This window comes from Nonomuraea rhodomycinica (assembly GCF_013363995.1).
Lineage (GTDB): Bacteria > Actinomycetota > Actinomycetes > Streptosporangiales > Streptosporangiaceae > Nonomuraea > Nonomuraea rhodomycinica.
This window is the reverse complement of sequence record NZ_JABWGO010000018.1, coordinates 56,193-101,864: the sequence shown is the minus strand read 5'-3', so window position 1 is coordinate 101,864 and position 45,672 is coordinate 56,193. Positions and strand designations below refer to the sequence as shown.

Here is a 45,672-nt window from a genome sequence, read left to right as displayed (position 1 = left end):
TCGTCAAGGGCGAGAACATTCCCGAGCCCGGCATCCCCGAGTCCTTCAAGGTCCTCATCAAGGAGATGCAGTCGCTGTGCCTCAACGTCGAGGTGCTCTCCAGCGACGGCATGTCCATCGAGATGCGCGACACCGACGAGGACGTCTTCCGCGCGGCGGAGGAGCTCGGCATCGACCTGTCGCGGCGCCCCAACGAAGGCGCGATGAACGTCGAGGAGATCTGACGCCCGGCGGTCGTCTTCCCGCCGTCGTGGCGGGAAGACGACCGCCCGGCAGGCCGGGCCGAGCGGACGCGCGAAGGGAAGCGGGCGCGAACCGCGCGGGCTACATCCGGGTCCGCGCGTACGCCTGCAGCGCGTCGCGGACGAACGCCGCCCCCGCGGCGTCGTCGTACATGCCGGTGAAGCGGGGATCCTCGACGTACATGGCCCCCAGCCCCTTCACCATCTCGATCGAGCGCTCCCGGTCGCCGTCGGCCGTGGGGGTGCCCGGGATCTGGCTCAGCCACCGCACGTGCCGGGCGGCCAGCGACTGGGCGCGCTCCGACGTCGGGGAGATCCCGGCCTTCGCCGCGGCGACCCAGGCGGCGACGAGGTCCTCGGCGGCCTGCTTCCAGGCCCGCTGCTGGTCGAGGGTCTTGCCGTGCCACCAGTCGTTGGCCAGCCGGTACGCGCGCTCGCCCCAGAGTGAGACGACCTCGTCCTTGTAGTGGTCGTTGAACCCCGCCAGCATGACGTCCATCTGCGGTTCGGCCCCCGCCTCCAGGGCCTCCAGCGTGTGGCGCACCGACCGGATCTGCCGTTCGATGCGGTCCCGTTCCTCTTCCAGCGCGGCGATGTGGGCGCGCAGCCCGTCGCAGGCGTCCACCTCGTCCGCCAGGACCTCGGCGATGGCCGGCAGGCCCATGCCGAGCCGGCGCATGAGCAGGATCCGCTGGAGCCGGGCGACCGCGCCCACGTCGTAGTAGCGGTACCCGTTCGCGCCGACCCGGGACGGGGCCAGGAGCCCGACGCGGTCGTAGTGACGCAGGGCGCGGCTGGTGATGCCGGCCCTCGCGGCGAGTTCCTGGATCGTCAACTCCATCGTTCCAGTGTCACCCCCGGCGCAGCGTGGCGGCGATGACCTCCGCGCTGTCGGCGTGCAGGGCCTGCGCCGCCGTCTGCCCGGTCGCCGCCAGGTAGGTGTCGACCAGCCGGTTGCCCGCGGCGTACCCGGCGCCCATCGGCAGCCCCACCGCCGGGACACCGAGGTGCTCGGCGCCGGGGTCGCCGTGCACCCAGGCGGTGAAGTTCTGCATGCCTGTCACGTCGAGCCCGGTGAGCACCTTGTCGAAGACCGCGTCGTCGTGCAGGTGCGGCACTCCGATGCGGGCGTAGCCGAGCTCGTCGCCGTAGAGCTGGCGGGCGAAGGCGTCGGCCAGACCCTCGCCGACGATGTGCTCGCCGACCGTGACGGTCATCGGGTCCCAGACGACACCGCCCGGGGCCCACCGCAGGTTGTGGTGGAGTTCGTGCACGGCGGTGGCCTCCAGCCGCTCCACGTTCTCGGGGTAGGGCCAGAGCGTGATGGCGATGTTGCCGGAGATGCCACCGAACCCGGTCAGTCCCAGGCTGGGACCCATGAAGTGCTTGTCGGCCGGATCGCCGAGCACGAACAGCACGGTGATGTCCGGGGCCTCCAGCCCCGGCGTCGCCTCCAGCAGCACGGCGAGAGCGTCGTCGAGGGCGCGTTGCATCCGCTCCCAGGCTCCGGCCGCCGCCAGGGTCTCGAGCGCGTCGAGGCAACGCTCCTCGTCGCGGTCGATGGGGAATCCGGCCGACTGGAGGTGCAGGGCCACCAGGTCGAGCTCGCCGGGGTGGTAGCGGTACATGCCCCTGTTGAGCTCCAGCATCGAACGCAGCAGGTCAGCGCGCTCCGCCACCGGGGCCAGCAGGATCCGCCGCATGGCGGAGTAGGTGTCAAGAACAGTGATCGACATGGCCCCCGATGCTAGAAGTTGACGCAGCGTCAAGGTCAACCGAGCATCGAGGCCCGGCGGCGCGGAGCCGATCAACCCAGGGACGCCGTCGCCGCGCGCAGATCCCGCAGGGCGGCCAACGCGTGCTCCGCGAGCCCTCGGCCGTCGTCACGATCGCCTTCGGACCACTCGGCGTAGCCCCGTTTGAAGGCGAGGACTCCCAGCTCGGCCGCGAGCTGCGCGGTCGGGTCCGGGACGCCGCGGTCGATGAGCGCGGCGGTCATGGCGGCGGCGAGACCGACGCTCTTGAGGGCGTCTCGCTCCTGGAGCTCGGTGCTGGCCGCCACGGCCGCTTTCAGGCGGGGGCCGAGCTCGCGGTTGGCCGGGCCCATGGCGCCGGACGCGCGTTCGAGACCGGCCGCGACCGCCTCGAGGGGAGTGGCGTCCGCGGGCGCCTCGGCGATCCCTTCGGCGAGCAGCCGGCTCAGGGTCTCCTGACCGGCGACCAGCAGCTCGCGCTTGTCGGGGAAGTGCCGGAAGAAGGTGCTCTTGGTGACGCCGGCGCGCTCGGCGATCTGCGCCACCGTGGTGGCGTCGTATCCCTGCTCGGTGAACAGGTCGACGGCCGCGACGACGAGTCGCTGGGCCGTCTCGGGTTGCCATCGGGCCATGAACGACATCATAGGTGATGGGACAAGTGTCCCGTCGGTGTGTATGGTGATGGGACAATGGTCTCGTCACTTCGGGAGAGTTTCATGCACGTCCTCGTCACCGGCGGCACCGGCACCATCGGCTCCGCCGTCGTCGCCGAACTCCTCGCCGGCGGTCACACCGTTCTCGCGCTGGCCCGCTCCGACCGGTCCGCCCAGACCCTCACCGACGCCGGCGCCCAGGTGCTGCGCGGAGAGCTGGCCGACCTCGACGTCCTGCGGGCCGGCGCCGCGCAGTGCGACGGCGTGATCAACCTGGCCTTCGGCAGCGACTACAGCACGGCCGAGGCCCTCGCGCGGTCGATCGCCGAGGAGAGCGCCGCTCTCGCCGCTCTGGGCGAGGAACTGCTCGGCAGCGACCGTCCGATCGTCACGGTCTCGGGGACGCCCTGGGTGCCGGGCCGGCCCTCCACCGAGGCCGACCCCGCGCCGACCGAGGGGCCGGTGGGCGGTCGCGGCCGTTCGGTCAACGCGCTGCTGGATCTGGCGTCGCGCGGTGTGCGCAGCGTGGCGGTCCGCATGCCGCGCACGGTCCACAACGAGGGCAGGGGCGGCTTCGCCGGCCTGCTGACGGATCAGGCGCGCCGCACCGGCGTGTCCGGCTACCCCGGCGACGGCACCCAGCGCTGGCCGGCCGTGCACGCGCTCGACGCGGCGGTCCTGTTCCGGCTGGCTCTGGAGTCGGCGCCCGCCGGGACGGCCTGGCACGCCGTGGCCGACGAGGGCGACGCGGTACGAGACATCGCGGCCGTCATCGGCCGCCGACTCGGTCTGCCGGTCAAGGCGGTGCCGCAGGAGGACTTCGGCCCGTTCGGGCCGATCTTCGCCATGGACCAGCCGGCCTCCAGCGCCCACACCCGCGAGGTCCTGGGGTGGCGCCCCACGCGCGCCGGCCTCCTCGCGGACCTGGAGAACATCCGGCCCTGAGACCGGCGCAGCCGCTGTGCCGGTGGGGCGTGCCCGGTTTCGCATATACCGGCGATATGCCGTGCTGCCTAGGCTTCGGGTATGCGCGTGCTGATCGTCTTCCGCACCGGACGCCGTGCCACGCTCATCCGTGCCCGGCGCCGGTCACCGGACCGACCCCGGCATGGGCACCTCCCGCCCCGGCGGCACTCATGAGGAGACGCCCGAGGTTCAGCGCCCGGCTGAAACTGACCCTCAGCTACGCCGCGTTCCTCTTCCTCGCCGGCGTTGTCCTGCTGGCCGTGGTGTGGGTGTACCTGGTGCGTTACGCGCCCGAGGTGATCACCGCTCCCGGCGGGACGCTGGCGCGCTCGGTCCGCGTGCGCTTCGCCCCCGCCGTGGCCGGGGCGCTGGCCTTCCTCCTGGGGTTCGGCCTGCTGGGAGGATGGTTCCTCGCCGGCCGCATGCTCGCACCGCTCACCCGGATCGCGGACGCGGCACGGATGGCCGCGAACGGCTCGCTGTCCCACCGGATCCGCCTGCGGGGCCGCGACGACGAGTTCGGCGAACTCGCCGACGTGTTCGACACCATGCTGGAACGACTTGAGTCACACGTCGCCGAACAGCGACGCTTCGCCGCGAACGCCTCCCACGAGCTGCGCACCCCGCTGGCGATCTCGCAGGCGCTCCTCGACGTCGCCCGCCACGACTCCACGGAGGGCCACAGGCAGCTCATCGAACGCCTCCGCACCGTCAACACGCGGGCGATCGACCTCACCGAGGCCCTGCTGCTGCTCAGCCGCGCCGACCGCGGGAGCTTCACGCGCGAGAGCGTCGACCTGTCCCTCGTCGCCGAGGAGGCCGCCGAAACGCTGCTTCCCCTCGCCGAGCAGCGCAGGATCACGCTCGCCGTCACCGGCGAGAAGGCGCAGACCGTCGGCTCCGCGGCGCTGATCCTGCGGATGGTGACCAACCTCGTCCAGAACGCCGTCGTGCACAACCTGCCCACCGGCGGCACCGTGACGGTCCACACCCGGGCGCGGCACGACGCGAGCGTGCTGCTGGTCGAGAACACCGGCCAACCGCTCCCGCCGGAACTCCTGCCGACCCTCACCGAACCCTTTCAACGCGGAACGACCCGCATCCGCACCGACGAGCACGCCGGCGTCGGCCTCGGGCTGGCCATCGTGCACAGCATCGTCCGAGCGCACCACGGAGCCCTCGACCTCGCGCCCCGCCCCACCGGCGGCCTTCTCGTCACGGTTCGCCTTCCCGCCGCGCCGCGGGCACCCTCCCCGGACGGAACCCACTAGCTCGTCGATCGCGACGGCGTCCCCGGCGACGCCGTCCCCGACGACGGCGTCACCCCGCGGCCCGCGCGGTGACGCGTTCGATGGCCTGGACGGCGACCTCGGGCTGGTCGACGTAGATGTAGTGGCCGCTGCTCGCGGCCGTGCTCAGCTTGCTGTCGCCGGACAGCCCGCGCCACTTGCGCTGGCCCGCGGCCCACGCCCGCTCCAGGCGCGGCCCGTACTCGGGGACGGCCGCGAGGTACGGCTTCCCGTGCTGGATCACCTCCACCGGGATGTTCCCGGCGGAACGCACCTCGGCGTCGGCGATGACGAGCTTCTCCGGGTTCTCGCCCCGGAACATCGCGAGGTTCTGCGCGCGCAGCTCGGCCGCCGGGCCGGTGGCGGACTCGGGGATCGCCTTGCTGATGTCGGCCTCCATGGTGGGCGGGGTGGCGTCCATGAGGACCAGTCCCTTGACCCTGTCCTGGTGGTCGGGGGCGTACCGGGCGGCGATCAGCCCGCCCAGCGAGTGCCCGGCCAGGACGACCGGGCCGTCACCGGCGACCCGGTCGAGCACGCCGGTCAGGATCTTGCCCGTACTGGCGAAGCTCTGCGGGCCGTCCGGCTGGTCGCTGGCGCCCGCGCCGAGCCGGTCGTAGGAGCAGACCCGGTGCTGCTTGCTCAGCGTCTTCTGGACGGCGGCCAGCTTGTCCAGCCCGTCGCCGGCCCCGTGCAGCAGGACGACGACCGGCCGGCCTTCGCCGGGGTCGCCCGAGCAGGACACGTTCACCGAGTGGCCCGCCACGTCGATCTTCTGGGTCCCGGAGATCGGGGCGGCGCCGGCTGTCCGCGTGGCGGGGGCGAGGGGGTCCCAGTTCTCCATCGCGTCGCCGTCGCAGCCGGCCAGCGCCGCGCCGAGCGCGGTGCAGCACAGCGCGGCCACGACGGATGTCTTGATCTTACGGAGCATGAGGCCTCCAGGGAGGGAGTCGGTGCCGGGATGACGCGCACGGCGGTGCGGCGGAAGCCGGCGGGGCGCCGTGGCTGGGGTGTAACGCTACGGATCGCCCGGTCCTTGATCGTCACCATGCGGTGGACATTCCCCGGTAGCTCGTGCGGGGGACAAGCGCGGCGCGTGCGGCTGTCCCCCGTGCGAGCTACCCGCGAGTGTCCACCGCACGGGGACGCTTCCAGCCCGCCGGATCCCTAGCGTTTCTCGGCGTAGCGGCGACGCCCGTCGCCGGTCCCCTCCACGTCAACGGAGTTCCTCATGCGGTTGTTGAAACAGCTCGTGCCCGTCGCGGTGGTCGCCTTCCTCGGTGGCGCGATCGTGGGCGCGGTGCAGGGCAGCCCGCTCCTCACCCTGCTCCTCGGCCTGGCGACGGCCGTGCTCGCCGTGCTCGTGTACGCCTGGGCGGTGCGGTGGTCCGAGGGGCGGCCACCGGTGGAGGTGGCGGCGCGGGGCGCCGCCTTCGCCATCGCCCGGGGGGCGCTGATCGGGGTCGCGCTGTTCGGAGCCGTCATCCTGAACATCGCTCTCGTGGGCGGCTACCGGATCGACGGCCAGGGCTCGCCAGCGGGCGCGGCCGGGCTGTTCGGCTTCATGGCCGCCGCCGCGGTGACGGAGGAGCTGCTGTTTCGCGGCATCCTGTTCAGGATCGTCGAGGAGCGCACGGGGACGTGGCCGGCGCTGGCGCTGACCGCCCTGCTGTTCGGCCTGTCGCACCTGTTCAACCCGCACGCCAGTCTGTGGGGCGCGATCGCCATCGCGATCGAGGCGGGCGGCATGCTCGCCGCCGCCTACGCCGCCACCCGCACCCTGTGGGTGCCGATCGGCGTGCACTTCGGCTGGAACTTCGCGGCGGCCGGCATCTTCGGCACCGAGGTCTCGGGCAACGGCGCGACGCAGGGGCTGCTGCACGGCGTGACGTCGGGACCGGCCCTGCTCACGGGCGGCGCGTTCGGGCCGGAGGCGAGCCCGTACGCGGTGGTGTTCGGCCTGATGCTGACGGCCGTGTTCATGTGGCTGGCCCGCCGGCGCGGCAACGTGATCCCGATCCGGCGCCGCGCGACCGCTACGCTCGCCCAGTGATCGATCTACGGCGGGCCACGGACCTGTGGCAGCGGTGCGACGTCGTGGCCCGAGACTTACCGTTCGGGCTGCTGCTGGCCGTCGCATCGCTGCTGCCGGCGCTCCACGGCAAGGGGACGCAGGTCGGCGACCTGCCGGCCCGGCCCTTCGACGCGCTGGCGTACGCGGTGATCGCCCTGGAGTCCCTTCCGCTCGCCGTGCGCCGGCGGTGGCCGGCCGCGTGCCTGGCTCTGGTGTCGCTCGGCTTCGCCGTCGACCAGCTCCACGGCTACCACGTGCTGGCGAGCAACGCGATGCCCATCGCGCTCATCAGCGCGGGCGCCCATCTGGAACGTCACCGGCGCGTCACCGTGGTCCTGCTCTCCATGGCGTACGTGCCGCTGGCCCTCGCGCTCGGCCGGCTCGGCGCGAGCGAGCGGGTGGAGGGTTACGTGGTGTTCTACCTGGCCCTGGCCCTCGCGTGGGGCATCGGGGCCTGGCTGCGCTCCTCCCGCGCCGCCGAGGCGGAACGCCGCCGCCACGTCGCCGAGGCCACCCGCGCCGCCGAACGCACCCGGATCGCCCGCGAGCTCCACGACGTCGTGACGCACCACGTGACCGCGATGGTCGTGCAGGCCGAGGCGGCCCGCTACCTGACGGCCGCGCCCGACCGCCTCGACGCGACGCTGAGCGCCGTCACCGACACCGGCCGGCGGGCCATCACCGACCTGCGGCACATGCTCGACCTGCTCAAGGCCGACCACGACAGCGACGTCGGCATGCCGTCCGCCGGCGAGCTCCACACGCTCGTGGAGCAGACCCGCCGGGCCGGGCAGCCGGTGGAGTTCGCCGAGGAGGGCAGCCGGGCCGAGTCGGCGGGCAGCGCCGAGTTCGTGACCTACAGGGTCGTCCAGGAGGCTCTGACGAACGCCCTCAAACACGCCCACGGCAGCCCCACCGCGGTGCGGGTGCGCTACGGCGAGAAGGAGATCAGCGTGGAGGTCAGCACCGACGGTCCCGGCTCCGCCAGGGCCGCCTCTCCCGGCGGGAGCGGGCGGGGACTGGCCGGGCTCCGCGAGCGGGTGGACGCGCTGGGCGGCGAGTTCAGCGCCGACCGGCGGGCGGGCGGCGGCTTCGTGGTACGGGCCCGCATCCCCGCGGGGAGCCGGTCGTGAGCGCCCCGGTCCGGGTCCTGGTCTGCGACGACCAGGCGCTGATCCGCACCGGCTTCGCGACGATCATCGACGCCCAGCCCGATCTGGAGGTGGTGGGCGAGTGCGGTGACGGCCGTGCCGCGGTGGACCTCGCCCGCCGGTTGAGCCCCGACATCGTGGTGATGGACGTGCGGATGCCGGTGCTCGACGGCATCGGCGCGACCCGCCTGCTGGCCGGCGCCGGGGTGGAGAATCCGGTCAAGGTGCTCGTGGTGACGACGTTCAACCTGGACGAGTACGTCTACGAGGCGCTGCGCGCGGGGGCGAGCGGGTTCCTGCTCAAGGACGCGCCGCCGGCGCAGCTCCTGCACGGCATCCGCACCGTCGCCTCGGGCGCCGCGCTGCTGGCGCCCGAGGTGACGCGGCAGCTCGTCGGCAGGTACGCGTCCCGGATCCGCCCGGCCCAGGACCGGCCCGACGGGACCGCGCTGACCCCGCGCGAGCTGGAGGTGCTGCGCCTCATCGCCGACGGCCTGTCCAACAGCGAGATCGCCGCCACGCTGGTGATCAGCCAGGAGACCGTCAAGACGTACGTGTCGCGCATCCTGACCAAGCTCGACCTGCGTGACCGCGTGCAGGCGGTGGTCTACGCCTACCGCAGGGGCCTGGTGACCTGAGGCGCGGCACCGCAAGACCGTCAGCTCGCGGCCGTCAGCTCGCGGTCGTCGGCCCCGGTGCGGCGGGTGTGCGCGGCGAGCGGGCCGAGACGATGTCGAGCAGCTCGACGAGCCGATCGCGCTGTTCCTGGTCCAGGCGGTCGGTCACGGGCGCCAGGGCACGCCGGATGTCGTCCTCCACGCGTCCGGCGAGTTCGTGCCCGGCCGGGGTCATGTACACCTCGACGACCCGGCCGTCCTCGGGGTTCTTGCCGCGGGTCAGCAGCCCCCGGCGCTGGGCACGGTCGATGAGGCCGGACATCGTGGACTTGTCCAGGCCGAGGTAGGCGGCCAGCTCGGTGACGCGGGCGCGGCGGTCGCGCAGGATGCCGAGCACCCGCAGCTGGGTGAGCGACATGTCGTGCTCGCCGCCGATGCGGGTCAGCACGCCCGCCACCTCGAAGGCGGTCCGGACGAGGGCGTCCATGACGTCGTCGGCGGTGGTCATGCCGTCATGCTAGTCCGGCGTGGTTGGTAATGCCAACCAAATCTGTTGACATGGTTTGTATTACCAACCATTATGAGGAAGGTAGTTGGCAATACAAACCATCCTCTGGAGATCACCATGCGTGCTGCCGTCATCCCCGCATCCGATGCCCCGCCCGTCTGCCGCGACCACCCCGACCCCGCGCCACGCCACGGCGAGCTGCTCGTCGAGGTCCTCGCGGCCGGCCTGCACCATCTGACCAGGGCCAAGGCGAACGGCTCGCACTACTCCAGCGGCGGCGGGTACCCGCTGGTCCCCGGCGTCGACGGCGTGGTGCGCGACGAGGAGGGCAACCTGCGCTACGTGGTCATGGACGACACCCCTCTCGGGACGTTCGCCGAGCGCACCCTCATCGACCCCCGCCGCAGCGTGATCCTGCCCGGCGGCATCGACCCCGTGCGGATCGCCGCCGCGATGAACCCCGCCATGTCGTCCTGGGTGGCGTTGCGCCGGCGCGTCGGCTTCCACGCCGGCCGGCGCGTCCTCGTCCTCGGCGCCACCGGCAACGCCGGCCGGATGGCGGTCCAGATCGCCAAGCTGTTCGGCGCCGCCCAGGTCATCGCCGCCGGCCGCGACACCACCCGCCTCAAGGCGCTGACCGCGCTCGGCGCCGACGAGACGATCACCTACGACCAGATCGGCCGCGCGGCCGACGTCGACGTGGTCATCGACTACGTGTGGGGCGAACCCGCCGCGGGGGCCATGATCCCGCTGCTCACCGCCCGCGCCGACCGCACCGCCCCGCTGGACTGGATCCAGATCGGGTCCATCGCCGGCGCGACCGCGCCGATCCCCTCCGCGGCCCTGCGCTCCGCCCGCCTGCAGATCGTCGGCAGCGGCATCGGCTCGGTCCCCGCCCGCGACTTCCTCGCCGAGCTGCCGGAGCTGGCCTCGGCGGTGGCCACGGGCGCGATCGACGTACGGGCGCGGGCCGTACCCCTCGCTCAGGTCGCGCAGGCGTGGACCGCCGAGACCGACGACCGCATCGTTCTCGTCCCCTGACCGGGTGGGGGCCGGCGTCGGCGGCATCGCCGCGGCGACTCGGCATCCTCGACGCCGTCCCTGACCGGTCGCCGCCCGGCGGCGTCGCCTTGCACGACGGATCGCACCGGCGTCCGCAGCCCCGCCTGGACGTCCGGTCGCACGGCCGCATGGTGCCGGTCGGCGACTCCGCGTGGCGCCCTCAGCCTGTACGCCGCCATGGTGCGCGGTTTTCGATACGCCGGCGATATGGTCCGGCTTCTAGCATGAACAGCATGCGCGTGCTGGTCGTGGAGGACGAGCCCTACCTGGCGCAGGCCATCCGCGACGGTCTGCGCCTGGAGGCGATCGCCGCCGACCTCGCCGGTGACGGTCACACCGCCGTGGAACTGCTGAGCGTCAACGCCTACGACATCGCCGTCCTCGACCGCGACATCCCCGGCCCCTCCGGCGACGAGATCGCCAGACGCATCGTCGCCTCCGGCAGCGGCATGCCGATCCTCATGCTCACCGCCGCCGACCGGCTCGACGACAAGGAGTCCGGGTTCGGGCTCGGCGCCGACGACTACCTCACCAAGCCGTTCGAGCTCAAGGAGCTCGTGCTGCGGCTGCGGGCACTCGACCGCAGGCGCGCCCACAGCAGGCCACCGGTGCGGGAGCTCGCCGGCCTGCGTGTCGATCCGTTCCGCCGCGAGGTCTACCGCGACGGCCGCTACGTCGCGCTCACCCGCAAGCAGTTCGCCGTGCTGGAAGTCCTCGTGGCCGCCGAAGGCGGTGTCGTCAGCGCCGAGGAACTCCTGGAGCGGGCGTGGGACGAGAACGCCGACCCCTTCACCAACGCGGTGCGCATCACGGTCTCGGCGCTGCGCAAACGGCTCGGCGAACCCGCCATCATCGCGACCGTGGCCGGCGTCGGCTACCGCATCGACACGGAACCCGGCGCCGGAGGCGGGGGAGGGGGCCGTGGATAGGGCGCCCGGCTTGAGCGTCCGCCTCAAACTCACCCTCAGCTACGCCGGATTCCTCATGGTCGCGGGTGTCCTGCCGCTCGCCGCCGTCGTGGTCTTCTACCAGCACGGCCTGCCCGACGACGCGATCTGGACCACCGGCGACTTCCTGGTCAACCGCTCCGCCATCGTGCGTTCGTTCGCGCCGGTCGGAGTCGCGGTGCTGGCGTTTCTGCTGGTGTTCGGGCTCGTGGGTGGGTGGTTCCTCGCCGGCCGGATGCTCACCCCCCTGACGCGCATCACGGACGCCACCCGCATGGCCGCGAGCGGATCGCTCTCCCACCGCATCCGGCTGCCGGGCCGCAGAGACGAGTTGCGCGAACTCGCCGACGCCTTCGACGCCATGCTCGCCCGGATCGAAACACACGTCGCCGAGCGGGAGAGATTCGCGGCCAACGCCTCCCACGAGCTGCGCACCCCACTGGCGATCGCGCAGACGCTTCTGGACGTGGCCCGCGCCGATCCGAACCGCGACACCGGTGAGCTGGTCGGCCGCCTCCACGCCGTCAACACCCGAGCGATCGACCTCACCGAGGCGTTGCTCCTGCTCAGCCGCGCCGACCAACGGTCCTTCACGCGACACCGCGTCGATTTGTCGCTGATAGCGGAAGAAGCCGCAGAAACGCTCCTGTCCCTGGCGGAAAGACGCGGCCTCACCATCGAGACCTCCGGCGACCCGGCCCTCGCCGTCGGCTCACCCGCGCTCCTGCTGCAGATGACGACGAACCTGGTGCACAACGCGATCGTCCACAACCTGCCCGAACAGGGCACCGTGTGGGTCACGACCAGCGTTCGCCCCACGACCGTGCTCCTCACCGTGGAGAACACGGGCGAGAAGCTCGCCCCGCACGTGGTCTCCACCCTTGTCGAGCCGTTTCGGCGCGGCACCACGCGCGTACGCGCCGACCACGCGGGTGTCGGCCTCGGCCTGGCCATCGTCAGAAGCATCACGCGAGCACACGACGGAACGCTCACCCTCACCCCCCGCCCCGCCGGCGGGCTCCGCGTCACGGTGGGACTGCCCGCCGCGCCGCCGCACACCCCGCAGGGCTGACGGCCGCGGGCGCAGGAGAGCCGGCCGGCGAGAGCACGCGCATGTCCCGATGCTAGGAGGCCGAGCATGTCGTCGGCGTATCGGAAAGCGCATAAGCGCTGGTAACACGGCGCTGCCTTCACTGGCGGCATGAGCCTTCACACACCAGCGCGAACAGAAGCCCGCTCGCCGGCGCTCGCCGGCCTGCCAGTGGTCATCGTGCTCGTCGTGGTCGTCGTGGTCATCGCTGCGATCGTCGTCGGCGCGCGACCGGGCGCTCCCGGCGAGGCTGACGGCGTCGTCCCCGACGGCGTGACCGTCTTCGACGGCGAGTTCCCGGCTGTGGCCAAGCTCGATCCGCGCCTGCTCAAGGCCCTGCGCCGAGCCGCGGCCGACGCCGCCGAGGACGGCGTGCAGTTCCACGTCAACAGTGGATGGCGTTCTGAGCGGTACCAGGAACAGCTGCTTCGCGATGCCGTCTCCCAGTACGGCTCGGAAGAGGAAGCCGCCCGATGGGTGGCCAGACCGGACAAGTCCGCCCACGTGTCCGGGGACGCCGTCGACCTCGGCCCCTCGGCCGCCACGGCGTGGCTGTCCAGGCACGGCGCCGACCACGGGCTGTGCCAGGTCTACCGGAACGAGCCCTGGCACTACGAACTGCGCCCCCGAGCCGCCGACCGCGGCTGCCCGCCGATGTACGCCGACCCCACCCACGATCCGAGGATGCGGCGATGACCGTCGCCGCCGTCCCGTTGGTCGCTCGAGAGGAGAGGATCCTTCATGGCGGACCCGCCGAGCCCCCGCCGTTGATCACCTGTCGGCGCGTACGTGCAAACGCACCCCTTGCAGGCCGAACAGGATCAGGAGCTCCACCACGCCGCCATCGGCGCTGCCCAGCCAGTGCGGCACGGACGTGTCGAACTCGGCTGCCTCGCCCGGCGGCAACGTCAGGTCGCGCTCGCCGAGGACGAGCCGCAGGCGCCCGTTGAGCACGTACAGCCATTCGAAGCCTTCGTGAGTCTGCGGGGTCGGTTCGAGCGGTCGCGGCCGGGCAGGGATGATCATCTTGAACGCGTGCACCCCGCCCGGCCGCCTGGACAGGGGGATGAAGGTCATCCCGAACCGGCTGATCGGCTTGAGGTGTATCCGGGGGTCGCCGGTGCGCGGGGCGCCGACCAGCTCGTCCAGCGGAACGTCGTAGGTACGGGCCAGCGGCAGCAGCAGCTCCAGGGTCGCCCGGCGCTGCCCGCTCTCCAGCCGGGACAGGGTGCTCTCCGACACGCCGGTCGTCGCCGCGAGGGCGGCGAGCGTGATGCCGCGGTCACGACGCAGCGCACGAAGCCGCGGCCCCACCGCGTCCAGCACGTCGTCCGTTTCGCGATCCACCAGGCCATCTTGCCAGAACCGCAAGATTCTGTGCCAGGTCGTGGCGTTCCTGGCAAGACTGAGCGCACACCGACAGAAGGAGCCTTGATGAGCACCACCGATGCGGTCACGTTCTGGGACGGCGTCCACGCGGCCCGGCCGGCGGCCGGCGACCCGCGGCCGAACGCGCGCCTCACCGAGACGATGACGGGCCGGCCGCCCGGCGACGCGCTGGACCTCGGATGCGGCGACGGCGGCGACGCGCTGTGGCTCGCCGGCCAGGGATGGCACGTCACCGCCTGCGACGTCTCCGCCGTGGCGGTCGGGCGGCTCGCCGCCCTCGCGCGTTCGCGCGGCCTGGGCGACCGGGTAGCCGCCGTACGGCACGACCTGCAGCAGTCCTTCCCGCGCGGCCGGTTCGACCTGGTGTGCGCCCACTACCTGCGACCTCGACAGGACGACCGTGCTGCGCTCCGCCGCGCACGCCCTGCACCTGGGCGGGCGGCTGCTGGTCGTCGACCACGGTTCGGCCGCGCCGTGGTCGTGGAACCAGGACCCCGGCGTCCGGTATCCGGGCCCGCTGGAGGTCGCCGCGGGGCTCGACCTGGATCCGGCGACCTGGACGGTGGAGCGGGCGGACACGCCCCGCCGGATCGCCACCGGACCGGGCGGGCGCACCGCCGAGGTCATCGACCACGTCCTGCTCGTCCGGCGCACCGCCTGACCCGGCGACCGAACCAGCCCCCTGCGAAGGAAGGAAACCGCCGTGCCCGCCACCACGTCCCGCGACCGTCCGCCGCCCCGCACCGGAGGCGGCGAGGCCGAGACCCTGCGCGCGTTCCTCGACTACCTCCGCACCTCGATCGCCGCGAAGGTCGAGGGCGCCCCGGAACCCCAGGCGCGAGCAGCCGCCGTGCCGTCGGGCACGAACCTGCTCGGCCTGCTCAACCACCTGACCTTCGTCGAACGCTCGATGTTCCTCGGCGACGACGTCACCGACTGGCAGGCGACGTTCCAGGCCGCGCCGGAGGACAGCGTGGCCGACGTCGTCGCCCGCTACCGGGAGACGGTCGGGCGTGCGAACGAACTGCTCGACGGGTGCGCCGATCCCGGCGCGCCGGTCCCTCGGCCGCGGCCGGGGCGCCCCGCTCCCAGCCTCCGCTGGGCCCTCACCCACATGATCGAGGAGACCGGCCGCCACGCGGGCCACGCGGACATCATCCGCGAACTGATCGACGGCGCGACCGGGCGCTGACCCGTCTCTCCCCGGGACGCGCCCGCCTTCTCCTCGGGACGGGCCCGCCCTCTCCCGATCCTCTCCGGACAGGACCACATGATCACCGCAACTCGTCCGTCCCCGCGCCGCTCCCTCCGCCCCGCGCGACGACCCCCGGCTCGGCACCACTTCCGGCACGGGTTCTCCGACGTGGACGGTGTCCGCATCCACTACGTGACCGGCGGCAGCGGCACGCCGGGACCTCGACCTGCCGCTGCCCGAGCCCGCGATCGACGCGCCCACCTACCACTCGCTGAGCCGGCACATCGCCTTCCACTCTTAGCGAGGCGGTCGTGGGTGACGACGTCCGCGAATACCTGCCGCCTTCGGCGGCTTCCTGCCGGCGATCGTCGCCTACGGAGCAGGGCCTGGCCGGCGGCTCACCGGGCGCGGTGCTGGGCGCCTACCGGACCGCGCTCGTCGTCCCGGTGGCCATGGTGCTGCTGGGGGCGGCGGTCTCCGCCTTCGGCCTGCGCGCCGGCCGGCGCGACGACCCGGTGCCCGCGGCCCACGACGAGGTCAGCGACGGCTTGCCCCCGTGGTCGTCGTCCGGGCGTGGCGGAACGCGCTCCTGATCTCGGAGACCAGGAGGTCCGGCTGTTCCAGACCGGGGAAGTGGCCGCCGCGGTCCAGCTCGTGCCATGAGCGCAGGTCGTGGTAGCGGCGCTCGGCCCAGCGCCGGGCGGTCGGCCACGGCTCGGCCGGGAACAGCGAACAGGCGGTCGGCACCGTCACCGGCAGCGCGTTCTCCTCCTCGGCGCCGCGTGGCACCCACCGCATGGCCTCCCAGTACCAGCGGGCGCTGGAGGCGCCGGTCCCGGTCAGCCAGTACAGGGCGATGTCGTCCACCTGCTGCGACACGCTCACCCCGCCGCCGGCCTCCGGACGGGTGTCGGAGTAGGCGGCGAACTTCTCGCCGAGCCACGCCGCCAGGCCGGCGGGGGAGTCGAGCAGGGAGTAGCCGAGCGTCTGCGGGCGCGTGCTCATGATCATCCCGAAGCCGTATCCGTCGGCGAGGTGCAGGTCGCGCCGCTCCAGCATGCGCCGTTCCGCAGGGTCCGGCGAGATCCGGTCCTCCGGCAGGGGAGAGGCGACGGGCATCGTCAGGTGCAGGCCGGCGACGCGCTCGGGCGCCAGGCGCGCCAGTTCGGTGCTGACGAACGCGCCCCAGTCCCCGCCGTGCGCGCCGAACCGCTCGTAGCCGAGCACGGTCATCAGCTCGGCCCACGCCCGCGCCGTGCGGCCGGGGTGCCAGCCGCGCTCGCGGGGACGGTCGCTGAAGCCGAACCCCGGCAGGGCCGGGACGACGACGTGGAAGGCGTCGCTCGCGGAACCGCCGTGGGCGACCGGGTCGCTGAGCGGCCCGAGGACGTTCTCGAACTCGAGGACGGAGCCCGGCCAGCCGTGGGTCAGCAGCAGGGGGAGCGCCGTGGGCTCGGGCGAGCGCACGTGCCAGAACGCGATGCGCAGGCCGTCGAGGCGCACGCGGTGCTGCGGGATCGCGTTCCACTGCCGCTCCCTGGCCCGCCAGTCGTGCCGCCGCCAGGCGTCCAGCAGTGTTCTCAGCCGATCCAGCTCGATGCCCTGCGTGGCGTCCGGCACCGTCTCCGGCTCGGGGAGCCGGACCGCGTCCAGCCGAGCCCGCAGGTCCTCCAGGTCCCGTTCGGGAATGCGTACGGAAAAGGGCTCGATTTCAGGCGTTCTCGCCGTATTTCCAGACATGGTGGAAACCCTAGAAACGAGCCGCCCCCTGATCCATGCCGGCGATTGCCGGGAAAGCGGTCAGGAATTGCGATACGCCGAGGGCCGCACGCCGGTGTGCCGCAGGAAGGCCGTCGACAGCGCACCGGGACTGGCGAAGCCGCAGAGCGGCGCGATCTGGGCGACCGTGAGGTCGGTGTCCCGCAACAGGCCTTGCGCCTTCTCGATCCGCAGCCGGACGAGGAACCGGTGGGGCGTCTGTCCGGTCGCCGCGCTGAACACCCGCACCAGGTGATAGACGCTGAGGTACACCTCGTCCGCGATGTCGGCCAGGGTGAGCGGTTCGGCCAGCCGGTCGCGCATGAGGGCGATCGCCGCGCGGACGCGGGCGTCCTCCCGCGCCGGCGCCGGTCCGGCGGGCCGCCGGGAATGGCGGGTGAGCAGGTGCACGGCCAGGAAGGCGGCCGCGGACTCGGCGTACAGGTCTCCGGCCTCGTCCGCGGAGCCGACGGCGCGGACGGTCTCCTCGATCAGCGGATCGCCGGCGGCCACGGACGCCGCCATGCTCGCGTAGTCCACCGCGCGGCCACCCAAGTGCTCCGCGGTCCGTTCGACGGTGCCGCGCGGGAGGTGGATCTGCACGCTGCGCAAGGGGCCGTCCGCGCGATAGCGGCGGAGGGCGGGCCGGTCCGGGACGCCGAGTTCGAGCCGCCCCGGCGCCCAGGTGTGACGGCTCCACCGGCCGTCGGTACGCGTCTCGATCACAGTCCGGCCTTCTACGGGCAGGATCAGGTGCAGGTCCGCCGCGGCCGGCAGCTCCATGTCCTCCACCACCGGGACGTGGTCGAACCGTTGCGCGAGCAGGGACTGCCAGCCGAGGTCCTCCCAGCTGCAGTGGGTCCGCCGGACGTAGCGACTCATGTCGAACCCGGCATAGGGCTGAAGATCCAGCTGAACGGAGTCGAACACCATGCGACCGAGGCTAACCGCATGATCACGGGAAGGATGCCGTACCGGAGCCTCAGGACCCGCCGCCCAGCGGGTCGGCCGCGTCCGTGGCGTGGGACGCCGCGCGCCGGTCGCGGTCGGGCGTGCTGGCCCAGCTCGCGAGAAGGCGGAGCTTGTCCTCGGAGTCGCTGCCCGGTTCGGTGCCGTAGGCGACCAGGACGAGGCCGTCGGCGGCCAGGTCGAGGGACTCGTAGGTCAGGTGGAGGTCACCGACGACCGGGTGGTGGAAGGGCTTGGCGCCCAGGTGGTGCTGGCGGACGTCGTGACGGGCCCAGCGGGTGCGGAAGTCGTCGCTGCGGGTGGACAGCTCGCCGACCAGGTCGGTGAGGTCCTTGTCGTAGGGGTCGCGGCCGGCCTGGGCGTGCAGCAGGGCGACGGTGTCGTCGGCGGCGCGCTCCCAGTCGCCCCAGAACTGGTGGGAGCGCGGGTCGAGGAAGATGAACCGGGCGTGGTTGGGGGTGGCGCCGCGAGCCGCGTCGATCATGGGCGCGTACAGGGCCCGGCCGAGGGTGTTGGTGGCCAGGATGTCGCCGCGGCCGTTCATGACGAACGCCGGGGCGCCGGTCATGGCGTCCAGCAGCCGCTGCACCGAGGGCCGCACCTGGTTCGGGGCGGGGCGGCGGCGCCGCCGCGGGCCGGGGCCCGCGGCGCGGGCGAGATCCTCCAGGTGCGTGCGTTCGGCGTCGTTCAGCCGCAGCGCGCGGGCCAGCGCGTCGAGGACGTGGTCGGAGACCCCCGACAGGTCGCCGCGTTCCAGGCGGGAGTAGTACTCCACGCTCACCCCGGCCAGCTGGGCGACCTCGGAACGGCGCAGCCCGGGGACCCGGCGGGTGCCGTAGGAGGGCAGCCTGGCCTGCTCCGGGCTGATCCTGGCGCGCCGGGAGGTCAGGAACTCACGGATCTGACTGCGGTTGTCCACCCTCCCCAGGCTAGGCCGCCGTCCATCCCGGTGGGGTGCCCTGCCAGTACACCTTTCGCCAGTGCCTTCCTCCCCGCCTGACCAGCGCTTTGACTGGCAGGGACCGTACTGCCCGCACACCGATCAAGGAGTACGTGAGATGCGTGGCGTAGTGATGCACGCCCCCGGCGACGTCCGGGTGGAGCAGCGCGAGGACCCGAAGATCCTCGCCCCGACCGACGCGATCATCCGGCTGGCCGCGACCTGCGTCTGCGGCTCGGACCTGTGGCCCTACCGCGGCGTCGATGCGGTCGAGGGCGCGACGCCCATGGGTCATGAGTACGTGGGCGTCGTCGAGGAGGTCGGCGCCGACGTCAGGAACGTCCGGCCCGGCCAGTTCGTCGTCGGCTCGTTCGTCTCCTCCGACGGCACCTGCGAGATCTGCCGCTCCGGTTACCCGTCCTCCTGCGTGGAGCGGGTGTTCATGAACGCGGTCGGGACGCAGGCCGAGCGCGCGCGGATCCCGCACGCCGACGGCACGCTCGTCGCCACCCCGGGCATGCCCGACGCCGACCTGATCCCCGACCTCCTGGCCGCCTCCGACGTGCTCGGCACCGGCTGGTTCGGCGCGGTGGCCGCCCAGGCGGGACCCGGCAGGACGGTCGCGGTCGTCGGCGACGGCGCGGTCGGCCTGCTCGCCGTGCTGTCCGCCAGGCAGCTCGGCGCCGAACGGGTCATCGCGATGAGCCGCCACGAGTCGCGGCAGAAACTCGCCCTGGAGTTCGGCGCCACCGACATCGTCACCGAGCGCGGCGACGAGGGCATCCAGAAGATCAAGGAGCTGACCGGCGGCCTGGGCGCCCACTCGGTCGTCGAGGCGGTCGGCACCCAGCAGTCGATGCACCAGGCCATCCGCTCCACCCGCCCCGGCGGGCACATCGGCTTCGTCGGCGTCAACCACGACGTCACCCTGGCCGGGGAGGAGCTGTTCTTCTCGCAGGTCCACCTGCACGGCGGTCCGGCGCCGGTCCGGCAGTACCTGCCCGAGCTGATCGACCTGATCTGCAACCGCAAGATCAACCCCGGCAGGGTCTTCGACCTCACCCTCCCTCTGGACGAGGCCGCCGAGGGCTACCGGGCCATGGACGAGCGCCGCGCCATCAAGACCCTGCTGCGCCCGTGACCCCGTGAGCGGCCGCCGGGGACGGCCACGACAGGCACTGCCACGAGCGTCCGTCGTACTCGACGGCGAACGGGACCGCGTGGGGGAGCGGCGCGCCCCACACCTGCCGGCCCAGCCCGCACAGAGCGCTGAGACCGGTGGTGAGGCTCGCCACATGCCCGACCACGGCGACCGTCCCGCCGGCGTGCCCGGCGGCGATCGAGGTGAGGGCGGTGACGATCCGCGCAGTGACCGCGTGCCCGTCCTCTCCGTCGGCCACCGCTTCCCCGAGGTCCGCGTCCACGATCCACGAGCGGAGAACGGCCGCCGTGCGCGCCCGGGTGGCGGGATCGACGGCCCCTTCCGCGCGGCCGACATGGACCTCCGCCAGGTCCCGCAGCGCGACGACCTCGACCCCGAGCGTTCGCGCCATGATGTCGGCGGTCTGGCGCGCCCGGACGGCCGTGCCGGCGTAGATCCGCGTCACCCCTTCGCCGATCAGGAGCCTCGCCGCTCCGGCGGCCTGCAGCCGGCCCTTCGCCGTCAGCCGCGCGGAGGGCAGCGCGCCGGCGGCGCCGGCTGTGACGTTCTCGGACTCCGCGTGGCGCAGGCACAGCAGCCGGACACGATCACTCATGGCCACACCCTACGGGCGCGGAGCCGGACGAGGGCGGCGAGCAGCACCGCGACGGAGGACCAGGCGGCCCAGTCGCCCAGACCGGCGTAGAGGGTGGAGGCGCCCTGCTGCGGCAGCGCCGCGAACACCGTGGTCATCCCGGGCCTGCCGCTGCGGCCTTCGGCCAGTACCCGTCCCCGGGTGTCGCTCACCGTGAGGACGCCCTGGCGGGCCACGCGGGCCACCGACAGCCCGCTCTCCACCCCGCGGACCACCGCCATGCGGCTGTGCAGCCAGGCGTCGTCGTCGAAGTCCCAGGCCGGGGCGAGCAGCGCGGTCGCGCCGGCCTGGCGGTAGCGCCGCACCAGCCAGGGGAAGTCGAGGTCCTTGCAGATGATCAGGCCCGTCGTGGTCCGGTCGAGGAAGGTCAGCGCGCGTCCGGGCGTGAACTCCGACTCCAGCCCGGGAATCAGGTGGTGCTTGTCGTAGCGGGCGCCAGACGGGTCGGCCAGCGCGGTGTTCGCCCGTGTCGCGCCGGCGTCGAGCGCGGCGCCGGCGACGACCGCCACTCCCGGCCTGGCCAGATGCAGGCGGGTGGTGGCCGTCTCGAACGTCTTCTCCGGCAGCACCGCGATCTCGGCGCCGCGGGCGGCGGCCGCGTCGATGGCCGCGCCGTATCGGCGGACCAGGTCGCGCCCCTGCGGGGAGTTCCATTGCGTGGTGTCGCGGGGGTCGTCGGTGGAGATCAGGGCGACCTCGCGGTGCCGTTCGCCGTCGTGGCCGGTGCCGAGCCGGGCGAAGCCGTACCCCAGGGCCGCCGCCGCCAGCGCGCCGGCGGTCACCGCGACGTGGAGCCGGTGCGTCGCGCCCGGTGCGAGCAGCGCGGCCACGGCGGCGGGCACGAGCTGGAGCAGGAAGGTGATGCCCCACACCCCGGTGACGGAGGCCGTCTGCAGGACGGGCAGCACGTCGGCCTGGGTGTAGGCCAGGCTCCACCAGGCGCCGTGAGGCCCGGCGAGCGCCATCACGTACTCGACGCCGACCCACAGCGCCGGCACGGCGAGCACGGCGGACAGCGGCCGCCCCCGCGCCAGCAGCGAGCGGTGGAGCAGCACGCCGAGGCCGGACAGCAGCGCCGGCCCGGCGAGGAGGCCGGCTGCCACCGGGACGGGCATCTCCAGGGACCCGGTGAAGTACGGCCACATCTGCAGCTGGCCGCCGAGCCAGGCGAGGGCGCCCGCGGCGAAGGCCGCGCCGCCCGTCACGCGGGGGGCGGCGTACAGGACGGGCAGGGGGGCGAGCCAGGTCACCCAGGCCACCGGGTGCAGGCCGGTGCCGAAGTGCAGCAGGACAGCCGAGGCGAGGGCCGCGGCGAGCGGGGTCACGACGCGTTTCATGGCGTCGATGCTGCTCGTGGCCGCCCCCGTGGCGCGTCAGTCGCGAGTGTGATCTCCGATGTCACTCTCACCGGCGACCACCAGGCCGCACTCGTAGGCGAACACCGCCGCCTGCACCCGATCCCGCAGGTCCAGCTTGGTCAGGATGCGGCTGACGTGCGTCTTGACCGTGTGCTCGGTGACGACGAGCGCGGCGGCGATCTCGGCGTTGGACAGTCCGCGGGCGACCAGCCTGAGCGTCTCGCGCTCCCGCTCGGTGAGCGCCTCCAGCCGTCCCGCCAGCCGCGGCATCGGGCCGTGGGCCGGCCGTCTGACGAGGTTCTCCAGCAGCCTGCGGGTGGCGGCGGGGGCCAGCAGCGCCTCGCCGCCCGCGATGGTGCGCACCGCGTGCGCCAGCTCCTCGCGGCGGATGTCCTTGAGCAGGAAGCCGCTGGCCCCTGCGCGAACGGCGTCGTAGACGTACTCGTCCAGGTCGAACATGGTCAGGACGAGCACCTTGGCGTCGGTGGTCGCGCAGATCTCGCGGGTGGCTTCGATGCCGTTCTTCCCCGGCATGCGCACGTCCATCAGGACCACGTCCGGGCGCAGCCGCCCGGCCAGCTCGATCGCCTCGTCACCGTCCGCCGCCTCGCCCACCACCAGCATGTCCGGCTGAGCGCCGAGGATCAGGCCGAACCCGGCCCGGAACAGATCCTGGTCGTCGGCGATGAGCAGGCGCAGCATGGGCGCTATTCAAGCGGAAAGACGGCTCGGACGATGAATCCCGCGTCCTGTCCCGGTCCCGCGCTGAGCGTGCCGCCGCACGCGGCGGCACGCTCCCGCATGCCGATCAGGCCGTAGCCGCCGCGGCCGGGCCGCGGCCCGCGGCCCTCGTCGGCGATCTCGACGAGCAGTTCCTCCGAGGCCCACCGCAGGCGCAGCCGCGCGGTGCGCACCCCGGCGTGTCTGCGCACATTGGTGAGGGCTTCCTGAACGATCCGGTAGACGGCGGCTTCGAGGCTGCCGGGGATCCGCCGCCGCTCGCCCTCCACGGTCATGACCACGTCCAGGCCGCTGCGCCGGGTCAGTGCGGGGAGTCCGTCCAGGCGCGGCTGGACGAGCCCGAGGTCCTCCGTGGCGGGGGCGGCCGGCGCGCGCAGCGCCGCGAGCAGGCCGCGCAGCTCGGTGAGCGCGCCCCTGCCGGTGTCGGCGATCGCGCCGAAGACGGCCTCGGCCCTGGGCGCGTCGCTCTCTAACACCACGGGCCCGGCTTCGGCCTGGACGACCATCAGCCCGACGGAGTGCGTGATGATGTCGTGCATGTCGCGAGCGATCCGTGCCCGCTCCTCCGCCACCGCGGCGATGTGCTCCTGTTCGCGGCGGCGTGCCCGCTCGGCCAGTTCGGCGGTGCGTGAGCGATGCGCCCGGGCGCTGGTGCCCAGCGCGTAGGCGGCCACGAAGGCGGTGCCGACCAGGCGGTAGGTCTCGCTGTCCTCCCCGGGCAGCGCCAGGGACATGCCGACGACGGCGGCGATCGCCGGGATCGCGGCCAGCCGTTTCCACCGGGGACTGAGGTCGGCGATGGTGTGGACGGCGACCAGTGGGCCGAAGGGGAGGAACGGCTTCGCCCAGAAGACCATGACGGTCATCGCGGCGCCGGTGAGCACCGCCACGGCCATGGGTGCGCGCCTGCGCCAGTGGACGGGCGCGGAGGCGAGCACGCCCAGGGCGACGATCCACCACGCCTTCGGGGCGGGCACCAGCAGCGGACCCAGGGTGGCCGCGGTGGTGGCCGCCGCGACCGCGCCGTCGGCCCGCCGGCCGGAGAACCTGGCGGCCCACGCCGCCCACCAGGTCATCGGCGGCCCGCCGGCACGACCCGCGTTGGTCATGCGCCCATTATCGGTCGCGGCGCCCGCGCCGGGTCCCTCCGGCGGGTCGCGAGCCGGTCCGGGAGCGGGATCTCACCCATCGGGACGACGGGCGCCCGCGCCCACCGTCCCGTGAGAAGATCCAGATCATGACCGGTGCCCCCGATCCCGACCCCCGCGGACGCCCGGAGCCCTCGACCGGCTCCCCGGCAGGGGTGACGAGCGTCGGGCGGATCGCCGGTCTGCGCCCGCGCCGGCGTCCCGGCGACGGCGGCGAGGTGGACGGCGCCGACGTCGACCTGGTCGACGGGCTCGACCCGGTCAGCCGCGGCACGGTGGCCGACTGGCTGCGCGAGTCCTCCTCGCTGAGCGCCCGCCGGTTCCGCCTGCGGACGTTCGCCTCGTTCCTGCGCTGGCTGCGCCTCAACGTGCCGGAGCTCGCTCCGCTGCGCGCCACGGGGGCCCACGTCCGCGAGTACTGCGACGCGACGCTGGCCGGCCGGCTGCCCGAGGCGCACGGCAGGCCCCTGGCCAAGGCGACGGTCGGCAGGCGACGCGCGGCTCTGACGTCGCTCTACCACTTCGCCTGGGAGAACGGTCCCGGCCCGGCCCGGCCCGACGGCGTGGCGGCGGCGCCCCCGGCCGGTGACGCGGGCAGGCGGGCGGGCCTCACCCGCGACGAGCGGCGCTCGCTGCGCCGCGGCATCGCGCGGCTGGCCGCCGAGGGCCACGTGACGGAGGCCGCCGCGGTCGCGCTGCTGGAGGCGACCGGGGCTCCGGCCGACGCGGTGGCCGGCGCGTCGTCGCAGGACTTCCGCACCGTCGCCGACGGCCACGGGGGCGAGCACGTGGTCATGGTCGTGCACACCGGGTGCCACGTCGCGGCCTTCGTCCTGCCGCCGCTGGCCCGCCGCCTGCTGCGGGAGCTGGGCGGCGGCCGGCGGACCGCCGCGGAGCCGATCTTCGGCCGGTACGGCGAGCCCGTCGCGGCCGGATGGGTCGGCGCCGCGCTCACCCGTGCCGCTCTGGCCGGCGGCATCTCCGAGCGGCGGGCCGCCCAGTTGCGGCCGGAGATGCTGCGTACCGGGCCGTAGCGCTCACATGTCCGGCGGGAACCACGCCTGCATGTTCTCCGGGTTGATCGGCACCGAGATGTGCTCATGCGTGATCAGCCACGTGCCGTTCGACCGCCGGAGGGAAACGGTGGAGCGCACCCAGATCGCGCTCTTGAGCCCGTTCTTCCGCGTCCCGGAGTCCAGGTGGAGCATGTGGGCGATGGCGACGTCCCCGCTCGTCGCGACGGACAGGTCGTGCGTCTCCAGGCTGATGGGGCCGTCGTACTCGTCGAACCAGCGCACGAAGTTGCGGCGGACGTCCTCGACGCCCACGAACTGGAGCGGGGGCACGACGTCGTAGTAGACGACGTCGGGAGCGTAGAACGACATGAGCCGGTCGACGTCCTTGTTCTGGCTGGCGTCGACCCGGCCCTCCAGCAGCTCCATGATCTCGGAATCGTTCGACGTCATCGCGTCCTCCGTGTGCAGGGGTTCGGTGCTTTTCCCCTTCCGACGACGCAGCCGCCCGGAATGTGAGGCGCCGCCGCGGCCTCGGCCGTGGAGGTCAGCCGGCCGAGGCGCGGGTCGCCCGGTCGAACAGCTCGACGAGCTCGTCGGCGCAGTGGTCCGGGTCGAGGCCGTCGACCAGGCGGCCGGCCAGGTCGTCGATGGCGGCCCGCAGCGCTCTGCTCATCAGCACCGCGTCGAACGCCCGGAACGCCCCCGTGCGCCGCCCGTCCTCGAACAGCGCCACCAGCCTGCCGATCGCTGCCTCCTGCTCCTGCCCGCCCACGGGAACCTGGTTGGCCGCGATCTGCTGGACCGCCCGCACGTGGTCGGGGTGGGCCGCGATGAAGGCCACGTTCGCCCTGATGAACGCCTCCAGCAGGGCCCGCGCCCCGGTGGCGGCGTCGAGGGCGGGGCGCATGAAGGCCGCCGCGTCCTGGACGACCTGGTGGACGACGGCCTCGAACAGCTTCTCCTTGGTGGAGAAGTGGTAGGTGATCAGCCTCTTGCTGCTCAGCCCGGCGTGCTCGCAGATGGCCTCGAACGTGGTCTCGGTGTAGCCGCGCCGCGCCAGCAGGCTGATCGTGGCGGAGGCGATCTGCGCCCTGCGGGCCTCGGTGGCCGCCCGGCGGGTTCCGGTGATCTCCATATCACCCCAGCTTGCCAGCCTTCGGGAACGCCTGTCGTACGGCGGGGCGGTTGACGAGGAGCGCCACGGCGGCGGCCAGCACGCCGACCACGGCCTGCTCGGCCTTCATCCAGCCGGGATAGCCGCTGTCGGGGGCGACGATGAGGAGCACGATCCCGATGGGGGCGGCGATGGTGACGAACCGGATCCGCACGTACGCCGCCCGCCTGCCCCGGCCGGCCTGCCCGGCCAGGGCGATGAGCCAGGCGGCGGCGCCGGCCACGGCGGCGCCGCGCAGCCACACCACCCAGGTGCCGCCGACGACGGCGGCCACGCCGAGGGTGGCGATCGACAGGACGAGCATGGCGACGAAGAGGGCGCGGACGAGCGCCCACAGTTTGTTATCCATGCGAGTAACTTTATCCGTATGGATAAATATCGGCAAGGGCGAGGCTCATCTTTCGCCTGGGCATAAATTTGTGACTAACCTAAGAAGGGTGAACCTGAGAGAGCTCAAGAAGCAGGAGACGCGGCAGGCGATCTCCGACCAGGCCACCCGGCTGTTCATCGAGCAGGGCTTCGAGAAGACCACGATCGCGGACATCGCGGTGGCGGCCAGGGTGGCGAAGATGACCGTCACCAACTACTTCCCCCGCAAGGAGGACCTGGCCCTGGACCACGCCGAGCAGTTCGTGGCCAGCCTGGCGGGCGTGGTGGCGGGCCGCCCGCCGGGGCAGAGCGCGTTCGCCGCGCTGAAGGAGGCGTTCCTGCGCGCCGTGGACGCCCGCGACCCGGTGGCCGGGTTCGCCGGGCGCGCGTTCTCCCGCATGATCGCCGACAGCCCCACCCTGGTGGCGCGGCTGCGCGACATGCACGAGCAGCGCGAGGCGGCGCTGGCCGCCGAGCTGGCCAAGGAGCACGACGAGCTGACCGCCCGCGCGGTGGCCGCCCAGCTCGCCGGCGCGCATCGCGTGCTGTTCGCCGAGGTGCAGCGCCGCACGCTCGACGGGCAGAGCGACAGCGAGATCGCCGAGGCGCTGCGGCCGGCCGCCCACCGCGTCTTCGATCTGCTGGAACCCTCGGTCGGCCGGTTCTGAGGAGAACATGACAGCAGGTGTCGGGTTCCGGGTCGAGCATGGTGCGGGACGAGGGCAAGGGCCATCGTCGCGGCTGTTCGGCGCAAGGTGCGATGGTCGTAGGGCTGTCACCACCATCCCGTCCCCGCTTCCGCCCGGCGCGGCGGACCTCCGGCCGCGCCGGTTCACGGCGCGTCGCGGCGCACGGTTCGCCGTCCGGTTCGTCGCACGGTCCCAACGGGACGCGCCGATGTTGGCCGGCCGGACGGATCCGCGCCCGCCCCGCTTCACCATGCTGGAGCGATGCGCCGATCAGGAAACGAAGACGCCGCCGCGGCCGCGATGATCGCCGACATCGAGCGGCTCGTGAGCTGCGAGTCCCCGTCCGAGGACCTGGCCGCGGTCGCCCGCAGCGCGGAGGTGGTCGCCGAGGTCGGCGGCCGTCTCCTGGGCGCGGAAGGGGAGCGGGTGGAGGTGGCCGGCCGCACCCACGTGCGCTGGCGGTTCGGCGGCGAGCCCCGGGTGCTGCTGCTCGGGCACCACGACACGGTGTGGCCGGTCGGCTCGCTGCGGACGCATCCCTTCGAGGTCCGCGACGGGCTGCTGCGCGGGCCCGGGTGCTTCGACATGAAGACCGGGCTGGCGATGGCCTTCCACGCGCTCGCGACGCTGGACGACCTGGACGGCGTGACCCTGCTCGTCACCGGCGACGAGGAACTCGGGTCCCCCTTCTCGCGCGAGCTCATCGAGGACGAGGCCCGCGGGTGCGCCGCCGCGCTGGTCCTGGAGGCCGCCGGGCCCGGCGGAGCCCTGAAGACCGCACGCAAGGGCGTCTCCCGCTACGAGGTGCTGGTGCGGGGACGAGCCGCGCACGCCGGGCTGGAGCCGGAGCGCGGCGTCAACGCCTCGGTGGAGCTGGCCCGCCAGGTCGTGGCCGTGGCCGGGCTGGGCGACCCGGGGCTGGGCACGACCGTCACGCCGACCCGCCTGGAGGCGGGCACCACGGTGAACACCGTGCCCGGCCGGGGCCGCTTCGAGGTCGACGCCCGGGTCTGGCAGGCCGCCGAGCAGACCCGGGTCCACGCCGCGATGCTGGGCCTGCGGCCCGCGCTGGAGGGCGCCGAGCTGGAGATCATCGGTGGTCCGAACCGGCCGCCGCTCCCGGCCGCGGCTTCGGCGGACCTGTTCGAGCGGGCCCGCCGGCTCGCGACGGACCTCGGGCTCGGCCCGCTCGCCTCGGTCGCCGTCGGCGGCGCCTCCGACGGGAACTTCACCGCCGGAGTGGGCACGCCGACCCTCGACGGGCTGGGCGCGGTCGGCGGCGGGGCGCACGCCGACGACGAGCACGTGGTCGTGGCCGAGCTGCTGGGGCGCACGCGCCTGCTCACGGCCCTGCTCGCCGAGTTGCTCGCGGCGCGGGGTTGTCCGCCCGGACGAACCGGGCCGCGTCCTCCCGTGCTCGCCGACCAGCTACCGGACCGGACCGGCTGCGAGCATGACCGGCGTGACTGATCTCATCCGCGACCGTCACGGGTCCCGGCCCGTCGACTTGGCGTACGCCGCGGCCGAGTCGGCCGCGCACAGCGCGGGCATCGACATCCGCCCCCTGGACAGCGTCGTAGACCTCGAGGCCGTCCGCCGCCTGTACGAGCGCATCTGGCGTACCGGTGAGAACAACCCGCCGGTGACGGCCGACCTGCTGCGGGCGATGGCGAAGGCGGGCAGCTACGTCAGCGGCGCCTTCGACGGGGACGAGCTGGTGGGTGCCTGCTTCGGCTTCTTCTCCCCGCCCGCGCGCGAGGCCCTGCACAGTCACATCGCGGGGGTGCTGGCGCGCGTGCAGGGCCGCAACATCGGCTTCGCGCTGAAGCTGCACCAGCGCGCCTGGGCCATGGCGCGCGGCGTCGGTGAGGTGTGCTGGACCTACGACCCGCTGATCAGGCGCAACGCCTACTTCAACATCACCAAGCTGGCCGCCGACCCGGACGAGTACCTCTCGAACTTCTACGGCCCGATGGACGACGACATCAACCGCAGCGACGACACCGACCGGGTGCTGGTGCGGTGGCGGCTGGAGTCGCCCGCCGCCGCGGCGGCCTGCGCGGGCCGGCCCAGGCCGGCCGACGCGGCCGCCGCCCGCGCGGCGAAGGCGGCCGTGGCACTGGACGTCTCGCCCGCGGGCGGGCCGGTCGCGGGCCGCGCCGGCACGAGCACCGTGCTGGTCGGCGTCCCCGGAGACGTCGAGACGATCCGCGAGCACGATCCGGGGCTGGCCGCGCAGTGGCGTACGGCGCTGCGGGACGTGCTGGGCGACCTGCTCGCCGAGGGCGCGCGGGTGCGCGGATTCGACCGCGCGGGTTGGTACATCGTCGACAGGCGGGAGTCGCAGTGAAGCTGTCAGGAGTGGAGATCCGCACCATCCGGGTGCCGCTCGTGTCGCCCTTCCGGACGTCGTTCGGAACGGAGACCATACGGGAGGCGCTGGTGGTGCGTGCCGTCACCGGTGAGGCCGAGGGGTGGGGCGAGTGCGGCGCGGGGATCGCGCCGCTGTACTCCTCGGAGTACACGCACGCCTCGGCCGACGTGCTGAGCCGCTACCTGATCCCGGCGCTGGCCGGGGTGGCGGACCTGGACGCGCACCGGGTCGCCCCGGCGCTGGCCGGGTTCAAGGGCCACCGGATGGCGAAGGCCGCGCTGGAGACGGCGGTGCTGGACGCCGAGCTGCGCGCGGCCGGCGTCTCGTTCGGCCGGGCCCTCGGCGCGGTGCACGCGAGCGTGCCGTGCGGCGTGTCCGTGGGGATCACCGGGTCGATCCCCGAGCTGCTCGACGCCGTGGCCGGCTATCTGGAGGCGGGTTACCTGCGGATCAAGCTGAAGATCGAGCCCGGCTGGGACGTCGAGCCGGTCCGGGCGGTGCGCGAGCGCTTCGGCGACATCCTGCTGCAGGTGGACGCCAACACCGCCTACGGGCGCGGCGACGCGCGGCACCTGGCCGGGCTCGACCCGTTCGGGCTGCTGCTGCTGGAGCAGCCGCTGGCGGAGGACGACCTGCGCGGACACGCGGAGCTCGCCGCGCGGATCAGCACGCCGATCTGCCTCGACGAGTCGATCGTGTCGGCGCGCGCCGCCGCCGACGCCATCGCGATGGGCGCCTGCCAGGTGGTCAACATCAAGCCGGGCCGGGTGGGCGGATATCTGGAGGCCAGGCGGATCCACGACGTCTGCGCGGCGCACGGCGTGCCGGTGTGGTGCGGCGGCATGCTGGAGACGGGGCTGGGCCGCGCCGCCAACGTGGCGCTCGCCGCACTGCCCGGGTTCACCCTGCCCGGCGACACCTCGGCGTCCGAGCGCTACTACCGGACCGACCTCACGCCGCCGTTCGTCCTGGAGGACGGGCACCTCGCGGTGCCGGCCGGCCCGGGGCTGGGCGTCGCCCCGATCCCCGAGGTCCTGGACGAGGTGACCGTCGCCACGGAGTGGGTCCCTCTCCGCTGAACCGGTCCAACCGGACAAACCGGATAGGATCCTTTCGTCATGCAGAACGAACGCCGGCCCGACGCCGCTGCGCTAGCTTCGGACGCGTGCTCGTCCCCGTGACCGGCCTCCCGCGAGCCAGCCTCGCCCGCGTCCTGGAGGAACTCGGCTCCACCCTGCTCGACGTCGTCTGCGGCGATGTCGAGCGGGCCGGCGACGTCGGCGACGTCGTCATCTACGACCCGCTCGACGAGCCCGAGCTCCCGAGCCGTGCGCTGGTGTTCGGCGTCGGGCTGCACGACCCGGCCGACCTCGCCCGGGTGGTGACCCAGCTCGGCCGGCACGACGCCGTCGGCCTCGTGGTCCGCGCGCCGGTCGTGCCCGACGAAGGGCTCGTCGCGGCGGCGCGCGAGGCGGGGGTGACGGTCCTGTCGTTCGCGCGCGGCGCGTCGTGGTCGCACCTGGCGGGGATGCTCCGGTCGCTGATCGCCGAGAGCGGCGGCCCGGACGGCACGGACGCGCACACGGTCGGCCGGATCAGGTCCGGCGACCTGTTCGCGGTCGCCAACGCCATCGCCGCGCTGCTCGACGCGCCCGTCACCATCGAGGACCGCAACTCCCGGCTGCTGGCCTTCTCCAGCCGCCAGGAGGAGGCCGACCACTCGCGGGTCCAGACGATCCTGGGCCGCCAGGTCCCGGAGCACTACACGCGCATCCTGGAGGAGCGCGGGGTGTTCCAGGCGATCTACCGCAGCGACCGGCCGGTCTTCGTGGCGCCCCTGCCCGAGCAGGTCGACCCGTCGCTGCCGCCGGAGCTGCCCCGGGCGGCGATCGCGGTGCGGGCCGGGGACGAGATCCTCGGCACGATCTGGGTGGTCGTCCCCGAACCGCTGGACGAGGAGCGCGGCGAGGCGCTGTACGAGGCGTCCAAGCTGGTCGCGATGCACATGGTGTGGCAGCGCGCCGACGCCGACATGGAGCGGCGGCTGCGGGCCGAGCTGCTGAGCACCGCCCTGGAGGACGGGCCCGGGGCGCGGGAGGCGGTCCGCCGCCTCGGGCTGAAGGACGAGCCCGCGGTCGTCCTCGCGCTGAACGTCGTCGGCTCGGCGGCCGAGCCCCCGCTGCCCGCCCAGCTCGCCACCGAGCGCAAGCGGCTGGCCGACGCCTTCGCCATCCACCTGTCCGCGGCCCACCCGCGGGCCGCCGCGGCGCTCATCGGCGACGTCGCCTTCGGCGTGCTGCCCCTGCCGCAGCACCGGCACCAGAACCGTGAGGACGCCGAGGAACGCGCGGCGTGGATCGCCTCGGAGTTCCTGGCCCGCGTCGGCTCGCGGCTGCGCCCGCTCATCGGGGTCGGGCCGCTGGCCGCCGACAGCTCGGCGCTGGCCCGGTCGCGATCGGGGGCCGAGCGCGCCCTGCGCGTGCTGCGCTCGGGGGCCGGCGGGCGGCAGGTGGCCCGGCTGGACGACGTGCATGTCGAGGCACTGCTGATCGAGCTGGCCGACCTCGTCCCGCGCGGCGACATCCCCAGCGGGGCCGTCGCGCGCATCGTCGCCTACGACAAGGAGCACCAGACCAGCCTGGCCGAGACGCTCCGGGCCTGGCTCGACGCCTTCGGCGACGTCGCGGAGGCCTCGGCCGCGATGTACGTGCACTCCAACACCTTCCGCTACCGGCTGCGCCGGGCCGCCGAGGTCGGCCGGCTCGACCTCGGCGACCCCGGCGCGCGGCTGTCGGCCATGTTGCAGCTGCGCCTGATGTCGATCAGGTCGGCCCCGGACGGCTGACGCCCGGCAGACCGAGCGTGCCGATCAGAAAGGCCAACCACTCGGCGTCCTGCGCGGCGGCGACGTCGTGGGCGGTCGCCGCGCCGTGACCGGCGTCCTCGAACACGTGCAGCAGGATCGGCGCCTCCCCCCGCTGCGCGGCCTGCAGGCGCGCGGCGAACTTGCGCGCGTGCCAGGGCCGGCACCGCGGGTCGGTCGCCCCGGCCTGCAGGTAGACCGCCGGGAAGACGCCGGGCTCGACGAGCTGGTACGGCGAGAGCCCGAGCAGGCGCCGCACCTCGTCCGGGTCGTCCGGGTCCCCCCACGCCTTGCGGATGACGAAGTCGAGATAGGGGTCGCGCGTGCCGCCGACGAGGTCCAGCAGCGGGGCCCTCGGCAGGACCGCACGCCACAGCTCGGGCCGCCGGGTGAGGGCGATGCCGCACATGAGGCCGCCGTCGGAGCCGCCGGTCAGCGCGAGCCGATCGGAAGTGGTCAGGCCGGTGTCGAGGAGGTGCTCGGCGACCGCGACCAGGTCGGCGTCGCGGACGTGCTTGCGCTCCCGGTGCGCGGCCAGGTGCCAGTCCCGGCCGAACTCGCCGCCGCCGCGCAGGTACGCCTGCACCAGCACGCCTCCGGCGGCCACGAAGGCGGCCAGGTCGGGCTGGTACTGCGGCAGGAGCGGCACGTTCGCCGCGCCGTACGCGGAGATCAGCACCGGTGCCGGCGCACCGCCGGCTCCGCGCACCACGTGGTACGGCACGGCGACGCCGTCCGGCGCGAGGGCCGCGCCCTCCTCCAGCACGGCGTCGAGGACCACGGCGGGAGGCAGCAGCGTCTCCGGTTCCGTCTCGCCGGGCCGGTGCCGGTAGACGCCCCAGGAGCTGGTGAGCGTGGAGAAGGCGAAGACGAAGTCGGCCGCGGGCGCGCCGGTGGCCAGGGCGGTCAGCGGGAAGAAGGGCGCGGCCAGCGCGCCCCGGCCGGGGAGGGGCATCTCGCCGGTGACCGCTCCCGAGCGGTCGAGGATGCGCACCCTCGCGAAGGTCCGGTCGAACTCGCTGAGGTAGAGGTGCTCGCCGACCGGGGTGAGGGAGCGCAGCACCGTGTCCCCCTCCGGGACGAGCTCGCTCCACCCGGCCGGGTCGCCGGGGTCGGCCGCGTCGAGCGGGATGGCGACCACCCTGCCGCGCGGGGCGCCGACGTCGGTCACCGCGATGTAGCGCTCGCCCACGACGTGTCCGGCGACCGTCCCCGAGCATCCGCTGACGAAGGGCCGCCAGGTCCCGCCCGGATCGGACAGGTCGCGCACCGCGACCGGGACGGGGCTGCCGACCCGATGGGCGGCGACGGCCCAGCGGCTGCCGGGCGACATCTGGACGAGCGTGTACTCGCGGGAGCCCGCGCCGACCGGGATCGGCTCCGGCTCGGTCCCGCCGCCGAGCCGGTGGAGGAAGACCGCCTGCCGGAAGTCCTCCGGCGCGCCGGTGAGCGCGAGGAAGGAGAAGCCCGTGCTGTCCGGCAGCCAGGAGACGCCGCCCGCCCACGCGCTGTGCAGGACCTGCTCCGGCGCGCCGCCGAGCTGGCGCCCGGAGGCGACGTCGAACAGCCGGATGGTGTTGTGCTCGCTGCCGTCGGTGCACAGGCCGAGCGCCAGGACCCGGCCGTCGGGCGCGGGCGCCAGCCAGGACACGACGGGCGGGTGCCCGCCCTCGCCGGACCCGGCCAGGTCGGCGACCGTCCGCCCGGCCCCGAAGGGCTCGTCGGCGACGACCACCACGGGCGCCGGGCCTCCGGGCGGGGACACCACCCGGAACCAGCGGCCGGCGGCGTACTTCGGCAGGGCCGGCCGGGAGCCGGCGTCGCAGGCGCGGATCAGCGCGCGGACGGCCTCCGGATCCTGGCCGGCGTAGACGGCGGCGGTGGCGAGCTCGGCCTGCCGCCGCTGCCACTGCCGCACCTCCTCGGTCTCCTCCTCCAGCCAGCGGTACGGGTCGGGCACGCGCACGCCGGCGACGTCCTCGAAGACCTCGACGGTGCGGGCGGGCGGGTAGGCGGCGGTCACGGTGACTCCGGCTCTCGTGGGGACTGGGCTCCGGTCTCGAACTCCGCGCGCAGCCGCTCGAACGCGCCGGGCACCCGGGTCACCCGGCGGACGTGGACGAGCGCGTCGTAGGCGGCCGGGAAGTCGTCGACGGGGTCGAGGCCGCCGGCGGCCAGCGTGCCGTCCACCCCGTCGAACAGCCCGGCCGGCGCGTCGCGCAGGTCGACGGCGGCGACGGGCGGGCCGAGGCGCTCCAGCCTCGACTCGATGGCGTTCGGCGGCAGGATGCGCTCGTGGAGGGAGACCTCGCAGTCGAACGGGCGCGGCGAGCGCTGCGTGAAGCGCACCTCGGGGCCGGAACCGTACGTCATCCCGATGACGACGGCGTCCGCGCCCAGCAGGCCGCCGAGCATCGGCCGGCCGTGCAGCGGCGTCCGCCGGACATGCGCGTTGTGCGCGCTCACGACGATCCGCTCCTCGCGCTCCAGGATCCAGCGCACGGTCTCGGCCATGAACACGTCGCGTGGGTACGGCCCGGTCTCCGGCAGGTCCAGCTCGGCGAGGAAGGCCCCGATCGAGGCCCCGCACCGGCGCACGACCCCGTCGTCGTGCTCCGCGGCACGCTCCACCAGGTCGCGGAGGCCGTCGAGCAGCCGGCCCCGCTCCGCGGCGGGCATGGCCCGGTAGCGGATCGCCGCCTCGGTCCGGCCGCCCAGATCGCTGAGGCGACGCAGCTCCTCGTCGCCGGGCAGCGCCGCCAGCCGGTCGAGGCAGACGCGCACCGCCGGTCCGGGCGAGGTGGAGGAGCCGGGCAGGTCCATGCCGTAGAAGCTGACCTTCGCCGGGTTCGCCGCGTTCCACTCCCGCATCCAGGTGAGCTGCCGCCGCATCGGCTCGCACTCGCCGAACCGGTAGGTGATCCCGTCGCGGGCGACCGTCTCGACCTCGCCGGGCCCGCCGTGGACCCACGCGTCGACGGCCAGCCCCTCGGCGAAGCCCGACTCCATCACGAAGGCGGTGAACCCGTGCTCCTCGACGAGCAGGCGGAACAGCTCGTCCTTCAGCTCGTAGAACTGCGTGATGTTGTGCGCGCCCTCGCCGAGGGCCACCACCCTGGCGTCACCGGCCAGGTCTCGCGCTAGCTGTGGAAGTACCATAGTTCCGGCGTGTACAGGAAGCTGGTCAGGGCGTTGAACGACGACTGCGGGCCCGACAGGGTGTCCTTCCACACCACGAGCGTGTGCGGCGTCGGCAGGAAGAGCACCGGCAGGTCCCGGGCGAGAGCGGTCACCTCGGCCGACAGCGACTTCTCGTCCGCGCCGAAGGTCGAGGCGCCGATCAGCTTGTCCACCTCGGCGTTCCGGTAGCTGCCCAGGTTGAAGCTGCCCTCGGTGTTGAACACCGTGTTGCTGCTCGGGTAGCCGGCCGCCAGGTAGAGGGCGCCGTAGTCCTGCATGGCCCACTCGTTCCTGGTGGCGGGGGCGAAGGTGTTGCCGTAGTTCGCGTACATGTAGTTGAGCGACTTGGTCACGACCTTGACCTCGATGCCGAGCTTCTTGGCCGCGGAGGCGAAGGCGACGTCACGCGCGCCGACGAAGGCCGGTGAGCTGGCCGAGGCCAGGGTGAAGCTGATCGTCTGTCCGCGCGGGATGTCCGCGCCGCACAGGCCGGGCCCGGTGCCGGGACGCTCGCAGGTGGTGGAGCCGTTCGGCACCACCTTCCAGCCGTTGTCGGCGAGCAGCTTCTCGGCGGCGGCCGGGTCGTAGGGGTAGGGCGGCTGGTCGCCGAAGGCGGGCGGGTAGGGGGATCCGGTGCCCGCGGTGCTGTAGTTCGGGGAGGCGGCGCCGTTGTAGACGCCGCGGCTGGCGATGTAACCCTGCTGGTCGATCAGCCGCTGCAGGGCCTGGCGGACGTACGGCTGCGCGATGACCTTGTCGAAGTTGCCGACGGTGTTCGCGAAGTTGATGACCAGCGCGTCAAGCCGGGCGGGGGCGGGCGCGCCGTACACGTTGTAGCCCTCGGCCTTCAGCGCGCCGATCTGCGCGGCGAAGCTGGAGTCGAGCGTGCCGACGGTCAGGTTGCCGGCCTTGAACTGGTTGAGCACGGCGGCGGCGGAGGTGAAGGCCTTGAATTCGATCTGGTCGAGCCGCGACTCTCCCGGTCCGCTGTAGGACTCGTTGCGCGCCAGGGAGAACGAGCCGGTCGTCGGGTCGAAGCTCTTGAGCCGGTAGGGGCCGTTGACGACCTGCCAGAGCGGGTTGCCGGCGAAGGTGGCCTGCGACTCCGACTCCTTGGTGAGGTACCTGTAGATCGCCCTGGCGTTCTTCGGCTGCTTGTAGTCCAGGTGGGGGCCGCCGGTGGCGGCGATGTTCCACTCGGTGGAGGGCAGCACGTACAGCAGCGTCAGCATGGACAGCAGGTACGACGGGTTGTACGCGGTCCGCAGCTTGAGGGTGAGCGTGTCAGGCGCGGTGGCCTCGGCGCTCACGCCGTCGGGGAACTGGCCGGGGGTGTAGAAGCTCCAGTTGGCCGGGCTCTCCGCGAGCGCGGCCTTGAGCAGGGCCAGCGAGAAGACGACGTCGTCGGCCGTGACCGGCTTGCCGTTGGACCACTTGTAGTCCTTCATCGTGATGGTCACGGTCTTGCGGTCGGGGCTGTAGACGGGCGGCTCGGCCAGGCTCAGCTCGGCGTCGGCGACCTGGTCGCCCTCGCCGCTGGGCCGGTAGAGGGAGCGCCACAGCTGGCCGCGGGCGATGACGGTGCCGTTGGCTGCCGCCGGCGGGTACGGGTAGATGTAGTTGGGGCTGAGCCCGGGGGTCAGCGCGACGGTGGCGGTCCCGCCCTGTTTGGGGGTGCCGGTCTGGGCCGGCTTGGCGGTGTAGCTGCCGGCGATGTCCCTCGTCGCGCCCCCGCCGCCGCTGCACGCTGTGGCCAGCACGGCGACGGCGGCGACGAGTGCCACGGAGAGGCGGCCTCGGTGCTTCATTGACGGCTCCCTGAAGAGGTGTGCGGGGTGCGTGAAGGTCATCGGTCGGCCCGCCGTCCGACGGCGTCGCGCAGCGCGTCGGCGAGCAGGTTGAGCGCCAGCACGGTCAGGACGATGCAGCCGCCGACCGGGTAGATCAGCCACCAGTAGTCGGCGGAGATGTAGGTGACGCCGCTGGCCAGCTGGCTGCCCCAGTCGGCGGTGGGGTAGGTCAGGCCGAAGCCCAGGAAGCCCAGCGCGGCGACGACCAGGACGGCGTCGGCGACCTGGAAGGTGATGTTGACGATGATGACGCCGAGCGCGTTCGGGATCAGGTGGGTGAGGATCGTCCGCCGGCGGGAGGCGCCCATCAGCTTGGCGGCCAGCACGAACTCCCTCACCCGCAGGGTCAGCACCTCGCCGCGCACCAGCCGGGCGGAGACGAGCCAGGAGAAGCCGCCGATGACCAGGCTCAGTGACAGCGCGTCGGCGTGGAAGCGGGCCGACAGGATCAGCACGAAGAACAGGAACGGGATCGACAGCATGACGTCGACCAGCCGCATCATGAACCCGTCGACCACGCCTCCGGCCAGCCCCGCCACGGCCCCGTAGACGGTGCCGATCGTGGTGGCGAAGAGCGCGGCCAGCAGCCCGATCCGCAGCGACACCTGGCCGCCCGACATCAGCCGCCCGAGCACGTCGAAGCCGTTGCCGTCGGTCCCGAGCGGGTGGCCGGAGCCGGGCGGCAGGGCCGCGTTGAGGAGGTCCACGTCGGTCTGGTTGGTCGGGTGGAACAGCGGCCCGAGGAAGCAGAACGCGATGATGAGCAGCAGGAGCAGCCCGCCGGCCACGCCGAGCGGATGCCGGCGCAGCCCGTGCAGGACCGACCGGATCGAGCCCGGTTCGCGCTCCGCCCACGTCTCGGCCTCGGGGGACGGAGCGGAGGTCACCTCTGGTGCGGTCATGCGCCGAGCTCGATTCGCCGGTCGGCGGCCGCCACCACGACGTCGGCGACGAAGTTGCCGGCCACGGTCAGCACGCCGCCGATGAGGGTGTAGGCCAGGAGCACCGGGTAGTCCTCGCGCTGCAGGCTGTTGAGGAACAGCAGGCCCAGGCCGGGATAGTTGAAGAGCGACTCGACGATCAGGTTGCCCGCCAGCAGCGTCGGGACGAGCGTGCCGACCAGCATGACCAGCGGCAGGCAGGCGTTGCGCAGCAGGTGGCGGGTGAGGATCAGCCGTTCCGGCAGGCCCTTGGCCCGCGCGACCCGGATGTAGTCCTGGCCGAGCTGGTCGAGGGCGGCGGACCGCTGGTACTGCGCGAAGACCGCGATGCTCGTGACGGCGAGCGTGATGACCGGCAGCGCCATCGCCCGCGGATCGGTGAAGACGACCCACGGCGAGTGCGACTGCGACGCCTCCGCCGGGAAGATCGGGATCGTCTGGCTGAAGACGGCGATCAGCAGCAGCCCGAGCAGGAACGACGGCGTCGCGTACAGCACGTACGACGCCGCGGTGGCGACCCGGTCGACGACGCTGTTGCGCCGCACCGCCTGCAGGATGCCGAGCGGGACCGCGATCAGCAGCGCCAGCACCAGCCCGGCCAGCGACACCATCGCGCTGCGGCCGGCGTTGCGCGCCAGCAGCGTGCCCACGTCCTCGTTCAGCTTGTACGACCGGCCCAGGTCCCCCTGGAGCAGCCGGCCGAGGTAGCCGACGTACTGCGCGACGACCGGGCGGTCGAAGCCGTGCTCCCGGTTGAAGTCCGCCACGGCCTCCGGCGAGGCGCGCTGCCCGAGGACGACGCGCCCCGGGCTGTCCGACACCAGGTGCAGCATGAGGAAGACGACGGCGGAGATCCCGAGCAGGACGAGGAGCGAGACCGCCAGACGGCGGAGCACGTACCAGGTCATGAGCGCGACTCCTCTCGGCCCAGTGGGTGGTGGCAGGCGACGTGATGGGTGCCGGTGACCGGCGTCAAGGGGGGCTCCTCCTGGCCGCACAACGCGGTCGCCAGCGCGCACCGGGTGCGGAACCGGCAGCCGCTGGGCGGGTCCACGGGGCTGGGCGGCTCGCCGCGCACCCTCGCGGCCGCGGGGGCGCGCGGCGCCCCGGGGTCGGCTTCGGGGATCGCGGCCAGCAGCCCCGCGGTGTAGGGGTGCGCGGCTGAGCCGTACACCTCGTCGGTGGTGCCGGTCTCGACCAGTTTGCCCAGGTACATGACGCCGACGCGGTCGGCCAGGTACCGCACCACCGCGAGGTCGTGCGAGATCACCACGCTGCTGAGCCCGCGTTCGAGCTGGACGCGGCGCATCAGGTTGAGGACCTGCGAGCGGATGGAGACGTCCAGAGCGCTGACCGGCTCGTCGGCGACCAGCACCTTCGGGTCGAGGGCGAGCGCGCGGGCCAGGCCCACCCGCTGCCGCTGCCCGCCGGACAGCTCGTGGGGATAGCGCTCCAGCACGCTCGCCGGCAGGCCCACGTCCCGCAGCAGCTCGCGGGCGCGGGCGGTGCGCTGCGCGCGGGTGCCGACGCCCTGGATGGCCAGCGGCTCGCGCAGGATCGCGCCGATGCGCATGCGGGGGTCGAGGGAGGCGTTGGAGTCCTGGAACATCATCTGCAGCTCGGTGCGGCGGGGCCCCAGCGCGCGGGCGCTCATCCGGGTGACCGGCTCGCCGTCGAAGATCACCTCGCCGGAGGTGGGCCGGTCGAGGGCGACGAGCATGCGGCCCAGCGAGGACTTGCCGCAGCCCGACTCGCCGACGAGGCCGAAGGTCTCCCCGGCCGCCACCTCGAAGCTCACGCCCGAGACCGCCTTGACGGTGCGGCGTCCGCCGAACAGGCCCGCGCCGCCCGCCGGGTGCTCGCGCCGGAGGTCGACCACGCGCAGGCGCGGCCCCGATGCCGTTGACCCTGATCCGGCCAGCTCCGATGCCGTTGGCCGCGATCCTGTCGGCTCCGATGCCGTTGGTCCCGAACCTGTTGGCTCCGATCCGGCCGGCGCCGGGACGACCAGCCGCGCACGGGTTCTGGCGGCCGGGCCCTCGGCGGGATGCCAGCAGGCGTGGACGTGGCCGCCGGCCTCGGTCACGGGCGGCGGGAGCTCCGCGCGGCACCGGTCGGTCGCGCCGGCGCAGCGCGGCGCGAACGGGCACCCCGCCCGCACCACGGTCAGGTCCGGCGGCGCCCCGGGAATGCTGAACAGCTCCTCGCCGCGGTCCTGCGTGAGCGACGGGATCGAGGAGAGCAGCGCCTGGGTGTAGCGGTGCCGCGTCCGGGCGAACAACTCGGACGTCGGCCCGGTCTCGGCCACCCGCCCGGCGTACATCACCCCGACGCGGTCGGCATGGCGGGCGATCACCCCCATGTCGTGGGTGACCAGGATCATCGACATGCCGAGCCGGGACCTGAGGTCGTCGAGGAGGTCGAGGATCTCCGCCTGGACGGTGACGTCGAGCGCCGTCGTCGGCTCATCGGCGATGACCAGCCGGGGCTCGCAGACCAGCGCCATCGCGATCATCACGCGCTGCCGCATGCCGCCGGAGAGCTGGTGCGGGAAGTCGTCCAGCCGCTCGGCCGGCCGCGGCAACCCCACGAGGGCCAGCATCTCCTCGGCGCGGGCGCGCGCCTCCCGCTTCGAGGCGCCGCGGTGCAGCCGCACCGGCTCGGCGACCTGCTCGCCGATGCGCTTGGTCGGGTTCAGCGCGGTCATCGAGTCCTGGAAGACCATCGCCACGTCGTTGCCCCTGATCGCGCGGTACCGCGCGGCGGGCAGCCCCACGAGCTCCCTGCCGTCCAGGTCGATGGAGCCGGCCGTGATCCGGCCACCGGCCGGCAGCATGCCCATGATCGCCAGACCGGTCATCGACTTGCCGGACCCGGTCTCGCCGACGATCCCCAGCGTCTCGCCCCGGTCGAGCGCCAGGCTGACGCCGCGGACGGGGCGGACGATCCGATCGCCCCGCCGGATCTCGACCGACAGGTCACGGATCGTCAGCAGACGGCCGCCATCCGTGTTCGCGGAGCCGTCGGCCGTGCTCAAGGCAGTGCTCAAGGCGGCACTCTCCCAATCCATTGGACGATAGTGGGACCCGGTCCCCTGGTGGTGTTCGTCGCGTCGATCGAAGCTCGAAGCCCGCGTTCGTCCGTCGCGACGAACTGATCGCCGAGTGCCGTCGCGGCGCGGCGGGAACCTCGACCGGTCAGGGTTTCAGGACGGCACCCGCCGGTCGGCCCGGCCGGTGTGCAGGTAGCGGGCCCGCCCCTGCCCGTCGTCCCCGAGGAAGGCGAGCGGCGCGCGGACGCCCCCGTCGGGTTCAGCCGGGAGCACCGAGTCGCCGCGCCAGGCGACCAGTTCGGTGCGGTACGGCGCCGCGCCCAGGCCGGCGGTGACGCCGAGGGGGGTCCGGTCCAGCCACAGCCGCCCATCAGCGTCCTGGCTCACCGTGGTCCGCGAGGTGCTCGACAGGTAGGTGCCGGCGTAGCGGGCGGCGTCCAGCGGGGGCGCGGCCGGGTCCGGCCGGGGCGCCTCGCCCGGCTCGACCCCGGCGAGCTCCCCGAGCACGCGCCCGGCGAGCTCGCGGAAGACCGGCTTCGGGCAGCCGCCGTTGGTGAGGATCACCAGTGCCACGTCCCGCTCCGGGACCACCCGCAGGAACGCCGACTGACCGATGGTGTTGCCGTCGTGGCCGAAGACCGCCCGGTCGGGGCGGTGGAAGAGCTCCCAGCCGAGACCCCAGCCGGTGCCCTGGTCGAGGTCCGGCTGCGCGACCTGCGGCTGCCGCATGGCCAGGACGCTCTCCTGGCTGAGCACCGCCCGGCCGTCCGGACCCAGGCCCCCCGCCAGGTGCATGCGGGCGAAGGCCAGCAGGTCGCGGGCGCGCATCGCCAGCATCGAGCCGGCCGGCGCGTTCGACCGGGCCAGGGCCCAGACGCGGGTGGGTTCGAACGGGCCTCCGGGCTCCCGCTCGACGTGCCCCACCGCTGTGCGGTGGAGGATCGCGTCGTACGGGTCGTTCGCGGCGTGCGTCAGCCCCAGGGGCTCGAACAGGTGCGCCCGCACGCAGTCGTCGAACGGCCTGCCCCGGACGACCTCGACGATCCGGCCCAGCACGCAGAAGCCGGCGTTGTTGTAGGAGAACAGCTCCCCGGGCTCGAACAACTGCGGGACATCGCGCAGCAGGCCGACGTACTTCTCCAGGCAGTCGTCGCCCTTGCCGGTGTCGGTGAAGACGTCGCCTTCGAAGCCCGCGACGTGGCACATGAGCTGCCGTACGGTGATCCGTCCGGCCGCGTCGTCGTCGGCGAGCCGGAACCCGGGGAGGTAGGCCCGCACGGGAGCGTCCAGGTGCAGCGCACCCTCGTCCACCAGCTGCATCGCCAGCGTCGTGGTCAGGACCTTCGTGATCGAGCCGATCTGGAACAGCGAGTCGGCCGTGGCCTCGACGCCCGTGACGGTGTTGAGCAGCCCGGCCGCGGCGTCGACCGTCGCGTCACCGGCGCAGAGCGCCACCGCCGCCCCCGGCACCTGGTTCTCCGCGAGCAGATCCGGCAGCCGGCGCCGCAGCCACGCAGCGATCTCATCCACTTTCGACACCGGTATCCCCTTCTGGCTCCGTTTCCGGGGGAGCTTAGGGGCGGCGGACAGGGCGGTGTTCGTCAGCTTCCACCACTGGCGGCCCACCCGTTCGTGGGCTCGGCCAAAGGCCGTCCGGACCGATCGGGCGAGGACCGGGCTGTGCGGCTCTCGCAGCCCGGCGCCCACGCGCGGAGCGCGCACCACGAGACCGCACTGCGCGGCTACCGCACCGGGTGGCCCGCCGTGCGGAGCGTCTCCTTCACGTCGGCGATCTTGAGGCCCGCCGTGTTGAGCGAGACCTTGTCGGCCCCCGCCCGCAGCAGCCGGTCCACGTCGTCCACCGAGCGGATGCCGCCGCTCACGGTCAGCGGGATGAACACCTGCTCGGCGGTTCGCCCGCGTCGCGCAAATTGGCGAAGTTGGCGCCCTTGACCACCCGGCCGGCGTCGACGTCCAGGCAGGGGATCACCCTGACGGCCACGGTCATGCGCGCATCGCCTCAATCTCGATCTCGACCAGCATGCGCGGGTCCACCAGGCCGGCGACCCGCACGCCCGTGCAGGCGGGACGGACCTCGCCGTCGATCGTGGCGGTGCAGCCCGACACGGCGCGCGGGCATCCATGCGGGAGGGGCGTGGGATGGTCATCGGGAGAGCCACCGGGGTCGCTTCGCCGCTGTTCAAGAAGAGGCGCGCTGCTTGTGGCCGGCAGGCGTGTCGATCCCTGCATACCTGGCGGAGGCAGCCGAGCGGCTGAACGCCGGACATCCTCAGCCGCCGCACTTGGGTGCCTTGCTTGATTCCCGGCGCGGCGACCGCGGGCTGATCAGCTTAGGCCACAGCGTCACCACGGCGTGGACGTCTGGAGCCTGACCAGCGAGCCCATCGTCGTGCACCGTATCCCGGGCCCGGCCGGACCGCTGTACGAGTGCGGCAGCAACGGCACCCACCGTCTGCACACCGCGCGTCTGCTCGGGCTGCCGGCCGTCTGGGTGGAGGTGAGGCAGCGGGCACTCACCTCGTGGGCGGCGCCCTACGAGCTCGGAGCCGTCGAGGATGGGGAGGTCGACACGGTGCCGGCGGGCTGGGGCGGACTGCTGGCGCGAGGCCTGGTCATCGGGCCCATGACCGAACCTACCCTGGCGTCCTGTCCCAACGCGGGATACCAGCCACTGCTTGGGTGGGTTCCCGAATGTGAGCTGACTGGCTTACCAGCACGCCGTGATCAATACGTGCAGGTCCCTGGAAGGACCGGCTGGGCCGTCGCCGGCGAGCGGTTCGTACAAGACCGGGCCGGGGCGCGCCGATGAGACTGCGGGCATGAGCGAGAACACCTTCACTCCCGCCCTGGGCCGTTTCGCCCCCACCCGGTTCTACGATCACGTGATCGCGCTGACGCGCGAGCGTCTGTGGCGGGCCCTGGCCGCCATGCACGTGGCGCCGCGGCCCGACGATGTGATCGTCGACGTGGGCTGCGGCACCGGCTCGCTGGCGTTGCTGCTGGCCCGGGTGGAGCCGCGGGCCCGGATCGTCGGCGTGGACCCCGATCCCGAGGTGCTGGCCGCGGCGCGGCGCAAGGCCGACGCCGCCGGCGCGGTGGTGCGCTGGCAGGCCGGCATGGGGGATGAGCTGGTGGAGTCGCTGGGCGCGGAGTCGGCGGACACCGTCGTGTCCAGCCTCGTGCTCCACCAGTGCCCGGTCCCGGTGAAGCGGGCGGTGCTCGCCTCGATGGCCGCGGTGCTGCGGCCGGGCGGGAAGCTGGTGATCGCCGACTACGGATGGCAGCGGACGCCGCTGATGCGCCTGGCGTTCGGGATCGTGCAGCTCGCGGACGGCAAGCAGGACACCCAGCCCAACGCCGACGGCGCCCTCCCGGGCCTGATCTCGGCCGCCGGGTTCCGCGACGTGCGCGAGGCCGAGGTGGTGCCCACGGCCACCGGCTCGATCTCGGTCTACGTCGCGCGCCGGGACTGACCGCGCAGATGCAGCAGCACGGCCGCGGGGGTGAGGCCCATCATCTCGCGCATCTGCCGGGTGAGGTGCGCCTGGTCGGTGAAGCCCGCCACGATCGCCGCGTCGGCCGGCGGCCGGCCCGCGCGCATCGCCTCGGCCGCCCGGCGCAGCCGCGCCCACACCCGCCAGCGCGTCAGCGGCATGCCCACCTGACGCCGCGCCAGGGCGCGCAGCCGCTGGGGTGAGAGCCCGACCGCCGCGGCCAGGTCCGGCATCGGGACACTGCGCTCGCTCAGCGTGTTCAGCGCCTCCACCAGGCGGGGGTCGAGCTCGGCGGACGGGCGCACGCCCGCCCGGCCGAGGTCTTCCTCGCGCAGGTCGCGCAGCTCGGGGACGGCGGCGATGCCGTCGCCGCAGCGCCCGCGCAGCCGGTCGGCGAACACGCAGTGCGGCTCGACGAAGAAGGTGAGCAGGTCGGCCGCCGCGAGCATGCGGTGCCGCGCCATCGGCGGCACGACCAGCGCCACACCCCGATGAGGGGTGTCCCGCTCGTCCACCAGGGCCACCTCGCCGTCCACCGCGATGGCGATCTGGAAGGCGGCATGACGGTGGAACGCGCCGCCCGCCGCCGGGCCCCGATACACCGCGTAGCCCTCGCCGACGGCGAAGCGCGGCATCTCCGTCCCGGCGTTCACCACCAGCGATGGTGCCAAACGGGCCGGGCGGCGGCAACGGCGGCCCGCCGGTGACGGCGACCCCGTCACCGGCGGGCCGACCGGGTCACACCCCGAACGCGGCCGGGTAGCGGATGGTGCCCGACGGCACGGGCCGGTCCGGGTCGAGGACGAGCGCCATCATGTACTTGTCCTCGACGTCGAACGGCGGCCGGATGCCGTGACCGGAGGCCGGGGTGAACCCGAAACGCGGGTAGTACTCGGCGTGGCCCAGCACGAGCACGAGGCCCTCGCCCTGCTCCCGGGCGGCGTCGAGCGCGGCGCGGATGGCGGCCGACCCGGCGCCGTGACGCTGGTGCTCGGGCAGGAC

47 protein-coding genes and 2 pseudogenes (1 of these 49 cut by a window edge) are annotated in these 45,672 nt (G+C 73.5%); 22 read left to right on the top strand and 27 right to left on the bottom strand.

From position 1 onward, the window contains the following. Positions 1–224: hypothetical protein (locus HT134_RS42320; protein WP_175606143.1), on the top strand; the 224-nt coding region annotated here is incomplete at its 5' end. 100 nt (positions 225–324) lie between these two features. Here the strand turns inward: HT134_RS42320 and HT134_RS42315 are convergent. The 3 genes from HT134_RS42315 to HT134_RS42305 all read right to left on the bottom strand — a co-directional run bounded on the left by HT134_RS42315 (position 325) and on the right by HT134_RS42305 (position 2,628). Then, entirely contained in the window at positions 325–1,083 is a 759-nt protein-coding gene (locus tag HT134_RS42315) for a MerR family transcriptional regulator (RefSeq protein ID WP_175606142.1), read from the bottom strand. Between the two features lie 10 nt (positions 1,084–1,093). Beyond that, positions 1,094–1,978, bottom strand: a complete 885-nt coding sequence (locus HT134_RS42310; protein ID WP_175606141.1) for a DUF2268 domain-containing putative Zn-dependent protease — start codon at positions 1,976–1,978, stop codon at positions 1,094–1,096. Between the two features lie 71 nt (positions 1,979–2,049). Beyond that, positions 2,050–2,628 carry a TetR/AcrR family transcriptional regulator gene (locus HT134_RS42305; protein WP_175606140.1) on the bottom strand — a complete coding sequence of 193 codons (579 nt, stop codon included), beginning with the start codon at positions 2,626–2,628 and terminating at the stop codon, positions 2,050–2,052. 84 nt (positions 2,629–2,712) lie between these two features. Here HT134_RS42305 and HT134_RS42300 point away from each other — a divergent pair, with 84 nt between their 5' ends. Next, positions 2,713–3,594, top strand: coding sequence for an SDR family oxidoreductase (locus tag HT134_RS42300; protein ID WP_175606139.1), 882 nt, complete (start codon positions 2,713–2,715; stop codon positions 3,592–3,594). Positions 3,595–3,785: 191 nt separating this feature from the next. Beyond that, complete coding sequence (locus HT134_RS42295; protein WP_175606138.1) at positions 3,786–4,886, top strand: sensor histidine kinase; 1,101 nt, start codon at positions 3,786–3,788, stop codon at positions 4,884–4,886. Positions 4,887–4,935: 49 nt separating this feature from the next. Here the strand turns inward: HT134_RS42295 and HT134_RS42290 are convergent, their stop codons facing one another. Then, positions 4,936–5,835, bottom strand: a complete 900-nt coding sequence (locus HT134_RS42290; RefSeq protein WP_175606137.1) for an alpha/beta fold hydrolase — start codon at positions 5,833–5,835, stop codon at positions 4,936–4,938. Positions 5,836–6,135: 300 nt separating this feature from the next. Between HT134_RS42290 and HT134_RS42285 the strand changes: the two genes are divergently transcribed. Genes HT134_RS42285 through HT134_RS42275 form a run of 3 tightly spaced genes read left to right on the top strand, consistent with a single transcriptional unit; the run spans position 6,136 to position 8,767 of the window. Beyond that, the gene (locus HT134_RS42285) at positions 6,136–6,957 is read left to right on the top strand and encodes a CPBP family intramembrane glutamic endopeptidase (RefSeq protein ID WP_175606136.1); all 822 of its coding nucleotides are present in this window, start codon (positions 6,136–6,138) and stop codon (positions 6,955–6,957) included. After that, positions 6,954–8,111: a sensor histidine kinase gene (locus HT134_RS42280; RefSeq protein WP_175606135.1), complete on the top strand. Its 1,158-nt coding sequence runs from the start codon at positions 6,954–6,956 to the stop codon at positions 8,109–8,111. The genes HT134_RS42285 and HT134_RS42280 overlap by 4 nt, the downstream gene beginning before the upstream one ends. After that, a complete protein-coding gene (locus HT134_RS42275; RefSeq protein ID WP_175606134.1) occupies positions 8,108–8,767 on the top strand; it encodes a response regulator in 660 nt (219 codons plus the stop codon). Before HT134_RS42280 ends, HT134_RS42275 begins: the two co-directional genes overlap by 4 nt. A gap of 34 nt (positions 8,768–8,801) precedes the next feature. Here HT134_RS42275 and HT134_RS42270 read toward each other — a convergent pair whose 3' ends face one another. Continuing rightward, entirely contained in the window at positions 8,802–9,254 is a 453-nt protein-coding gene (locus HT134_RS42270) for a MarR family winged helix-turn-helix transcriptional regulator (protein WP_175606133.1), read from the bottom strand. 117 nt (positions 9,255–9,371) lie between these two features. On the opposite strand from HT134_RS42270, the gene HT134_RS42265 reads away from it, so the two are divergent. From HT134_RS42265 to HT134_RS42250, 4 genes are all read left to right on the top strand, one after another. Then, on the top strand, positions 9,372–10,295 hold the full coding sequence (locus HT134_RS42265; protein WP_175606132.1) for a quinone oxidoreductase family protein: 924 nt from the start codon (positions 9,372–9,374) through the stop codon (positions 10,293–10,295). A gap of 254 nt (positions 10,296–10,549) precedes the next feature. After that, a complete protein-coding gene (locus HT134_RS42260) occupies positions 10,550–11,245 on the top strand; it encodes a response regulator transcription factor (protein ID WP_175606131.1) in 696 nt (231 codons plus the stop codon). A 10-nt stretch (positions 11,246–11,255) separates the two neighbouring features. After that, on the top strand, positions 11,256–12,335 hold the full coding sequence (locus HT134_RS42255) for a sensor histidine kinase (protein WP_246366512.1): 1,080 nt from the start codon (positions 11,256–11,258) through the stop codon (positions 12,333–12,335). A 129-nt stretch (positions 12,336–12,464) separates the two neighbouring features. Further along, positions 12,465–13,049 carry a M15 family metallopeptidase gene (locus HT134_RS42250; protein ID WP_175606129.1) on the top strand — a complete coding sequence of 195 codons (585 nt, stop codon included), beginning with the start codon at positions 12,465–12,467 and terminating at the stop codon, positions 13,047–13,049. A gap of 75 nt (positions 13,050–13,124) precedes the next feature. Here the strand turns inward: HT134_RS42250 and HT134_RS42245 are convergent, their stop codons facing one another. Then, the gene (locus HT134_RS42245) at positions 13,125–13,700 is read right to left on the bottom strand and encodes a helix-turn-helix domain-containing protein (RefSeq protein WP_175606128.1); all 576 of its coding nucleotides are present in this window, start codon (positions 13,698–13,700) and stop codon (positions 13,125–13,127) included. 87 nt (positions 13,701–13,787) lie between these two features. Here HT134_RS42245 and HT134_RS46560 point away from each other — a divergent pair. From HT134_RS46560 to HT134_RS42225, 4 genes and pseudogenes are all read left to right on the top strand, one after another. After that, positions 13,788–14,102: pseudogene (locus tag HT134_RS46560) on the top strand (class I SAM-dependent methyltransferase); the annotation flags it as partial. A 40-nt stretch (positions 14,103–14,142) separates the two neighbouring features. Next, positions 14,143–14,403 (top strand): hypothetical protein, encoded by a 261-nt coding sequence (locus HT134_RS46555; protein ID WP_246366511.1) that lies wholly within the window; start codon positions 14,143–14,145, stop codon positions 14,401–14,403. Between the two features lie 42 nt (positions 14,404–14,445). Beyond that, positions 14,446–14,934 carry a DinB family protein gene (locus HT134_RS42235; protein WP_175606127.1) on the top strand — a complete coding sequence of 163 codons (489 nt, stop codon included), beginning with the start codon at positions 14,446–14,448 and terminating at the stop codon, positions 14,932–14,934. A 314-nt stretch (positions 14,935–15,248) separates the two neighbouring features. Then, positions 15,249–15,530 carry a hypothetical protein gene (locus HT134_RS42225; protein WP_175606057.1) on the top strand — a complete coding sequence of 94 codons (282 nt, stop codon included), beginning with the start codon at positions 15,249–15,251 and terminating at the stop codon, positions 15,528–15,530. Here the strand turns inward: HT134_RS42225 and HT134_RS42220 are convergent. The 3 genes from HT134_RS42220 to HT134_RS42210 are packed head-to-tail and all read right to left on the bottom strand — an operon-like array spanning position 15,475 to position 18,583. Further along, a complete protein-coding gene (locus tag HT134_RS42220; protein WP_175606126.1) occupies positions 15,475–16,677 on the bottom strand; it encodes an epoxide hydrolase family protein in 1,203 nt (400 codons plus the stop codon). The two genes, HT134_RS42225 and HT134_RS42220, sit on opposite strands and share 56 nt — an antisense overlap. 60 nt (positions 16,678–16,737) lie before the next feature. Then, positions 16,738–17,628, bottom strand: coding sequence for an AraC family transcriptional regulator (locus HT134_RS42215; protein WP_175606125.1), 891 nt, complete (start codon positions 17,626–17,628; stop codon positions 16,738–16,740). Between the two features lie 49 nt (positions 17,629–17,677). Beyond that, complete coding sequence (locus tag HT134_RS42210) at positions 17,678–18,583, bottom strand: helix-turn-helix domain-containing protein (RefSeq protein ID WP_175606124.1); 906 nt, start codon at positions 18,581–18,583, stop codon at positions 17,678–17,680. Between the two features lie 139 nt (positions 18,584–18,722). Between HT134_RS42210 and HT134_RS42205 the strand changes: the two genes are divergently transcribed. Beyond that, entirely contained in the window at positions 18,723–19,745 is a 1,023-nt protein-coding gene (locus HT134_RS42205; RefSeq protein WP_175606123.1) for a zinc-dependent alcohol dehydrogenase family protein, read from the top strand. On the opposite strand, the gene HT134_RS42200 is transcribed toward HT134_RS42205, so the two are convergent. The 4 genes from HT134_RS42200 to HT134_RS42185 are packed head-to-tail and all read right to left on the bottom strand — an operon-like array spanning position 19,723 to position 23,608. After that, positions 19,723–20,361 (bottom strand): histidine phosphatase family protein, encoded by a 639-nt coding sequence (locus HT134_RS42200; RefSeq protein ID WP_217709016.1) that lies wholly within the window; start codon positions 20,359–20,361, stop codon positions 19,723–19,725. The genes HT134_RS42205 and HT134_RS42200 overlap by 23 nt on opposite strands. Further along, positions 20,358–21,737, bottom strand: a complete 1,380-nt coding sequence (locus HT134_RS42195; protein ID WP_175606122.1) for a nitrilase — start codon at positions 21,735–21,737, stop codon at positions 20,358–20,360. Before HT134_RS42195 ends, HT134_RS42200 begins: the two co-directional genes overlap by 4 nt. Positions 21,738–21,773: 36 nt before the next feature. Next, the gene (locus HT134_RS42190) at positions 21,774–22,460 is read right to left on the bottom strand and encodes a response regulator (RefSeq protein WP_175606121.1); all 687 of its coding nucleotides are present in this window, start codon (positions 22,458–22,460) and stop codon (positions 21,774–21,776) included. 5 nt (positions 22,461–22,465) lie between these two features. After that, complete coding sequence (locus tag HT134_RS42185) at positions 22,466–23,608, bottom strand: sensor histidine kinase (RefSeq protein WP_175606120.1); 1,143 nt, start codon at positions 23,606–23,608, stop codon at positions 22,466–22,468. Positions 23,609–23,736: 128 nt separating this feature from the next. On the opposite strand from HT134_RS42185, the gene HT134_RS42180 reads away from it, so the two are divergent. Beyond that, positions 23,737–24,681: a site-specific integrase gene (locus tag HT134_RS42180; RefSeq protein WP_175606119.1), complete on the top strand. Its 945-nt coding sequence runs from the start codon at positions 23,737–23,739 to the stop codon at positions 24,679–24,681. Between the two features lie 3 nt (positions 24,682–24,684). On the opposite strand, the gene HT134_RS42175 is transcribed toward HT134_RS42180, so the two are convergent. The 3 genes from HT134_RS42175 to HT134_RS42165 all read right to left on the bottom strand — a co-directional run bounded on the left by HT134_RS42175 (position 24,685) and on the right by HT134_RS42165 (position 26,186). Further along, a complete protein-coding gene (locus HT134_RS42175) occupies positions 24,685–25,113 on the bottom strand; it encodes a YybH family protein (RefSeq protein ID WP_175606118.1) in 429 nt (142 codons plus the stop codon). A gap of 94 nt (positions 25,114–25,207) precedes the next feature. Then, positions 25,208–25,798, bottom strand: a complete 591-nt coding sequence (locus HT134_RS42170) for a TetR/AcrR family transcriptional regulator (protein WP_175606117.1) — start codon at positions 25,796–25,798, stop codon at positions 25,208–25,210. Position 25,799: 1 nt separating this feature from the next. After that, positions 25,800–26,186: a hypothetical protein gene (locus tag HT134_RS42165; RefSeq protein ID WP_175606116.1), complete on the bottom strand. Its 387-nt coding sequence runs from the start codon at positions 26,184–26,186 to the stop codon at positions 25,800–25,802. 88 nt (positions 26,187–26,274) lie between these two features. On the opposite strand from HT134_RS42165, the gene HT134_RS42160 reads away from it, so the two are divergent. The 5 genes from HT134_RS42160 (at position 26,275) to HT134_RS42140 (ending at position 32,114) form a co-directional block, all read left to right on the top strand. Then, the gene (locus HT134_RS42160) at positions 26,275–26,874 is read left to right on the top strand and encodes a TetR/AcrR family transcriptional regulator (RefSeq protein WP_312888861.1); all 600 of its coding nucleotides are present in this window, start codon (positions 26,275–26,277) and stop codon (positions 26,872–26,874) included. A 282-nt stretch (positions 26,875–27,156) separates the two neighbouring features. Beyond that, on the top strand, positions 27,157–28,365 hold the full coding sequence (locus HT134_RS42155) for a M20 family metallopeptidase (protein ID WP_175606114.1): 1,209 nt from the start codon (positions 27,157–27,159) through the stop codon (positions 28,363–28,365). After that, positions 28,358–29,245 carry a GNAT family N-acetyltransferase gene (locus HT134_RS42150; protein ID WP_312888860.1) on the top strand — a complete coding sequence of 296 codons (888 nt, stop codon included), beginning with the start codon at positions 28,358–28,360 and terminating at the stop codon, positions 29,243–29,245. Before HT134_RS42155 ends, HT134_RS42150 begins: the two co-directional genes overlap by 8 nt. Then, positions 29,242–30,348 (top strand): o-succinylbenzoate synthase, encoded by a 1,107-nt coding sequence (gene menC / locus HT134_RS42145; RefSeq protein ID WP_175606112.1) that lies wholly within the window; start codon positions 29,242–29,244, stop codon positions 30,346–30,348. The genes HT134_RS42150 and menC overlap by 4 nt, the downstream gene beginning before the upstream one ends. Positions 30,349–30,434: 86 nt before the next feature. Then, positions 30,435–32,114 carry a PucR family transcriptional regulator gene (locus HT134_RS42140; protein WP_312888859.1) on the top strand — a complete coding sequence of 560 codons (1,680 nt, stop codon included), beginning with the start codon at positions 30,435–30,437 and terminating at the stop codon, positions 32,112–32,114. Here the strand turns inward: HT134_RS42140 and HT134_RS47940 are convergent. From HT134_RS47940 to HT134_RS47400, 9 genes and pseudogenes are all read right to left on the bottom strand, one after another. Beyond that, complete coding sequence (locus HT134_RS47940) at positions 32,092–34,155, bottom strand: prolyl oligopeptidase family serine peptidase (RefSeq protein WP_175606111.1); 2,064 nt, start codon at positions 34,153–34,155, stop codon at positions 32,092–32,094. The two genes, HT134_RS42140 and HT134_RS47940, sit on opposite strands and share 23 nt — an antisense overlap. Further along, positions 34,152–35,291: an erythromycin esterase family protein gene (locus tag HT134_RS42130; RefSeq protein ID WP_175606110.1), complete on the bottom strand. Its 1,140-nt coding sequence runs from the start codon at positions 35,289–35,291 to the stop codon at positions 34,152–34,154. The genes HT134_RS47940 and HT134_RS42130 overlap by 4 nt, the downstream gene beginning before the upstream one ends. Next, the gene (locus tag HT134_RS42125; protein WP_175606109.1) at positions 35,273–37,120 is read right to left on the bottom strand and encodes an ABC transporter substrate-binding protein; all 1,848 of its coding nucleotides are present in this window, start codon (positions 37,118–37,120) and stop codon (positions 35,273–35,275) included. Before HT134_RS42125 ends, HT134_RS42130 begins: the two co-directional genes overlap by 19 nt. A gap of 38 nt (positions 37,121–37,158) precedes the next feature. Then, entirely contained in the window at positions 37,159–38,064 is a 906-nt protein-coding gene (locus HT134_RS42120) for an ABC transporter permease (RefSeq protein WP_175606108.1), read from the bottom strand. Continuing rightward, positions 38,061–39,011 (bottom strand): ABC transporter permease, encoded by a 951-nt coding sequence (locus HT134_RS42115; RefSeq protein ID WP_175606107.1) that lies wholly within the window; start codon positions 39,009–39,011, stop codon positions 38,061–38,063. Before HT134_RS42115 ends, HT134_RS42120 begins: the two co-directional genes overlap by 4 nt. After that, positions 39,008–41,152, bottom strand: coding sequence for a dipeptide ABC transporter ATP-binding protein (locus HT134_RS42110; RefSeq protein ID WP_217709014.1), 2,145 nt, complete (start codon positions 41,150–41,152; stop codon positions 39,008–39,010). The genes HT134_RS42115 and HT134_RS42110 overlap by 4 nt, the downstream gene beginning before the upstream one ends. Before the next feature lie 156 nt (positions 41,153–41,308). Then, the gene (locus tag HT134_RS42105; protein ID WP_175606105.1) at positions 41,309–42,694 is read right to left on the bottom strand and encodes a serine hydrolase domain-containing protein; all 1,386 of its coding nucleotides are present in this window, start codon (positions 42,692–42,694) and stop codon (positions 41,309–41,311) included. Positions 42,695–42,948: 254 nt separating this feature from the next. Beyond that, positions 42,949–43,163, bottom strand: a pseudogene (locus HT134_RS42100) (HisA/HisF-related TIM barrel protein); the annotation flags it as partial. Beyond that, positions 43,160–43,282, bottom strand: a complete 123-nt coding sequence (locus HT134_RS47400; protein ID WP_281387899.1) for a RidA family protein — start codon at positions 43,280–43,282, stop codon at positions 43,160–43,162. The gene HT134_RS47400 and the pseudogene HT134_RS42100, both read right to left, overlap by 4 nt. A 713-nt stretch (positions 43,283–43,995) precedes the next feature. On the opposite strand from HT134_RS47400, the gene HT134_RS42090 reads away from it, so the two are divergent. After that, a complete protein-coding gene (locus HT134_RS42090) occupies positions 43,996–44,649 on the top strand; it encodes a class I SAM-dependent methyltransferase (RefSeq protein WP_175606104.1) in 654 nt (217 codons plus the stop codon). Here the strand turns inward: HT134_RS42090 and HT134_RS42085 are convergent. Both HT134_RS42085 and HT134_RS42080 read right to left on the bottom strand, forming a co-directional pair. Next, on the bottom strand, positions 44,628–45,323 hold the full coding sequence (locus HT134_RS42085; RefSeq protein WP_312888857.1) for a helix-turn-helix domain-containing protein: 696 nt from the start codon (positions 45,321–45,323) through the stop codon (positions 44,628–44,630). The two genes, HT134_RS42090 and HT134_RS42085, sit on opposite strands and share 22 nt — an antisense overlap. A gap of 85 nt (positions 45,324–45,408) precedes the next feature. After that, positions 45,409–45,672 carry the final stretch of a GNAT family N-acetyltransferase gene (locus tag HT134_RS42080; protein ID WP_217709013.1) on the bottom strand. 306 nt of this gene lie beyond the right edge of the window, so the window shows 264 of its 570 coding nt (coding positions 307–570); the start codon falls outside the window, past its right edge; the stop codon is at positions 45,409–45,411.

Excerpts from the sequence above, each read along its gene's own strand:
- HT134_RS42315 (WP_175606142.1), bottom strand. The coding sequence starts at position 1,083 with ATGGAGTTGACGATCCAGGAACTCGCCGCGAGGGCCGGCATCACCAGC.
- HT134_RS42310 (WP_175606141.1), bottom strand. The coding sequence starts at position 1,978 with ATGTCGATCACTGTTCTTGACACCTACTCCGCCATGCGGCGGATCCTG.
- HT134_RS42305 (WP_175606140.1), bottom strand. The coding sequence starts at position 2,628 with ATGGCCCGATGGCAACCCGAGACGGCCCAGCGACTCGTCGTCGCGGCC.
- HT134_RS42300 (WP_175606139.1), top strand. The coding sequence starts at position 2,713 with ATGCACGTCCTCGTCACCGGCGGCACCGGCACCATCGGCTCCGCCGTC.
- HT134_RS42295 (WP_175606138.1), top strand. The coding sequence starts at position 3,786 with ATGAGGAGACGCCCGAGGTTCAGCGCCCGGCTGAAACTGACCCTCAGC.
- HT134_RS42290 (WP_175606137.1), bottom strand. The coding sequence starts at position 5,835 with ATGCTCCGTAAGATCAAGACATCCGTCGTGGCCGCGCTGTGCTGCACC.
- HT134_RS42285 (WP_175606136.1), top strand. The coding sequence starts at position 6,136 with ATGCGGTTGTTGAAACAGCTCGTGCCCGTCGCGGTGGTCGCCTTCCTC.
- HT134_RS42270 (WP_175606133.1), bottom strand. The coding sequence starts at position 9,254 with ATGACCACCGCCGACGACGTCATGGACGCCCTCGTCCGGACCGCCTTC.
- HT134_RS42265 (WP_175606132.1), top strand. The coding sequence starts at position 9,372 with ATGCGTGCTGCCGTCATCCCCGCATCCGATGCCCCGCCCGTCTGCCGC.
- HT134_RS42260 (WP_175606131.1), top strand. The coding sequence starts at position 10,550 with ATGCGCGTGCTGGTCGTGGAGGACGAGCCCTACCTGGCGCAGGCCATC.
- HT134_RS42250 (WP_175606129.1), top strand. The coding sequence starts at position 12,465 with ATGAGCCTTCACACACCAGCGCGAACAGAAGCCCGCTCGCCGGCGCTC.
- HT134_RS42220 (WP_175606126.1), bottom strand. The coding sequence starts at position 16,677 with ATGTCTGGAAATACGGCGAGAACGCCTGAAATCGAGCCCTTTTCCGTA.
- HT134_RS42215 (WP_175606125.1), bottom strand. The coding sequence starts at position 17,628 with ATGGTGTTCGACTCCGTTCAGCTGGATCTTCAGCCCTATGCCGGGTTC.
- HT134_RS42205 (WP_175606123.1), top strand. The coding sequence starts at position 18,723 with ATGCGTGGCGTAGTGATGCACGCCCCCGGCGACGTCCGGGTGGAGCAG.
- HT134_RS42200 (WP_217709016.1), bottom strand. The coding sequence starts at position 20,361 with ATGAGTGATCGTGTCCGGCTGCTGTGCCTGCGCCACGCGGAGTCCGAG.
- HT134_RS42195 (WP_175606122.1), bottom strand. The coding sequence starts at position 21,737 with ATGAAACGCGTCGTGACCCCGCTCGCCGCGGCCCTCGCCTCGGCTGTC.
- HT134_RS42190 (WP_175606121.1), bottom strand. The coding sequence starts at position 22,460 with ATGCTGCGCCTGCTCATCGCCGACGACCAGGATCTGTTCCGGGCCGGG.
- HT134_RS42185 (WP_175606120.1), bottom strand. The coding sequence starts at position 23,608 with ATGACCAACGCGGGTCGTGCCGGCGGGCCGCCGATGACCTGGTGGGCG.
- HT134_RS42180 (WP_175606119.1), top strand. The coding sequence starts at position 23,737 with ATGACCGGTGCCCCCGATCCCGACCCCCGCGGACGCCCGGAGCCCTCG.
- HT134_RS42175 (WP_175606118.1), bottom strand. The coding sequence starts at position 25,113 with ATGACGTCGAACGATTCCGAGATCATGGAGCTGCTGGAGGGCCGGGTC.
- HT134_RS42170 (WP_175606117.1), bottom strand. The coding sequence starts at position 25,798 with ATGGAGATCACCGGAACCCGCCGGGCGGCCACCGAGGCCCGCAGGGCG.
- HT134_RS42165 (WP_175606116.1), bottom strand. The coding sequence starts at position 26,186 with ATGGATAACAAACTGTGGGCGCTCGTCCGCGCCCTCTTCGTCGCCATG.
- HT134_RS42155 (WP_175606114.1), top strand. The coding sequence starts at position 27,157 with ATGCGCCGATCAGGAAACGAAGACGCCGCCGCGGCCGCGATGATCGCC.
- HT134_RS42130 (WP_175606110.1), bottom strand. The coding sequence starts at position 35,291 with ATGGTACTTCCACAGCTAGCGCGAGACCTGGCCGGTGACGCCAGGGTG.
- HT134_RS42125 (WP_175606109.1), bottom strand. The coding sequence starts at position 37,120 with ATGAAGCACCGAGGCCGCCTCTCCGTGGCACTCGTCGCCGCCGTCGCC.
- HT134_RS42120 (WP_175606108.1), bottom strand. The coding sequence starts at position 38,064 with ATGACCGCACCAGAGGTGACCTCCGCTCCGTCCCCCGAGGCCGAGACG.
- HT134_RS42115 (WP_175606107.1), bottom strand. The coding sequence starts at position 39,011 with ATGACCTGGTACGTGCTCCGCCGTCTGGCGGTCTCGCTCCTCGTCCTG.
- HT134_RS42090 (WP_175606104.1), top strand. The coding sequence starts at position 43,996 with ATGAGCGAGAACACCTTCACTCCCGCCCTGGGCCGTTTCGCCCCCACC.